Source organism: Stieleria sp. JC731 (assembly GCF_020966635.1).
Classification (GTDB): domain Bacteria; phylum Planctomycetota; class Planctomycetia; order Pirellulales; family Pirellulaceae; genus Stieleria.
On the sequence record NZ_JAJKFQ010000005.1, the window covers coordinates 580,152 to 637,822 of the forward strand.

Below are 57,671 nucleotides of genomic sequence, written 5' to 3' on the forward strand. Positions count from 1 at the left end.
AGTCATGGCAGGTCATTCCAAGTGGGCGAACATCCAGCACCGCAAAGGACGTGTGGATGCGGCCCGCGGCAAGTTATGGAGTAAGTTGAGCAAAGCGATTATCAGCGCGGCTCAGTCTGGTGGCGGTGATCCTTCGTCGAACTTCAAATTGCGAAAGGCAATTGACGATGCCAAGGCCGTCAGTATGCCCAAGGACAATATCGAACGTGCGATCAAACGTGGCACGGGCGAGTCCGGTGAAGGCCGAGTCGAAGAAATCATCTACGAAGGTTACGGTCCAGGTGGTGTCGCAATCATGTGCGAAAGCCTGACCGACAATCGCAACCGTACTGCCCCAGAACTGCGTTTGCTGTTTTCAAAGATGGGCGGCGAGCTGGGCAAAACCGGTTGCGTGTCGTATCTGTTCGACCGTAAGGGCTTGTTCGTATTCGATGCCGAGAGCGTTGATGAGGATCAGGTCACCGAGATTGCTTTGGAAAATGGCGGTGAGGACGTCGAGACGACTGACGAAGGAAAGTTGCAAGTCACAACGGCTCCTGATGCCTATCAATCGCTGTCCGAAGCGTTTGAAGCTGCCGAATTGGAACCAGAGATCAAGGAGATCACGCTGATTCCACAAACGACCGTCGAAGTTGACGCCGAAACCGGCAAGAAGGCGATGCGGTTGTTGGAGCAATTGGACGATCATGACGACGTTCAGAATGTCAGTACGAATCTGAACATCACCGACGACATGATGTCGGAAGATTAAAACAACGGTCGGGTTGTGATGTGTTGAACCGAGCCGAAAACGCATTAGCGACGGTCAACTCTCGTCGCAAGGCTCCCGCCTTGCGACGCACTGAATTGCAGCCTCCGGCTGCCGACAACTGTGGCGATCATGTTGTGGTCTGGTAGGAAGAGCCCAGGGGATGGACTCATCGCTTCGTCCACTACCGCTTTGTGGAGAACCGCACACTGACGCGTCAGTGGCTGATGGGACAATCAGACTGAGCCGTGATCGCGCTAGCGACGGTTGAGTGATTTTCGAACTTCATTGGCGGGCAGAGCCCGCGAGGCATCGCGTGCGAGGCGGGAGCCTCGCACGAGCAATTCAACTCTCGTCGCAAGGCTCTTGTCTTGTGACGCAATGTTTTGCATCCTCCGGCTGCCGACAACTGCGGCGATCGTATATCCCTCAGCGGGAAAGAAGGCAGCAGCCCAGGGGATGGACTCATCGCTTCGTCCACTACCAGTTTGTAGAGACCCGCACGCTGGCGCGACAGTGGCTGATGGAACTTTCAACCTGACCGTGATCGCGCTAGCGACGGTTCTTGTGACCAAAACAAAACGCGGCCACAAAGTTTACCTTTGTGGCCGCGTCATTGATTGGATTCAATTTGGCTGATTGCGATCAGCTGCAACCCATGCTGGCACCACAGTTGTGGCACAAGTAACAGTTACCGTTTCGAACGGTGATGCTGCCGCAGTTATCGCAACTTGGGGCATCGATTTGGAACCGTGCAAACTGTTCTTGGCGGTTGTCTTCTTTCTTGGACGAACCGTTCGTTCCGTTCCCGTTGATGCTCGACAACAAGCTCGCCCGTTCGTTCTTTGCGATCGACGATTCGATTGGGGTAACTTCGGCGCCGTTGCCGGAATTGACCGAGTCTTGTGCCGGGGCGGGTGTGGTAGGCACCGCAACGTTGGCTGACATGCTGTCATCGTTGCTCATGAACGTTAGGCCGAGCCAGCGAGCGATGTAGTCGACAACACTTTTAGCGATACGGATATCTTTGTTGCTCGTGTGTCCCATCGGTTCGAACCGAGTATGGCTGAACTTGTTGACCAGGACTTCGAGTGGGACTCCGTACTGCAGTGCGATCGAAAGCGCGGTGCCGAAGCTGTCCATGATACCGCCGACGGTCGAACCTTCTTTGGCCATGGTGATGAAGACTTCACCAGGGCGTCCGTCGGGATATTGTCCGACGCAAAGGTAACCTTCGTGACCAGCGATCGTGAACTTGTGCGTGATGCTGGTTCGGGTATCCGGCAAGCGTTCACGGCGTGGCTTGTAAACGATCTTCTCAACCGTCTTGGTGACGACCTTGGTTTCGGTCTTGGTAACCTTGTCGTCAGACTTCGTGTTCAGCGGCTGCGACTGCTTGCTGCCATCGCGGTAGATTGCGATCGCTTTAAGTCCCAGTTCCCAGCCCCAGTAGTACGCGTCGGCGATGTCAGCCGGCGTCGTGTCGTTGGGCATGTTGACCGTTTTGCTGATCGCACCGGAAAGGAACGGCTGAGCGGCGGCCATCATGGTGATGTGTGCTTTCCACGAGATGCTGCGGATACCATTGGCAGGGGTGAATGCACAGTCAAACACGGGCAAGTGCTCGGCTTTCAATTCCGGGGCACCTTCGATGGTATCGTTAACATCGATGAATGCCAGGATCACTTCGATTTGCTCTGGGGTGTAACCCAGATTCTGCAGTGCCGGTGCAACCGTTTGGTTGACGATCTTCAGCATCCCGCCGCCGGCGAGTTGTTTGTACTTCACCAACGCGATATCTGGCTCGATTCCCGTGGTATCGCAGTCCATCATGAAGCTGATCGTTCCGGTCGGTGCCAGTACGGTCGCTTGGGCGTTGCGGAAACCGTAGCGTTCGCCGATATCCAGAACGTCGTCCCACAGCTTTTGTGCTGCTTCTTTCAGTTCGGCTGGGCCTTCGTCTTCGATGTCATTTGCCGCGTCGCGGTGCATTCGCATCACGTTCAGCATTGGCTTCTCGTTCTCTGAGTAATCATCGAACGGTCCGACCACACCAGCCATTTCCGCACTGGTGCGGTTGGCTTCACCATGCAGCAGAGCGGTCAACGAACCACAAAGGCCGCGAGCAGCCTTCGAGTCATAGGCCAAACCACGTGACATGATCAGCGAACCCAGGTTGCTGTAGCCCAGACCCAGCGGACGGAACCGGTGGCTGTTGCGAGCGATCGGCTCGGTGGGATAGCTCGCATGATCGACCAGGATTTCCTGAGCGATGAAGAACAGGCGTGCGGCAGCACGGAAACGCTTCACATCGAACGAACCGTCGCGGTTGGCAAACTTCATCAAGTTGATGGATGCCAAGTTGCAGGCGGTGTTGTCCAGGAACATGTATTCCGAGCAAGGGTTCGATGCGTTGATCGCGCCACTGTTCGGGCAGGTGTGCCACTTGTTGATTGTGGTGTCGTATTGAACGCCCGGGTCGCCACAGTGCCATGCGCACTCCGACATTTTGTTGAGCAATTCTTTCGCATCATAGGATGGTGGATCGCCGCCGACTTTGTCGGTAACCCAGCGAGTTTGCCAACGCTTGTTGTCGCGAACCGCTTCCATGTAGTCATCGGTGACGCGGACAGACAGGTTAGCGTTTTGGAAGCAGACGCTGCTGTAAGCTTCGCCATTGAAGTTGGAATCGTAGCCTTCACGAATCAACGCGTGGGCCTTCTTTTCTTCCGACCATTTGCACTCGATGAACTCGAGAATATCTGGGTGCCAGACTTTCAACGACTGCATCTTTGCGGCGCGACGGGTTTTACCACCGCTTTTGACAACTCCGGCGATGGAGTCGTAAACACGCATGAATGAAAGTGGGCCCGATGGAGTTCCGCCACCGGAGAGCTTTTCTTTGCTCGAACGGATGGTAGACAGGTCGGTGCCGGTTCCCGATCCGAATTTGAACAGCATCGCTTCGGCACACGCAAGACGCATGATGTCTTCCATGTTGTCTTCAACCGCTTGGATGAAGCACGCGCTGCCTTGGGGGAATTCGTAAGGGTTGTCGGGTTGGAAGGTTTCGCCTTCGGTTCGGTCCCACGCCCAGTTGCACTTCGCGCCCGTCACACCGTATTGGTGATGCAAACCGACGTTGAACCAAACGGGACTGTTGAATGCACCGTGTTGGTGCAGGCACAACCAGGTCAGGTCGCGATAGAAATTCTCGCCATCTTCGGGCGATTCGAAATAGCCATCAGCCAATCCCCAGTCGGCGATCGTCCGTGTGACACGGTGAACCAACTGACGAACCGATCGTTCGCGTTCTTCGGTGTTCTTGGGGTCGCCATAGAAATATTTGCTGACAACAACATTGGTAGCCAGTTGCGACCAAGTTGTCGGCACTTCGCAATTGTTCTGCTCGAACAACGCTTTGCCGGTTTCGTCTTTGATCGCGGCGCTGCGGATTTCCCACTGCGCAGTATCAAAAGGTGTTTTTCCGTCGGCTGGGCAGAACGTGGGTTCGACTTTCAAACCGGGGCGGTCGCCGCGCAAGGTCTTGCCAAAGATCTCACTAGCGTATTGGACGCCGTGTTGATTGTTAACCTTTTCCAGGGCTGCATCGCCCCCACTCGCCGCACGTGAACTTTCGGGAAGAACAGTAGCCATCGTTTGATCAAACTCCGTGAGTCGTCCGTGGAACCAAACAAGGAGAACGTTTCGGAACTACGCTGGCGCAAAAGAGAGTTGCGGGATCCAACGACACGAAACGTCAGTTTGGTCCGTCCTAAAAATGAGGGGAAACAACAAGACAATCTGTCACGTCTGCCCACCTAGAACGCCGTCGTGAAAGCGGCATAAGAACCCCCTAAAGGATCCTTCCCTTTTTCGCGAACCTTCCAAGTTGGCCAATCGCTAAAACCATGAATACCAGAAATGATGTCACTACCGGTAGGGATGTTTTGGTCGATTGCCACTATATGTGGGCGACGCGAGGAATCTTAGGCATTGCCTGCCGACTGTCAAACTAAAAGTTTCGGCGATCCTAAGTCCATCGATAGCAACGGGTTACGATATTGCTATCAAAGCAAGAAGAGGTGGGTGCGGTTGTGGGAAATTGACGTAAACCGTTTTCTCGTGAAGGGTTAGTGAAGTTTCTTGAGTTGCACGTGGGCAACTGTGGGAAAAATGTCAGCGAGGAAAACTTTTTCGAGGGCCCAATTGCATTGAACGAGTAGGCAAGATGGGATGGCTGGGGTGTTTGCCGGTTTGGTTCGCCTCAGGAAGTCTGATTTGGAGTGCTATTTGATTGCGCGACCTACTGCACAATGCTGATGCATCAAGATAGCAAAGCACCGCTTTTTCACCCCTCCGGAGGCACTTGTCCTGTGGATACAAATCCCGTTCCAAACTTGGGGCTAATTCGAACCGAATTGGCAAATGAGCGAACAATTTTGGCTTACCTGCGAACCGCGATCATGTTGGTCGGTACCGGGATCTCGCTGGTGAAGTTTCTGCAGGTCACCCCTGACTTAATTGCCTTGGGTTGGGGGCTGATTGTCGGAGGGGCCTTGGTAGGATTGGTCGGGGCTGTTCGCTATTTTCGGCTTCGGGCACGCCTGAACCTGGTTAGAACCGAAGGTCAGCCCAAAGTTGACGGCGAAGACAGCTAGGTTGGCGCCGTTTGTCTATTGCTCCCCATTTGAATAGTTCTGCATCGAACGAATAATCTTGAGTGATTCTTGGGGGATGTGCTGCCCCGTGGTGTTGAATTCATCGCGACAGCCTGCAGAATCGCAACCTCGCGACGCTTTCTGGAGATCGCTCGCTGCTGTCTCGATAACAGCCATGCAACCAATGAAAGGAATCGTCAGGCGTTATAATTGAGTCGGACGAGCAAACCAGCTCGTGAAATGCCAAGACATCCGACTAAGTCGCCGATTCGGTGACCCGTTTTCGTGGCACCGTCCGGCACATCGTTACATCTTTGGAACAGAACATCATGGCTTCGGCGCAATCGGCTGACGACATCGTGGCTGACAAGTTTCTTGAAGTCCGCGCCAAACTATTGGAGATCGCGGCAACACTCGATCGCATCGATCGGGCGGCCGAGAATGCACCTCTGTCTACGGCATCGATTGCTCGCCGTGAATCCATTCAAGAGGGGATCGAGATAATCGCGTCCAGCGGCGACGACCGCGCGGCGAGATTGCAGATGCTTTATTCGCGGGATTACGAACCGCAGTGGCGTGAAAAATTCGGCATGACTTCGTCTTAGATCTGCATCCGCGTCTCAGCCTCGATCTTCCACTTTCTATTACAGCCAACGAACGGCCATGGACTATATCGATCCGCACATCCACATGGTTTCCCGTACCACCGACGACTACGCCACGTTGGCGCGGATGGGGTGTGTAGCGATGAGCGAGCCGGCATTTTGGGCCGGTTACGATCGCGGCAGCGTCGACGGGTTTCGAGACTACTTTCGCCAACTGACAGAAACCGAGCCGGCTCGTGCCGCACAATACGGCATCCAGCATTACACGTGGTTGTGCATCAACGCCAAAGAGGCGGAGAACGTCAGCTTGTCGCGAGAAGTGATCGCGATGATTCCGGAGTTCTTGGATTGTCCCAACGTGCTCGGAATCGGTGAAATCGGGCTGAACAAAAACACCAAGAACGAAGCGACGATTTTTGCCGAGCACGTCAACCTTGCCGTCGAGCATGGTGAAACGATTCTCATTCACACGCCCCACCTTGAAGACAAGTATCAGGGCACGCGGATGATTTTGGACATGCTTTGTGACGATCAGCGTGTGGACCCGGATCGTGTACTGGTAGACCACGTCGAAGAACACACAATTAAGGAGGTGCTTGATCGTGGCTTCTGGGCTGGGATGACGCTTTACCCGGTTACCAAGTGCACCCCGCAGCGGGCGGTCGACATGATCGAGATGACCGGCGGCGAACGGCTGCTCGCCAATTCGGCCGGGGATTGGGGGCCGAGCAAGCCAACCGCTGTCCCCGATTTGATCTTCGAAATGCGTCGCCGTGGTTTGGGCGAATCGCTGATCAAAAAAGTTGTCTACGACAATCCGCTAGAGTTCTTCGGAAAGAGCAAGCGGTTCAAGTTCACACCGCGGCAGTAGTCTTCCAACCGCTGCGGGCCTGACGTCATTCTTCGGACACGTCCCAGGCATCGCGGATACACAGCATTGCGTTGCGGGGGCGCTGCGGTGAAGGGTGAATCAAAAGCAAACGCTTTCTCAACGTTCGGCGGGGTCTTCACGCCGTGTGTGTTGACGATTCTTGGCGTGATCATGTTTCTGCGGTTCGGCTATGTGGTCGGCCAAGCAGGCTTGTTCGCGACGTTGGTGATCGTTCTCGGAAGTAAACTCATTACTACGTTGACGACGTTGTCGTTGTCAGCGATCGCGACCAACACGCGAGTCGAAGGTGGTGGCGCTTACTTTCTGATCAGTCGCAGTTTGGGTCCAGAGTTTGGTGGCGCGATTGGGCTGGTCTTCTTCGCCGCACAGGCTCTTTCTGTCGCGATGTATGCAATCGGGTTCACCGAAGCACTTGTATTGTTATTGCCCGAAGGGACTTCGCCAACGCTGATTGCGACGCTGACCAATGTCGCCGTCACCGCATGTGTCTGGGTGGGCGCAGGCTGGACAATCAAAATCCAATTTGTGATTTTGGCTTGCGTTGTCGTTTCGTTAGTCTCGTTTTTCTTAGGGACGACGGCGCACTTTGACCCAAACCTGTTGGCGACGAATTGGTCGACGGGATTCACCGCAGACGAATCCTTCTGGACGATCTTTGCTCTCTTCTTCCCCGCGGTGACGGGGATCATGGCGGGGGCGAATATGTCAGGTGACTTGGAGGATCCGGCCAAATCGATTCCACGCGGAACTTTGGCTGCCGTTGTTGTCACCATGATTGTCTACGGCGCGATGGCAATCTTCCTTGCCGGCAGTGTGGGACGCGACTCGTTGATCGGCAACAACATGATCGTCGGCGAGATCGCAGCGTTTCCCACGCTGATCACCTTGGGCGTTTTTGCGGCGACGTTGTCGTCCGCACTTGGCAGCATGATGGGGGCGCCGCGAATCTTGCAGTCGCTGGCAAAGGACCGTGTGTTTACGTCGCTGACGCCATTTGGTGAAGCTCGTGATGGAGAGCCGCGTAAAGCAATATTGGCGACCGCGCTGATCGCCCAGGTCGGTATCGTCGCGGCCGACCTGAACACGATCGCGCCACTGATCACGATGGCGTTCTTGGTGACTTATGGGTTGTTGAATCTGGCGACGTTTTATGAATCAATCACCAATAACCCCAGCTACCGTCCTCAGTTTCGCTACTGCAACTGGTTGACCTCATTGTGTGGCGCGGTCGGATGTGCGGTGGTGATGTTGTTGATCGACTGGCGATGGGCAATCGTCGCTAGTTGCTTAGTCGGCGCGCTGCATCAATATCTGTCTCGTGCAAACCTAGACACCGATTGGGGTGACATTAACAGTGGACTGTTGTTTGAACGCACGCGGCGCAACCTGCTAAAGCTTGAAGACAGCCTTTATCACCCCAAAAACTGGCGGCCCTTTGTACTTGCACTCAGCGGCACCGGTTTCAGTCGTCCGCATTTGGTCGTGTTCGGAAGTTGGCTTACACGTGAAACCGGCATGATGCTGTTGGGCCAAGTCATCGCAGGTGGATTTGAACACCGAAGCGAGCGACTGGCCAACCAAGAATCGATTTTGCACTCGCTGATCAAGGAACAGCAGCTTGTCGCTTTTCCTGGTGTCGTCATCGCGAGTGACTATACAGCCGGGGTACAGGCTCTAGTTCAGTGCCAGGGGCTCGGCCGGGTTCGTCCGAATGTCGTCTTGATGGGATGCCCGCTGTCGAACGATCGGATGAAGGTGTTTTGCCGTCTGCTTCGAAACTTAGAGGGGCTCGACCGAAGCGTTGTCGTTCTCCGTCAGACCGAGGAACCGGAATCGGAAGCCGTCGCACCGACGGGCACCGTCGACGTTTGGTGGCGGGGACGCGTGAACGGTGAATTGATGGTCTTGCTGGCCCACCTGATGCTTTCACATGACGCATGGCGGGGGCGCCAACTGCGGTTGTTAAGGGTGGTACAGTCTGAATCGGGAATTGACGAGGTAAAATCCCATCTGGAGCGTTTGTTACGGGCGGCCAGGATTAGCGGAAAAACTAAAGTAGTTGTGTCGGACAATGCGGCGACCGCGATCCAAACAACCAGCCGCGACGCGGCGTTTGTGTACCTGGGTCTGGCGACCCCCCAGGAATCCGACGATGATGAATTTTTGCAGCGAATCGAAACGTTGGTTGGTGATCTCCCACGAGTCGCGTTCGTTCGAAGTGCCGGCGGAATGAAGCTCGAAAGCTAATGACCAACAGCGTGTTCAAACAGTCTGCGATCAAGAGCGGTTTGGTAACTGATTCGCAAATCGCCAAAGTTGTCCAGAAGGTGCAAACCGACGATGACTCGATCGTCGCCGCGACATTGGTGAAAAGCGGACTGATCACCGAATACCAGGCTCAGCAACTGCACGCCGGACGCACTAAGCTGACTTTGGGGCCCTACCTGATTACGGATTGGATCGGGCAAGGCGGAATGGGGCAGGTCTTCAAAGCAGTTCACAACGTGATGGGGCGAGAATGCGCTGTCAAAGTTTTGCCGTTGGAAAAGTCGACCGCTTTGTCGCGAGATTCTTTCGCCCGTGAAATCCGTTTGCAAGCCGGATTGGATTGTCCCTATGTCGTGCGTGCGTTTGATGCCGGACAAGATGGCAACGTGCATTATTTGGTTACCGAATTCATCCCGGGCACCGATTTGCGAAAACTGGTTCGGCGTGGTGGTGCACTAAGCATGAGTCATGCGGCGCTGGTTGTTTCACAAGCCGCGCGAGGGTTGCAGTACGCTCACGACATCGGATTGATTCATCGCGACGTCAAACCGGGCAACATTTTGGTGACGCCTGATGGTCGTGCAAAGGTCTCCGACATCGGGTTGGCTACATGGAGTATGGGGCTGGACGATGACCCTCGTGCCGGAAAGATCGTTGGAACCGCCGACTATCTTTCGCCGGAACAGATCCGAAATCCACGGTCGATCGGTCCGGTCAGTGATATCTATTCGCTCGGCTGTACCTTGTACTACACGGTGACGGGAAAGGTGCCTTTTCCGGGTGGTGATTCGAAAAGTAAGTGCAAGCGACACTGTGAACAAACGCCTTGGCACCCTCGCAAATTCGCTCCAGACCTGTCTGAAGATTTCGTCGATACGATCGCAGATATGATGGAGAAGGATCCGACTCGGCGGATCTCATCAGCTGCCGAAGTGGCTGAGCGATTGGAGGCTTGGTGCACGACGTCCTTTGAAGTCGATCGCCCAATCGAAAGGCGTGCATGGACGGCGCCCCCGATTGGCATTGAATCACAGGAGGACGAAGGCGCCGATAGCGACGGCCCGCCTCCGCAGGCAGATGATGCGCTATCAAAGTTTCCGGCGCTGGGCTCGTCGGCAGCCCCGGCATCGGACAGCCAGATTCCACCGCTTTTGGATCAGCCGATTGATCCGGCAATGGCACGACATCGCCGCAAACCATTTCCCATCGGTTTCGTCGCCGGGCTGTTGGTCGGGATCGTTATCGGGGGCATCACCGCATTGCTAAGCGTGCGTGAGTACTTTGCCCAGTAAAAGCCCCCCGCAAAAAGCATCTCGCGACATGCTGTTAGAGGTCGTCCCAATTGGGGCGAGTGAGGATCTCTTTTAGCAAGAATGCTTGCTGGGCTCCGTTGGGATGAGCCAAATTGGCCAGCAAGTCTTCGATCGCGTTACCCGTCAATTCATGTTCGGCACCAAGTTCGACAACATCGGAACTCGGTAGCGAGCGTTGTGTTTCGGCCAACTTCCGCTTCGCCTGTTCGGCCCTACGTTTGGCCTCTGCCAGCTGGCGTTGCTGTTCGGCGAGTGGATTGGTGGTTTCGATCGGTTCGCCAAGCAAAATCGGTTCATCGTCTTCGCTGCGTACCTGTCTTTCACGCCGCGAATCGGTGTACTGAGGTGCTTGTCGTTTGGGGCGAGCGGCCGATGCGCGATCGTTATCACGGCTTGCGGGGCGACCGCCGGCTTTAGAACGCCCAGTTGCTTTACCCTGTTTTTGAGCCCGGCGTTCTGCTGCACGTTTGAGAAAGTCTTCAAGATCGCCAGCCATAATGATGCTCGTTTGAGGGCGGCGTATAGATGCCGTGCTTGTGCAAAGTTCCAACTGAACGATAGGGTTGGACTCCAATGAGCCGTACCGCGCTAGCGGTGGTTCTCGCTCGGACAACCGGGGCTAACGCCCTTCGGCTAATCCGATAATCAAAGCCCTATGAGCCGTACCGCGTTAGCGGCGGTTCTCGTTTGGACAACCGGGGCTAACGCCCATCGGCTAATCCGATAATCAAAGCCCTATGAGCCGCACCGCGTTAGCGGCGGTTCTTGTTTGGACAACCGGGGCTAACGCCCGTCGGCTAATCCGACAATCAAAGTCCTAAGAGCCGTACCGCGTTCGCGGCGGTTCTCGCTCGGACAACCTGGGCTAACGCCCTTCGGCTAATCCGATAATCAAGCTGGAACTCCGTACTAAGTTCGTTTGATCTGGTTGCTGTTTCGTGATTGGCCGGTGTTGGCGATGGCCTTTCGCATTTCTGTATCGGCGTTGACGTTTTGCAATTTGTAATAGTCCAAGATATGCAACTTGCCAGTTCGAAATGCTTCACTCATCGCTTGTGGAACCGCTGCCTGAGCCATGACCAGTTCGGCTCGGCTTTCTTCGATCTTGGCTTCCATTTCCTTTTCTTCAGCAACGGCCGAAGCACGCTTTCCTTCTGCGCGGGCACGTGCGACTTGGGTGTCGGCTTCGGCTTGGTCAGCCATCAGTCGGGCACCGATGTTGGCTCCCACATCAATGTCCGCGATATCGATTGACACGATTTCAAACGCGGTTTGTGAATCGAGGCGTTTTGCCAACACCGCCTTGCTGATCACATCGGGATTTTCGAGCACCGCGGCATGGCTCTGGGCGCTACCGATCGCGCTAACGATACCTTCACCGACGCGGGCAATAATCGTCTCTTCGGTCGCACCGCCGATCAGCTGCTGCAGGTTGGCACGCACGGTCACGCGAGCGCGAACTTTCAACTGGATGCCATCTTTCGCGACGGCGTCCAGTGACGGTTTCACAGCGCCGCGTGGGGGGCAATCGATGACTTTCGGATAGACGCTCGTTTTGACCGATTCCAAAACGTCTCGGCCAGCCAAGTCAATCGCAGCGGCTTCGCGAAATGTCAGCGAAATTGTCTTGGCTTTCTTTGCCGCGATCACAGCGCGGATCACTTGTTGCACGTTTCCGCCAGCCAAGTAGTGAGCTTCTAAAGCGTCACTTGTCATCGCCGGATCATCCAGGCCCGCTTGGACACACATGATTCGGCTTCGCACGATCGATCGAGCATTGACTTTGCGAAATGTCATTCCGATCAGGTCGCCAATACCGACCCCGGCACCGGTCAGAAACGACTGAATCCATAGGCCGAAATAGTTGGCGAAAATCAACACCAGCACCAAGATGAAGCCGATCACCATCAGCGCTAGAACAAGTCCCACTCCTGTGATGTCGCTCGCGCTAAGTCCCAACAGTTGCAAGCCTATCGCCGAGTCGGCTAGCGACAGGTTTAACCCGCCGTCGTTTGGAAAGGTGGACCCGAAGACCATTGTGCTACGTCCTGTCAGTGTAAATCGAGTTCATCCGCTGGTACATAATTTCCCGCCTTGGCGCACCTGTGTCAACTGAGGAAGACGCTGTCTTGTTCGGCGTTGCTAGTTCGATTGGTTTGGATCGTCTTGAAAGTCACTGAAGTCAAATGTCTCTAGAGAGCTTTGTGGAAGCTTGGCCGAGTCTTGTTCGGTTTCGATTGCCTGAACGCTGATCTGGTCATTTTGCCCGAATTCCTGAGTGACGTTGCTGATCTGATCCACCGAGCGTTCACTTGGTCTATCAACTTGATCTGCATCCGTGATCGGCCGGACTTTCAGTTTCCCAGCGATCGCGCTGATCACGATGACCTCGGTTCCCGCATCGATGGGAACGCCTTGTGAAACCGCATCCAATCGCTGGCCGTCGATCACGATCAGTCCGGCCGGAAGTAAATTCGATTTGGCGATCCCAATCTTGCCAACCAAGTCTTTGCGTTTTTCGCCTTTGCGAGTCAGGCTTTCCGTCGGCAGGTCGATCTGCCCAGGAGTGCGATTGAGAATGATTTTTCCAATCGGCGTTTGTGGCCAGATGCGCACGGCAAAGTACAGCAGTACCGGGGTGGAAACGCACACGCATGTCGTCACCACGATTCCGCTGATAGGGCCGTGCGTAAAAGCGATCATGATCGATGCGATTGCGGTAATTGCGGCACCGATTCCAAGCGTTCCACCGGTCGGCAAAAAGAACTCGCCGATTAGAAGAATGAAGTACAGCCCTAGTAATCCAAACGCATATAGCAGTTGCACCCGTTAACCCTCGACCACAACGCGAGTGCCCTGAACATCAACCACCGTGACAGTGCTGCCTTTATCAATCATCGATCCGTCGCTGACCACTTGGATGATTTGATCACCGAACTGAGCTTTTCCACTGGGACGTAGCGGTGTTGTCGACGTGCCTTGCTGACCTATCAACCAGGCGTAGTCAGCAATCTTTTCGGCTTCATGAATCGCGACCGTGTCCGGCGATTCCATGATCAAGTGACGGAAAAGCGGTACGTGTGGGAACAGCTGACGCATCAAGACGAAACCACCGACCATCCCGAGCAGGCCAACGATCGCTGCCCACAGCCCGCGTGTCAGGACTGCCAACTGAAAAGAGTTTTTCGGTAGCACAAAGGTTTGGCTCATCAAGACAATAGAGGCGATCGTCATGATCATTCCACCAATGCCAAAGATCCCAAAGCCCGGAATGACAAAGATCTCTAGCCCGATGCAGCCCAGCCCCATGATCAGCAACACAAGCTCCAGCCACTCGGCGGTACCGGCTAAGTAATTCATCCAGAAAAATAGACCGAAGCAGACCATCGCGAAGAAGCCAGGGACACCGATTCCGGGGGCGTTCATCTCGGCGCTCAAGGCAACGAATCCGACCATCATCAGGATCATCATCAACCCTTTGTTGCGTCCCAAACGTTCGACGAATCGGATCACTCCGCGATCAGAAACGGGAGCAGGAATCGAAGAAAAACCAGCGCGTACCGCAGCGTCTTGGAGCGACTCGCTTTTAGCTTCGGCCAATCCGAGTTCGATTGCACGGTCGGCGTTGATCCCTTCGCTGAAGTCAATCCGTTCGCCTTTTTCCCAGCGGTCTCTCTCCAGTTGTGGGTCTTCCACTCCGGCGACTAAATCGTCCTGACTGCAATATTTGATTTGGCCGGTTTTCTTGTTTGTGAACTGAAAAATCTCCAGCTCGGGGCAAAGTAGACCTCGTATCAGGCCAGCGGGACGTTTCGTCGATCGAGCAATTTGGTCGATCAGCTGGCTGTGATTATCGATGTCAATGATCGAGACAACGTCAGAGCCTTTGCCACCCAAGGTTGCGTCGGGCTTGATGTAAAGCGGTTTGCAGGAAACGGCAATCAACGCACTATCGGCGCGTGCTTCACGAACGACGAATCCAGGGACGCTGCGCAGTGGTGATTCGGGGATTCCAAACATGCTTGCCAAAATCGCACTTTGGTCCAAGTCACCGCCGACAGAGTCGATCGAAACCAGCCAGGAGTTGACACCGTTTTCAAGCGATGCAGTTAAATTGCTTTGCCACCTTCTGACGCGGTTGTGTGAAACCGATCCGGCGATCTCCAAATGAACGCCTTTGATTTCACCGGTCGACGAATCGCCTTCGGCGGGAATCAATTCGGCAAGGTCCAAGACGTCGCAAACGTCTTGGGAATCGGCTACCAAGCCGGCGGCGATTCTCGCCGAACGCAATTGATCAGCTGAAATCGTCGTCGCGGCGCCGGGGGCACTCCAGATCTCTTCGCCAACGACTTGATCGGTTTCACGCAGTTTCACAATTTCGCTGCCAGCGGCGAATGACTGCTCACCATCGACAGTATTTAGCTTGGCAAGCTCGACTTCGGGATCGATCAATGCGTTGACAACCGGCTCTGGAAAGACGCTGCGTTTGGCCGCGACAGAGACGTAAGTCAGTTTGATTGTCTCGTCATAGTCGCTCTCTCCACTAGAGGCATCGGTGAGCTTTCCGGATGCTGAAACCAGCAGCGAATCGGAGGCCAGGATGGGAAGGATCGAATGCCCTGTCACCGAACCTTCGACCCAAGAGACGAGCCTCAATGAGCGGAGTCGGTTGCCGGTCATCGCACGAGCAAGCTTTAGGGCATCTTCAAACGACGTCGCTTCACCTCCAGTGGATTCGGAAGTGTACCGAAGCACAACATCAAGCCTGCCATCTTTCGGTGCAGACTCGACCAAGCGTTCGAGTGTCCCGATCAGCGAGATTGTGGACTGGCTATCCAAAGGAACCGGTACATCGACCAAGTACCCACGCCGAGCTTCATCTGAAAAGGAGGCCTGAGGACAGAGACAGATCCACAGCCCTAGCGGCAGTAGGAATGATAAATAGCGCGTCGTTTTGTCCACGACACCCGCTCCGGTTCGAAAGGTTTAGTGACAGATGCATTATAGGGCACGAAACCAGTTCGGCGAGGTCGGTCGAAGTTCAGCTACACCAGACGGTAGTGGACGAAGCGATGAGTCCATGCCCTGACGCTCTGGCGTAACCCATCAGCCGGCACGCGCCAGCGTGCGGTTCTCCGCGGGGTTGATCAAAATTTAATTGCGGTAACCGTCGCTAGCGCGATGCGGCTCAGGTTGACAGATTCATCAGCCGCTACGCGCCAGCGTGCGGTTTTCCACGGGTTCTACCGCCCCGCTTTCCTCGCGAAGGCATTCCTGACCGCTGGCACCCTCACCCCCAGCCCCTCTCCCTCAAAACCTTCGCGGGAATATCTATCGGAATGGCAGCGTCGTTAGCGCGAAGGTTTCGAAGGAGAGGGGAGCTCGTGTGGTTTTCGTGCAACCTCAAGCTTCAACTTTCATCAGCCGCCACGCGCCAGCGTGCGGTTTTCCGCGGGTTCTACCGTCCCGCTACTCTCAGGAACCGTCGCTAGCGCGATCACGGCTCAGTTCTGAATCGATGTCGGCGCCAAAAAAAATCGCCCGGTTCAAATGAACCGGGCGATGATTGATTTTGATTGGGAATCTGTGTTGCTAACCCGCAACTCGCAGACTCGGGCGAGATTCGTTGGTCAGCATCGAACGTAGACGTTCAAACTCTTCGTTATCGCTGAAATGAATCGTGATGCGTCCTTTTCCACGGGCGCTGCTTTTGATTTCCACTTTGGTACCGAAGACCATTCGGAATTCTTGTTGCATCGCTTCGAGGTGTGGCGAGAGGGTGCTTCGCTTTTGCCGCGTGGCGTTGACAATCTTTCGTCCCGTCTCACGATCCTCTTCTTCGCGTAGCATTTCTGCGACAAGCGATTCGGTCGCACGAACACTGATGCGTTCTTCCATGATCTTGTGGGCGGTCGTTAACTGCACTTGGTCATCGCCGATGGGCAGCAATGCTCGGGCATGCCCGGCCGTGATCTTACCGTCTTGCAACAGATCCAGCACGTCTTTGGGCAGTTCCAAAAGACGCATCAGGTTTGCAATCGTGCTTCGGTCAATACTGAGACGCCGCGCGAGGTCGTCTTGTTTGCAGCGGTGTTCGTCGATGTACCGCTTGAAGGACATCGCTTTTTCAATTGGGTTGAGGTCTTTTCGTTGCAAGTTCTCGATGATCGCCAATTCGGCAACCAATCGGTCATCTGCCTCGCGTACCTCGGCACGGATTTCTTTCAATCCGGCGTGGATTGTCGCTCGAAGACGCCGTTCGCCACTGATCAGCTGATACTTGCCGTCCACGATGCGGACCAAGATCGGTTGCAGTTGCTGATGGCTGCGAATGCTTTCGGCAAGCGAAGCGATTTCATCTGGATTGAATTCGCGTCGTGGCTGAAACGGGTTGGCCTCGATCTGGTCAACTTGCAGCATCAGTGGCTTTACACCCGAAGAACCATTGCCGTCGCCGGACGATTCGGGGATTGGGTTGCCTTCATCATCCAGTGGGCTGCCCAATAATGCGGCCAAGCCTTTTCCTAAACGACGATCCTTTGTTCCGGCTGATGAACTAGTCACGCTGCAGTACCTCCATGCACAACTGCGTATAGGCGTATGCACCTCGGGAGCGTGGTGCATATTGAAAAACACTTTTGCCGTGACTAGGTGCTTCGCTTAGCGAAACGTCCCGTGGCACGACGGATTCGAAGACGATATCACCGAAAAACTCGCGGACTTCCTGGTCTACTTCGCGAGTCAGTTCGAGGGCGGGATCATACATGGTCAGTAGGATCCCACCAAAGGTCAGTCTGCCCTTGGTGGCGACGATGACCCGTTTAATGGTTTGGATTAGTTGTGTCAGGCCTTCCATCGCGAAGTACTCGCACTGAATCGGAATCAGTACTTCGGTGCTGGCGACCAGTGCCGACTGCGTCAATTCACCCACGCTGGGCGGACAATCAATCAGAACAAAATCATATTGCTCGATGACGCTGTCGAGATGTTTGCGAACTCGGTCCGCCTGCTGGTCATCTGCAGTCGCGAGTAGGTCAACATCTTGAAAAGTACGGCTGCCGGGCAGCAGGCTGAGTTTGGATTGTTTGGTTTCGACGATGGCCCCATCGATCGAAGCGTCGCTAACGAGGGCGTGTCCCGTTGTGGGTTCACATCCCAGCGAGCTGGTCGCATTGCATTGAGGGTCCATATCGAGCAGCAAGCAGGACTGGTTGGCCAAAGCCAGTGCCGAAGCCAGATTTACAGCCGTGGTGGTCTTGCCCACACCGCCTTTCTGGTTGACGACGCACAAGATTCGGCCCACGAATCAGACTCCACGATTGCTTAAGTTTGACGGTTCCGGTTCTTGGTTCCGCCGTTCACGTTTCGCGGGAAACTAAGCGAATGACGATTAGTGAAACAAGATCGGTTTCACAAGAAACAGCGCCCGCAAAGGCACCCCAACCCGTTCCCGAAGGTCTGACTAGTGGATTCGCAATTACGAGGCCGTCATTAGCAAGAGCAAAATGTCGCGTGTTTGGAGCAGATCGGAAAGGAAATTTTGCTGGGCGGTCAGAGGTTTTAAGAGTCGAGATTGGTAACGAAGATTTTTTTCGCAGTCTGAAGATTCATCAGCCGCAGCGGCCAGCGTGCGGTTGTGTGTGGCAGTGTTGATCTGCGTTTAGTCTCGGAAACCGTCGCTAGCGCGATCACGGCCCAGTTTGGTGGATCTGCTTCATCAGCCGCAACACGCCAGCGTGCGGTTCTCCCCGGGATCTGCTCCCGAACGCACGCACCCTCACTCCCAAGCAGCGTAAATCAAACCGTCACGGTAGTGGACGAAGCGATGAGTCCATTCCATCAAACAGGCTCCACCTTCCAAACAAAAACGCCCGGGGAAATCCCGGGCGTTTGGCGTTTGTTTTTGGTTCAATTGCGAAAATCGCGTTTTGAAGCCTAGTATCGGTAATGGTCAGGCTTGTAGGGGCCTTCGACTGGGACGCCCAGGTAGTCCGCTTGTTCTTGCGACAGCTTGGTCAGTTTTGCGCCGAGCTTATCGAGGTGCAAACGAGCGACTTCTTCGTCAAGCTGCTTGGGCAGCATGTAGACTTTTTTGACGTACGTGTCGTTGTCACGATTGCCCCACAGCTCCATCTGAGCCAAGACTTGGTTGGTGAACGAGGTGCTCATCACAAAGCTTGGGTGGCCGGTGGCGCAACCGAGGTTTACGAGGCGGCCTTTGGCCAGGATGAGGACGCTACGGCCAGAATCGGCGAAGGTGTAGCGATCGACCGCACCGATATCGGCAGGCTTGATTTCATCCTTGGTCGCGCGTCCTTGCTCGACTTCGCTTTCCAACCATGCGACGTCGATTTCGGTGTCAAAGTGCCCGATGTTGCAGCAGATCGCATCCTCAGGCATTTCTTTCATGTGCTCGCCGAGGATGATGTCTTTGTTGCCAGTCGTGGTGACGAATAGATTGCCTTCTTTGCAGGCGTTTTCCATCGTCGTGACTTCGAAACCTTCCATCGCGGCTTGCAGAGCGTTGATGGGATCGATTTCGGTAACGATCACGCGGCACCCATATCGTTGCAGGCTGTGTGCACAGCCTTTGCCGACATCGCCATAGCCGCAGACCACGGCAACTTTGCCAGCGAGCATGACGTCGGTCGCTCGCTTGACACCGTCAGCCAAAGACTCCCGGCAACCGTACAAGTTATCGAACTTGCTTTTGGTTGCGCTATCGTTGACGTTGATCGCGGGAACAGCCAGCTTGCCCGTTCGGTTGAGAACTTCGAGACGGTGAATACCGGCGGTGGTTTCTTCGCTGATCCCGTGGATCTCTTCTAGCAGTTCTGGGAACCGATCGTGAACCATGGCGGTCAAGTCACCACCGTCGTCCAAGATCATGTTCAGCTTTTCGCCGGAAGGGAACGTCAGGGTTTGCTCGATGCACCAATCGAACTCTTCTTCCGTCATGCCTTTCCAGGCGTAGACGGGAATGCCAGCTGCGGCGATTGCGGCCGCGGCGTGATCTTGAGTGCTGAAGATGTTGCAGCTACTCCAAGTGACCTCGGCGCCCAATTCAACCAGCGTTTCGATCAGAACCGCGGTTTGAATGGTCATGTGCAAACAGCCAGCGATGCGAGCACCAGCCAGCGGTTTTTCCTTGCCGTACTTAGCGCGAAGTGCCATCAGACCTGGCATTTCGTTTTCAGCCAAGTTGATCTCTTTGCGGCCAAATTCGGCCAGCTTGATGTCTTTGACTCGGTACGGCAATCGTTCGGTATCGGCTTGCGACACGGTATAACTCCTTGGGTTGTGACGGAGCGGATCTCCGTCCAATCAGGGGCCACGAACCTACCGCAGGGACTCCCGCTGGTACGCGCTCCCAAAACGCGTTTCGAGACTGGAATGCCAGTCCCGGACCGGACCTTCAAGCGACGTGCTGAAGAACTGTTGTCCGGTCATTTGGGCGAATAGTCTAACGCCCGTTTGGGTTTTGGGCACGGGGTGCACGGGCGCTTCTTATTGATTGGTTCGACAGATCCGTGGGATCGTGAATCCAATGCACGACATCCCATAGTCTAGGCGAAACAGCGTCACCTTGCGATTGAGAGATTTGCTATCACAAGCGGATGATTGGGGAGTATTAGCCGCTGGCGCGTCGGTGTGCGGTTGTGTGTGCGGGGTTGGTCTGAGTCTAGAACCGCGGGCTGGCGCCCAGCGGCTGATTTGGACAGTTCCAATTTTCATCAGCCGCAATGCGCCGGTGTGCGTTTGTGTGTGCGGGGTTGGTCTGAGTTTAGAACCGCGGGCTGGCGCCCAGCGGCTGATTTAGCCAATTCCGAATTCATCAGCCGAAATGCGCCAGCATGCGGTTATATGTGCAGGGTTGATCAGCATCCAATCCCGAGAACCGTCGCTAGCGCGATCATGGCTCCGTTTGATTAATCTGCCGCCCTAAACCAATCCGCTTTGACTTGCGAAGTCCAAGATGCGTTGTTCGTTTTTGACACCTTTGGGGCATTCGACTCCGCTTGCCGTGTCGATGGAAACCGCACCGGTTGACGCGACCGCATCGGCAATATTCTCGGGCTTCAACCCGCCCGCCAAAGTCCATTCGACTTCGCCTGCCGACTCAGACCAGCGTTTGATTGATGCCCAGTCCAATGTCTTGCCACTGCCACCATGGGCCGCACCGGCGTCTGCATCAAGCAACAATTGGACTCCCGCGTCGATCCAGGGCTGAGCCACCGTTTGAATCTCCACGGCGCTCAGTTCCGTGCGAGGAAGCTTGATAGCCCGGATGACGCGTATGCCATCGGCAATCAGTTGTTTGGCTAGTTCGACCGGTTCATCACCGTGCAGTTGTAACGCATCCAGGCCAACCGAGGCGGCGATGCTGCGAAGCTGCTCCAGATCGTTGTTGACAAAAACGCCAACTCGCAACAGCCCCAACTCCTGCGCCGTCTTGGAAAGGTTTTGAGTCGATTCTGATGCCGGATCGACGTAGCGAACGCTTGGTGGAAAGAAATTGAGACCGATCGCATCGGCGCCACTGCGTCCGACCGCTTCGACGTCTTTCTTTAGACGAACTCCACAAATTTTGACGCGAAACATCACCACTCCCAATTTGACCGTCCTAATCGTTAACTCAGCTTCGATTCGGCTCATCCACCCCCAACGACGCGGTCGATAACACCGAAACCATGCCGTTCGGATATTTCGGAACCCTCAGAGGCTTCACGATGAAGGATCGCTCACAGCTCCTCGATCAACTGCTCGTCTTTTCTGCAACGTTTGTCATCGTGCTGGGAATGTGGCCCGCGCAAGCCAAACGCCAAGTGCTCCACTGCTTGACCGGCATCGATGCCGACACCGGAAACCAGAAATGGACAACGTACAGCATGCCAGTGGATCATCCCAGCCTCCCTGAGCTGAAGCAATCGATCGAGAACTGGCAAGTCCCTGAAAACGATCCCGTCTATGTGACCGCAAAATGGAGAAGGCAGGTCGCGGATTTCTACGAGAAGTCCTCTGTCAGGTCACAGGCAAGTCTGCCTCAAACGGATAGCGACAAGAACGTCAAGATTCGATCGGGACGAAACGCAAAGCCGAGCAGCGGACCGACAACCGCTTCGATCTCTGACAGCGTCATGACCGTTTCCTTTGAGCTTCCAGTTGACGAGTCACAAACAACGAACTCATGCGAAGATGACATTGCTAGCAGTAGCGATTTGCTAGCACCGCTCCCGGTTGCTCGCGGAGTCATCCAGCAGGTTGGGTACGAAACCGAATTGAATCAGGTTCCTCATGCTGAATTGCCAATGTCTCGCTCCGCCGTTGTGACGTCGGATTACGAAGTGAAGTCGCAGGAAGTTGCGTCGATCGAAGTGGCTTCAGCAGAGATCGATTCACCGACGATGGCTGTCGATTCGTTTGCAGGTTCCGACGCTCAGTACTGGCGAGATGTCAAAGCGGCTGCCGATGTCTCCATTTCCAAGATCGAATCTCGCGCCGCGAACCCGCCGGTCGTGCTTGGAGACATCCAAAAAGCGGGGCCTTCGCAATTCGCATTCAATTTGGCAGTGCTGCTGGCGATTGCCGCTGTCTGTGGCTGGGTTCACTGGCGCAAACGCACTCCGGTCTTGTCGAACGTCGAATTTCGTGACCAGCCGATCGGCGTTTTGGCTCGGATCGGCACGTTCGGCGGAATTGTCACGTTGGCATTTATATCTGCGGTCGTGGTTTGGTATTAACCAACACTGCGTCACTTCCACCTCAGGTAAGCGACACGATTGACCGATCAAACGGATTAAATCGAGTCGCGATTGTTTCGATAAAAGACTCCCAAATCCAATCCAAGTAGTTTAGCCATGAACAACGCTGAGCATGATTTTGTCGTCCCACCGTTTCCGAGTTTTCCAAGTGTTGGGCGATATGTGGAATTGGGACCGGTTTCCGAAGCGATCACCCGAATCGCACGCAGCGTGATGGCTCGCGAAGCGATCTCACTGATCATCGGCCCGCCGGGCACGGGCAAGTCGCTGGCCTGTTCGGTGTTGGCAAGGAATCTTTCTGAAACCCACGACATCGTACAGCTGGGCGAAACCAGCTTGGGTGACTCGTCGGCGCTGTACCGTACGCTACTGTATCGCTTGGGAGTCGCGATTGGTGACGGACGTGGTACCGATTTGGAACTGATGCTGCACGAACACCTGACTGGAAGCAAGCGTCATGTTGCGTTGATCGTTGACGAAGCGGCCGCTCTGTCCAGCGAAGTGCTTGAGGACATCCGCCGTGTGACAAATATCATGCGTGCCGGTCAGCCCGTCATCAGCGCGATTGTCGTCGGCGGACCGAAGCTTGATGAAACATTGGCGTTGCCATCGATGGATTCGTTCGTCCAGCGTGTGTCCGCACGATGCTACCTGCACGCACTGACTAGCGAAGAGACCGGCCAGTACATCATGGGGGCAATCGCAGCTTGCGAAGCTTCGCCTGAGGATACGATTTCGAAGGACGCGATCTCGGCGGTTTACCATGCAAGCGGTGGAGTGCCACGGCTGATCAACCAGCTGATGACTGAAGCGATTGACTGCGCGGCGGAATTGAACCAGTCCGTGATTAGCGAGAAGACCGTGAATCAAGCTTGGGCACGCTTGCAGCAGTTGCCCAGTCCGATCGTTGATGAACCTGTGATGAATTCCACTTCGGTCGAGTTCGGCGAACTGACCGACAATCTGGCAATTGCAGAGACTTCACCGGCAAGTCACTTTGATTCGGCGTTGGAACTGGCACCGTTGGATCACGCGATTGAAGTCGCCTCGGCGGGCAGCGATGAACCGGCTTGCGAAGAAGCTCCGGAGCCCGCTGCTGTGATTCCGGTTCAGCCGGCAGCCGACCCGGTTGCACTGTTCGGCGCGTTCGATGACGAAGAATGCTTGGACATCGGGATGGCCAACAATAGCCAGAACGCGTCGCCACCATCGGATGTTGAGGTGGAGTCGATGCTGCATTGTGAAATCATCGGCCTGAGCCAATTTGCGGCTGACAACACGGCCGATCGAGAACCGTCGTCTTCTGGCGCGGCAGATTCATTTAGTATGAACGATGGCTTTGTGCCGGTGGACGTGCAGAAGCCCAGTGCTGCTGAGACGCCCAGTGCTGCTGAAATTGAGTCGCTCGATCTTGATGATGCTCAGGCTGCCAAGTCGACGCCAAGTGTCGTTTGGTATGACGAGCCCGAGATGGAAGCGGATTCACCTGCGGACGACAGCGATTTACTGTGGATCACCGAAGACGTTGAACTGGAGCGTCGCGAGCCAAGCCTGAACCGACGTGTCGATAGCCCCGAAAGTGGGGATCCCCCGCGTTTGAACATCGATTATCGCGAAATGCTGGAAAAAATGCGTCGGCACGGCTGATTCCGGGCCGGGTTTTCCCGGTGAATGGTGATCCGAGGTTGGAGAAAGTTGCAATCAAGCTAAACTTTCTTGAAGAGAATGCGAAGACAAGCGATCTTGGTGCCCAGCAACGCGATCGATCGGTCCGTCTGGTCGAGTCGGGGGCTGTGTTAACCCTCTGGTGAGGCTGCAGGCGGCTTCATCGCCGGTTGGTGGCGTCGTCCTTAGGCTAAAGGCTACGCCTCGTTCTTCGCGGACTCCCTCGAGAAATCCCCAATGACGCAGGCCGGCGGCTATCCCGCTGCCGGTTGAAAAGGACATCGGCAACATGTTCCTTAGTCTGCCGATGACTGTTTGCTGATGATGAAGGCCTCTGTTTTGACAACCTCGATCCGATCTTCAGCAAACCCTCTGGAATCAACGAGCACCCCGACTTCGAAGACAATTGATTCGGAGAAGCAGGCGGACGATCAAAGCGACGGCAAACATCTGTCGGCGCAACGATCCGGCTCGTCCCAAGACGCACAAACGCTTGTGGCTGTTTGTACCTATCAAGAAGCTGGCTCGATCGAAGCCATGCTGAAGGGGTTACGACTGTCATTCCCCGATGCGGTTCTACTGGTTGTTGACGACGACTCACCTGATGGCACCGCAGGGATTGTTCGGCAGGTCCAGCAGCGTGATCAAATGGTGCAGTTGGTGGTTCGTCGCGATCGGCGCGGGCTTGGTAGTGCGATCGTCGACGCGATGCGTATCGCATGTGAAGGCGGCTACGAGTTCTTTCTCAATTTGGATGCGGACCTCAGTCATTCACCTGCGGAGATGCCAAAGCTGCTTCACCAAGCAAGGTTGGATGAATCACTGGCCGTAGTGATCGGTTCTCGCTATGTCGAAGGTGGGCGAATTGTTGGTTGGCCTCTAAAGCGACGGGTGATGAGCAAGCTTGTCAATCGTTTCGCGACTGGCGTATTGCGATTGCCGGTTCACGACTGTAGCGGTTCGATGCGGTGCTACCGAACGGCTGCCTTGCGCGACATCCAGCTCGACTCATTGAAGTGCGTTGGATACGCGGTACTCGAAGAGGTGCTCGTACGCTTGCATCGCCGAGGCTACCGATTTGCCGAAGTGCCGATCACGTTCACTGAACGGCAGATCGGGCACAGCAAGTTGTCGCTACCTGAAGCCGTTCGTTCGATCGGCTACATGTTCCGCCTGGCGATGGAAACGAATCGCCGTTCGCGTTCGTAGCACAACGGCCTTCAAAGAACGTGTCCTGCTGTGAATTCGTTCCGGAAGCGGGTTGGCGAATCTAATTCGCTGGACCAAAAAGCGAATGACTGCAGAGCATCGCTCTAGCGGTGATCGCGGGTCAAACAGGTGCCGCAACTAGGTCGTAGCCTTGCGAGGCAACGATTTCACATTCGACGATGTCGCCAATGCTTGGCTGAACACCTTCATCAAATCCGCTAACGTAGACGACGCCATCGATGTCGGGCGCTTCGCACTTCGTTCGACCGATCCAGACGCCAGGTTGCCCTTCTAGTGCAGAATCGATGATCACGCCGGCACTACTGCCAACGCGTGACGCGTTCCATTGAAAAGCGATTGACTGCTGGACTGCCATCAATTCGCTTTGGCGTTGCTCGGCAATCTTTTGCGGAACGCGGTTTGGTAGCTTGGCAGCGGGCGTGTCGTTTTCGACTGAGTAGGTGAAGACACCGAGATGCTGGAATTGTTGTTCGGCAACAAAGTCGACTAACTGATCAAAGTCATCGTCGGTTTCGCCCGGAAAGCCGGTGATCATTGTGGTTCGCATCACAAGCGAGTCGATTTTTTCGCGCAGTCCGGCGAGGATATCTTCTTGCTTTTGACGCGTGGTTTTGCGTGACATCCGTTTCAGCATCGCGTCGCTGGCGTGTTGCAGCGGCATGTCGATGTATGGCAGAATCCGCTCGGCCGAAGCGAGGGTGTCGATCAGGCGATCGTCAATGTACATCGGATAAAAGTACATCAGTCGGATCCAATCCACCGAGTCGATCTTATCGAGTTCGGTCAACAGGTCGGCCAACCGCGGTTCGCCGTAGAGGTCTTTGCCGTAGTAGGTCGTGTCTTGTGCGACGATGACGATTTCGCGAACACCGCTGTCACCCAGACGCTTGGCCTCGTCGATCACCTGTTCCATTGGCTTGCTGTAGTGCTTGCCACGCATTTTTGGGATCGCGCAAAACGTGCACAGCCGATCGCAGCCTTCGCTGATCTTCAGATAGGCGAAATGGCGTGGGGTGACTGCCGAGCGAATGCCGTCGTCGAGTGGACGAATCGGGGCAGGGCGAAAGATCTGTTGCTGCTCTGCGATTCCATGTTGCAGTCGATCAGCAACCGCGACGATTTCGTTTCGTCCGAAGACGCCGATCATGGCGTCGATTTCAGGACGGGCTTCAAGCAACTTACCTTGGCCGCGTTCGGCAAGGCATCCCGTCACAACAACGCCACGGATCTTTCCCTGACGTTTAAGGTCCAACATTTCGTCGATCGCACCCAAGGATTCTTCACGTGCCGAGTCGATGAACCCACACGTGTTGACCACGACAAAGTCAGCGTTCTGGACGTCACCGACCATGCGGTAGCCATCCTGGTCCAGGCGTCCGAGCATCTGCTCGGTGTCGACGAGATTTTTGGGGCAGCCCAGCGATACGACTGCGTATTTGCCGCGGGCCTCCCGATCGTCTACAGAACTCGATTCGCGTTGCGGGGTGGAGTCGGTGGAAGTGACGATCGGAAGTTCCATATGATTTCGGGGCTATTCCCGACAGTATTTGAGGGCGAGTAACGCGTACGCGGTGACGAGGTTGCGATCGCCTTCCATCCAGCGACTGCTACCCGAATTGACCCAGGATCCGTCTTCTTGCTGGGCTTCGATCAATGTGGCGGTCAACTCACGCTTCCAGTTGTGGTTGTTGCCTTCAGAGTCGGTCAGCACGCGAATTTCGGCGGCATCGAGGGCTTTTGCAAACACGTGATAGTAGTAATACAGCCCCTGTTTGCCCATGCCCGGATTATCGGTCAGTGAGTAGTTCTTTTGAATAAAGTCCATCGCGGCGGCAACCCGCGGATCGTCGCTAGTCAGGCCCGCATAGATCATGCTCTTTAGTCCGGCGTAGGTCATCGAGCCGTAACTACGCAGTCCACCCCCGTTGTCTTCCTCGGGGACTTCGACCTTGGATTGGCCGCCGGCGGCGGGCGTGTAGTAGAAACCGCCGTCGTTGATTTTGTCCGCGTGTTCGGTGTCGTTCCCATGACCGGAAAGGTTCTGCGTCCGGGCGATGAACTTCAACGCCTTTTGGATCGCTTCGTCGTCCGAATCGTTGCCCAAATCTTTCAGCGCATCCAACATGAACGAAGTGTTCGAAAGGTCGGGACGAGAATGGCTGCCATAACCGGCCCCGCCGTAGGCCGGATCGGTCGCGTCAATGTTTTCGCCTTCGTCCCACTGGATTTCTTTCAGGAAAGCTTCCGCCCGCTTTAATTCGCTGTTGAACTTATCCCCCTCGTTGGCCTTGACCAATGCGGCGATAGCGACGGAGGTTTCGTAGTTGCGGTGGTTCGATCCATCCTGGTAGATGCCGCCATCACTTTGAAGACGGTCCAGGATGTATGCGATTGCTTTCTTGACGCCTGGTGAGTTCACATCGTTGGGGTGGTGATCCAAAATCGCTCGCACACAGATACCCGTCACCGCGACGCCCGTTTCAGGGCTGAAAGCGCCTTCGGAACCCTGGCCACGGTTTTTGAGGAACTCGATGCCCCGATTCGCTGCTCGATCGATCGCCGCGTTCGTTGCCTTTGGAGTTTCCAAGGAAACCTTGGCTGCTACCGAATCTTGGGCATACGAAACATTAGGGACAGTCGCTGTCGCCATCGAAGCCAGAAGAACAGCCGCAGACGCTCGAACTCGAGACATAGAAAATTCCATCATGAAGTTAGTTTTGAGGGGAAACGCTATATCACGAATTGACGCTGACATAGCAATTCGGCCTAGCCATTGTGATCGGGCGAGACGAGGCGAACGCCAATGTCCGCTCAATCGAGTCTCCGCATCGATATTCTAGCCCGCTGATTGGCAGCCGAGCAGCCACCTGTTTAGCTCGCCTCTGCGTTCGGCCGATACCATCGATGGCTCCCAATAGCTTTGCCGGTGAAGAAGCCACTTCACGTATTGATGCAAAGTTCGGGCCAAACGACGTTCGCACCGCAGTCGTGGTTTTGCGGCGATTTGCTCGCTATCTAGAGTTGCGAGGCGTCGGAAAAACCGCCGCGTGCGATGAAAAAACAGCCGACGGACCGAGCGATGGAGCTTCAACAGTACTCACGTAGCAATTCAGCGAACCGACCAGCGATGGCTCGTTCGGATCTGGAGGTGTTTGTCCCAACCCTGTTTTCGATCCGACACGTTTCGGCAGACGACGCAGGTGAGGTTTCGCTGGCTTCGGCCAGGCGAGTCGTGGCGTCTGATCAATCCGATCCGATTTGGCGTTTAGATCCTCCAGAGCAAACCTGCGAAGCGATCAGTCGGGCTCCGGTATCTAATGTTCGCGCGATGGCAGGGCAGGCCAAGAAATTTGCCGCTGTGAATGATAGTACGGGGCAAGTCGCAGAGTGCGACCAGTTGAATCCGCACTGCGCCGATTTGATTGTCGCACTTGGGCAGTGGTCGATGCGTTTGGATCAACGAGAGTCAGAGCTGGATACTCGGGAAAAAGAGTTGAATCGCCGAACGCGATTCTTGCGTCAATCGACATAGCAACCGTCGGTAGTGCGAACCGGCTCAGGTGTTTGGGTTTCCCTGAGCCGCAACGGCGTTAGCCGCGGTTGCGTGCATTCCCGGCAGCCGGAGGCTGCCATGCAGTGCGTCGCAAGGCGGAGCCTAGCGACGAGATCCTCGTGCGAGGCTCCCGCCTCGCATGCGTTGTCTTGCGGGCTCTGCCCGCCGATGGAGATTGAACCTCATTTCAACCGTCGCTAACGCGAACCGGCTCAGGTGTTTGGGTTTCCCACAAAAAAAGCCCATGTGGATTCGATTTTCCACATGGGCTTCATCTATTGAATCGCAATCGATTGCCTACCGGAGCGGTAGATCAGGAAGCTTCATTGGAGCTGCTGACAACCTTATCGATCAAGTTGTATTGCCGTGCCTCTTCGGCACTCATGAAACGGTCGCGATCGGTATCCTCTTCGATTTTTTCAAGAGAATGCCCGGTGTGATCAATCATGATTTCGTTCATGCGTTTCTTGATCCGTCGCAGTTCTTCGACGTGGATCTCCACTTCACGCGCCGTGCCTTGCATACCGGCAAGAGGCTGGTGAATCATGATGCGGGCGTTTGGCAACGCATAACGTTTGCCAGCGGCACCGGCGGTCAACAGCACCGCGCCCATCGAAGCGGCTTGTCCGATGCAGTAGGTCGCGACGTCGCATGACACGAATTGCATGGTGTCATAGATCGCCATCCCGGCGGTGATACTTCCGCCAGGGCTGTTGATGTAAAGGTTGATGTCGGCTTTGGGATCATCGCTCATCAAAAACAACATCTGCGCGACCAGGGAGTTGGCGATCTGATCGTCAACTTGTTGCCCCAGAAAGATGATTCGATCTTTCAGCAGGCGGCTGTAAATGTCGTAGGTGCGTTCTTCGCGACCGCTCTTTTCGACGACGTAAGGGATCAAAGGCATTTCGTATATCTACTGTGTTGATGGGTATTGGGAAATTGGTCACTGATGTTCGCCATCCGGCAGAACCGCCACGAGTCGTGTCTTCGCTTTTAGACTCGCATTAGGAAGCCTGCCGGTGACTCTGCGACTAGTCCTCATCCTCTTCGTCTTCGTTTGGTGGCTTGGTCAGAATGTCGTCGACCAAGCCATATTCTTTGGCTTCGTTCGCGCTCAAAAAGAAGTCGCGATCGGTATCTTTGGCGATCTTTTCAACCGATTGTTCGCTGTGGCGTGCGATGATTTCGTTGAGAACATCGCGATAGCGGAACATCTCGGCCGCTTGGATTTCGATGTCGCTGACTTGACCGCCAACACCACCCATCGGTTGGTGCATCATCACGCGGCTATTTGGTAGGCAGTGGCGTTTGCCTTTGGTGCCGCCGACCAACAGAACCGCCGCGCCGCTGCACGCTTCGCCGACGCAGTACGTCGCTACCGGGCAGGACAGGATTTGCATCGTGTCGTAGATGGCCAGCGTTGCGGTGACACTTCCGCCAGGGCTGTTAATATAGAAGTGAATGTCTTTACGACGGTTTTCGCTTTGCAGGTAAAGCAACTTCATGACCAATTCATTGGCGTTGCCGGTGTGGATCTCGCCCTGCAAAAAGACGATTCGGTTTTCCAAAAGCAAATCGCCCAGCGTCAATTGACGTTGGCGTTGGTAGCTTTGGTAAGCGTGGCTATTGGAAAGTTGGCCGGCCGCCAATTGGCCTGCCAGTGGGTGCATCAGCGGTGAATCCATTGAATGTCTTGTCTTTGACTGAGAAGTGGAAGCGATATATGCGACCGACAGCCTGCGTTATCCGCAGCAACGTCTTTCACGCACATGGGTTAGGGCATGCAAGCCTGACTGCGATAGCGCAGAAAGGTTACGTTTGCACCGATAGGCTCACCTAGTGTTCGCATCTTCGCTAATTCTGGCAAGACCAGTGTGGTGCTGCCGTCGGCTCATGTTGTCAGAACAATCAAAAGGTGGCTGGTCGGTTAAACAATGTCCATCATCGGGTGCCAACCCCAATCGACTTGATGACAGTCAGCGAATGTCACTTGCCGGTCAACGTCGACGAGCCAGCGACCACGTGTGGCCAAGACCTATCGAAAACTTAGACCCGACAGCGAAGTCGCTTCGGCAACCATCTGGACGATTGGGGTTAACACCAAGCTAGGCAATTGAACATCTTCAAGGATACCCGTTTGCCAAGTTCCGGTGAGCCAAGCGGTGTTGTTGGCACCGGCGAGGCAACATTGATTATCAACACAGCCAAATGCCTTTTTTCGGCGTAACGAAACTCAGCTCGGTTGACCAGGTTGCCCATCTTTACTCTCCCGAGGTGAGGCGGGGCGGATTGCTGGCTTTCTAGGATTTCCTGACAGATAAGATTGGCTTTAGCGGCAGATTCCCGAATACCGGAGTGCCTAATCGATTCGGATCAATCCCTCGTATTCACTCGTTCTGAGTTGACAGTCAGGTAGCATCAATTTGCAAAGGGAAGGCCCTCAGAGGATTTGGCGGTGTGATCGAGCCTGCGAAGCGCATATCGCCCGCTGAGTGCATGTCGCCTGCTCAGAACGGGGGCTGGTTCAATGATAGCGTTGTGCGTAGGCTGGCGACCAAAAGGGCTTGCTATCAAAAGGCGAATGCGGAATCTGTCCGTTGCTAGCATTACGATTTACTCGATCGACGATTTTTCATGGCTGACCAACACACCGGCAAAGTCAAATGCCCGACTTGCGGAAAGCGGTTTTTCATGGATGAGACCGATGCACCTCCATTCTGTTGCCAGCGTTGCAAGCTGATCGATCTCGGGCGTTGGCTCGATGAGGAAATCGGTTTGCCGCACGAGGCAGACGAGTCTCCCAAGACGATCGATCCGGATTCGGTCTAGCAGGCTGTCGATTTTCTATTGTCGCCCTTACATCAGGTGAGGGCAGGGGCGTTTTCGGTGGTAGCGTGTCGTCCTTGGTCTGTGCTGTCATCCGTCTTTTTGCCCCTCCCCCACCCCGACCTTTACAGCGACGCGGAAACCGGTGAGACTATAGGGCTGTAACGCACAAACCTTTCCCGTCGCATCCGCGGGAAAGGTTTCTTTTTTTCCAGTTCATCTGGTGGAGTTTGTGATGCTTGAATCGGTACCGATGACCCGCGAGGGATACAACAAGATTAAGGCGGAAATCGAGCACCTCGAAAACGACGTGATGCCCGAGATCGTCGAAAAGATTGCTTTGGCGCGAGAAGAAGGCGATTTGAAAGAGAACGCCGAGTACCACGCGCAGCGTGAAAACCAAGGCAACGTCAACGCTCGGATCAACCTGCTCAAAGACAAACTCGCGCGTGCCTCTATCGTCGATATTTCGGAACTTCCCAAAGACGAAGTCGCCTTCGGTTGCACGGTCACGGTCGAGGACCAAGATGACGGGATGGAAGAGGTTTTCACCTTTGTCGGTGCTGGCGAAGAGGACTACCGTAGTGGAAAGATTCTCGTGACCAGCCCTATCGGCAAAGGCTTGTTGGGAAAGAAGGTCGGTGAAGTCGCTGAGATCGCAGTCCCAGCTGGCTTGATGAAACTGAAGGTCAACAAGATCGAGTTTCCTGAATAATCAGGACCATGTAGCAGCTAGCGAAACTCCGGCAGACCTGTGCTGCGTCGACCTGCAATCAAGTCGACGAGAATCGGTTTGCCGAGGTTGCACCCAAATCCCTCGCCAGTGTCACCACTCCACGGGTGACGAAACGCCGTGTCTGACAAGAAATCGAAAGCGAGTCACCCGCAGAGCACCGGGACTGCCCAAGGTGGCTCAGGTGACAATCCCGTTAGCGAAGCTGCTCCGGAGAATAGTCCGGGTTGCATGCCGGCAGTTTTGGCGAGTGCCATCATTGCCGCAATTGTCGGATTCATCAGTTGCGGTGTGCTGACATGGCTGATCTTTCAAAAGCAGGACGTGCTGGCCCTTCGCGCGATGCGTGGCAGTGTGATCCCGGCGGTCGAGCAGAGTTTGTTGTCACCTGAAGAGAAAGCCGCCTCGGTAAAGCTGCTCGGCGACTTTGCCGATCAGCTCGAACGCAAGCAGATCGACGGATGGCAAGCGTCAGGTGTGATGCAGCGATTGGGACGCTTGCCGATCATCCAGTGGGGGCAAGTGCGCCGCCTAGAAAAGTATGTCGATGATCACGCGGAGAACTTTGAGGACGACGCGAGTGTTCAGTTTGATCGACTGCGTAAAGGTGTTGAACGCAACAAGGTGACTCGTATCGATTTCGTTCACATCCTTTCGCCTGTGTTGCAGCCTGGACCGCAAGGTGAAGACGCGCCACTGGTTGAGGACTGGACGGACGAGACGCTGACGGACGTGATTCACCGGGCTCGTTTGGTTGCAGATCGAGGCGAAGTCGAAGCGGACATCAAAACTGATATCACGATGGATACTCTGATTCGTCGCCAAATCGAAGCGGGCATCAAGGACGGAACGTATTAGGTGCGTTGGTACCTCGTGCGAGGCTCCCGCGCGTAGTGGATGAGGCGACGAATCCTGTCTCTGTACATCGCAACCGTCGCTAGCGCGAACCGGCTCAGGCGGTTTGGATTTCCCTGAGCCGCAACGGCGTTAGACGCGGTTGCGTGAGTTCCCGGCAGCCGGAGGCTGCCACGCAGTGCGTCGCAAGGCGGAGCCTAGCGACGAGATCCTCGTGCGAGGCTCCCGCCTCGCATGCGTTGTCTCGCGGGCTCCGCCCGCCGATGGAGATTGAAACTCATGCAACCGTCGCTAGCGCGAACCGGCTCAGGTGTTTGGATTGCCCTGAGCCGCAACGGCGTTAGCCGCGGTTACGTGAATTCTCGGCAGCCGGAGGCTGCCATGCAGTGCGTCGCAAGGCGGAGCCTAGCGACGAGATCCTCGTGCGAGGCTCCAACGTGTAGTGGATGAGGCGACGAATCCCGCCTTAATACATTCAACCGTCGCTAGCGCGAACCGGCTCAGGTGTTTGGGTTTCCCTGAGCCGCAACGGCGTTAGCCGCGGTTATGTGTTATTGCGACTTCCGGTAACTAAGGGACAGAGCCCTGCCGCTTGTGCACTCTACCTGCTTCGCGTCTTTTCTAGGGGCATCTAACCGGAAACGCTTGCCAACACCAACAATTCGACTCCCACAATCGCTTGACCTTCCACTAAATTTCATTGGCTGCAGGAACGCACCAAAATCTGTCACTTGAGTCCGGAGCTTCGTCGCTGTGAAACAACGTAAAATTGTCATTGTCGGCGCTGGGCCTGGAGGGCTTGCGTCTGCCATGCAATTGGCACATGCCGGTTGCGATGTGACAGTTTTGGAGCGCCGAGATCGGCCCGGAGGGCGAACGTCCGCAATTGAACGTGACGGGTTCCGATTCGATTGTGGCCCGACGTTTTTCCTTTACCCTCGGGTGCTTAAAGAAATCTTTCAGTCGGTCGGCTATGACCTGATGAAAGAGGTCCCGATGCGGCGTCTGGATCCCCAATATCGATTGACGTTTGGGGCCGGTGGGCAGTTGGATTGTACGCCGGACATGGACGAAATGGATCGCCAGATTGCACAGTTCTCACCACAGGACGTCGGTGCACTTCGTCGTTACATGAACGACAATCGCGTCAAGCTAGAAAAGTTCCGCCCGATCCTTGAGTCACCATTCTGTTCGGTCGGCGATTTTCTTAAGCCATCGTTGCTTGGCGCGGCGCCTCATTTGCATCCGATGCGATCCCTCGGTACAGAGCTTGGCCGATACTTTGCTGACCCTCGACTGGTGATCGCGTTTGCGTTTCAGTCAAAGTATCTGGGCATGAGTCCGTTTAACTGCCCAAGCCTATTTAGCATCCTCTCGTTTTTGGAATACGAGCACGGCGTGTGGCATCCGATCGGTGGGTGTGCGCGAGTAAGTGAACGGATGGCGGAAATTGCGAAGAAGATGGGGGTTCGTTTCCACTACGATGAACCCGTTCGTTCGGCAGAACTGGATGGGCGAAAGATCAAATCGCTAACAACCGATCACGCGACCTATACCGCCGATGCTTTTGTTGTGAACGCTGACTTTGCAAACTGGATTTCCAACACCATTCCGAATCAGGTCCGGAAGCGATGGTCAAACGAATCCATCGCCAAGAAGCGATTCTCGTGTAGCACGTTTATGCTGTACTTGGGGATCGATGGGATCTATGAAGACCTGCCACATCACAGCATTCATATCAGTCGCGACTACGAACGCAATCTTCACGAGATCGAACAGTCACACTCGCTAAGCCAAGACCCTTCGTTCTATGTGCAGAACGCATGTGTGACCGACCGAAGCTTAGCACCACGTGGTAAGAGTACGTTGTATGTCCTTGTTCCCGTGACACATCAGACAGGTTCGATTGATTGGGAAAAGGAGGCACCCGCGTTTCGAGAACTGACTTTGGATCGGCTCAGCCAAATCGGTCTCGGTGATATCCGGCAACGAATCGTGACGGAGCATATGCTGACACCGCAAACTTGGGAGTCGGACTATCAGATTCATAAGGGAGCGACGTTTAATCTGGCTCACAATCTTGGCCAGATGCTGCACAATCGCCCGAGGAACCGTTTCGAAGAAATCCAAGGGATGTACTTGGTCGGCGGCGGCACTCATCCTGGCAGCGGCCTGCCAGTAATCTACGAATCGAGCCGAATTACGACGAAACTGCTGCTGAAAGATTTGGGCATGCCTTATCCGACATGCCCGGAGAAAAACGCTGCAGAGGTGAAACTGCGTCCGGTTCCGCACAAGGTGGCGTTGTCACCTGCGGCGTGCCGCAATATCGGTTCGGATTGTTAGCCATCCGACCGTCACAACTGTGACGGTTTCGATTGCCAGTTGCTGTGGGCTTGCGAAAACCGCACAAGCAATGGTTAACGCGATGGGGGTTCGCTGGACAACAGCATCAACGCTTCGAGGATACGGTTCTTTTGTTCGTCCTTGAGCACAAAGTATTGATCTCGACCATCACTTTTTGGCTCAAAGGTGGTCAAGCCGTCTTCCTGGACAGTGACAGCGCCTTTGGGTGAAAGATCAAAGTATGCGTGTTGTGGCCTGACAGCCTGCAAAACCGCAGTCAGATCCCACGTCGGGCGGTCGTGAGGCGGAGGGTTATAGAGGACGTAAGCTTCCGCGACTGGATGATGTTCGACATATCCATAGTCGCGTTCGATGCTTTGGTGTGGATAGCGAAGGTTTAGCCCGATTTCAAATCCGCTCCAGACGATCGACGTCGGCCAGTTGTTCGCAAGGTACGTGGCACTTTCAAGATCTTTGACCACGTTGTATTCCTTGTGGTCATACAGTTCACCTTTGTTGTTTGGGATCTTGGTGAAGGCGCCAGCCATTGCTGAGAGCAACCGCACTTTCTGTTTGACGAGTTCAACGCCGGTAAGTTTGCTGATGTCATCAGCAGGTGATTGCAATAGGTTTGCCAAGTTTGTCGAAAAGCCGACTTGGGCGATCACGACACTATGGTCCTCGGCGGCAGCAAGTGTTTTTCGCAGAAGGGTAACTGCGGACGGAGCGTCGTTGCCGCTGGTCAAGTCATGTGGGTAACGCAGTTGACCTTGATCGGTCTGTTCGGCAAGTACGTTGTAGCGTCCTGCCTCCGGTGTCACATTGCTTCGACAAACGCCGATGGGGATTTCACCGCGACCGTAGAATGTGTTCACGCAATCGGTGAAGGCAGCCGCTAGCTGGTGATCTTTGGTAATGGTGACGGCGAGCAGTTCACATTCGCCGCGAGACTGCAACGCGTGAATCATCGCCAAGGCTTGCACGTCGTCGCAGTCGTTGCCGATATCGGTGTCAAAGATCAGTTGAACAGGTCGGTCAGCAGCAACAGCATTGTTGGCTAGGCAGAGCGAAACGCTAAGAAGTGTCACACGAAGAAAAGCGCCGCACAGCAGTTTGATTCGCACGGGAAAGATCCGAGATGGAGGGAATTGGGGAGGGCAAGTTCCACAGTTTATTGGACCTGTCCGCGCAATTCCAGCAATCTCGCCAATTCCCGCCCCCTGATGCCGGCGTCGAGCAGTGATCAGTTCAAGCTATCGAGCAATTGTGGATTCGATCGCGGCGATGAAGTCGTCGATGTGTTCTTGTTGCGTTGCGAACGAGGTGACCAGCCGGTACAGACCCTCGCCCTTCTTTAATTTTCCAGCAAACTCTGCCGGGACTGGCCAAGGATAAAATTTGGCTCCCTTATCGAGCAGCTTCTTGGCTAAATCTTTAGGCATGGTGACAAACAGCTCGTTGGATTGACATTTCCACGCGATGCGAAGCTCTTCGAAGTGATCGAGCCGTTTGGCGAGTTCGTCCGACATCGCGTTGGAGTGTTTGGCCAGCGAAATCCACAGATCGTTGTCCAGGTAGGCGTGGAACTGAGCCGCGATGAATCGTGTTTTTGAAAACAGTTGGGCCGCGCGTTTGCGGATAAACGGCAGTTGCTTCGCTCGCGCCGGATCCATAAACACCAAGGCTTCTGCGCACCAACAGCCATTTTTCGTGCCACCGAATGACAAAATGTCGATACCGGATTTCCAAGTCATCTCTGCTGGCGAAACGCCGAGACGAACCATTGCGTTTGCAAACCGAGCTCCGTCCATGTGCAGCGGTAGTCCGAATGAATGAGTCAGTTCGGAGATTTGCTTCAGTTCATCGCAAGTGTAAAGCGTTCCGACTTCGGTGGATTGCGTCAGGCTAACGGCCATGGGTTGCCCGTGATGGACAAAGTTTGGATCGAACCTCTCAAGGCCTTCGCGTAAGTGTTCTGGATCCAGCTTGCCGTACGCTCCGTCGATCGGCGCCAGTCGAGCACCGGAGGTAAAGAATTCCGGTGCACCGCATTCGTCCTCAATCATGTGGGCTTCACGATGGCAAAGCACAAACCCACCAGGGCGGTTGAATGCCGACATGGCCAACGAGTTCGCTGCGGTACCGGTTCCGACGAAGAACACCGCGACTTCGCGTTCGAACAAATCGTTGAATCGAGCTTCCAGCTTTTTGTCTAGCTCGCTTTCTCCGTAAGCCGGCGAGAAGCCTTCGGAGTGTTGCCGCAATGATTCGGCGATTTCGTTGGCGGCGCCTGCCCAGTTGTCACTTGCAAAAATCATGGTGTTTTAAAAAGCCGGAGATTCGTTGACGAGCCAATGAGTGACCGTTCAAGTGCCGGGGCGTTCGCAAAGGGATTGGGGGGCCTAGATCCCTCGCAGCGTTTCGCGGCTGGAACGATTCTTCTATGCAAACGGAATCTATCGCGTCCCAACACGTCTTGAAAGTCACTCGGTCAGGAGTTCGAGCTAGGGCGTCATCCTTGCGTTCATTTCTGGTGGGATGCCGTTTGTGCCAACTTTATGTCCGCCATTTGCCAGATGCTCAGCGCTGTCGCACTCTCGCATTGCTGCAAGAATCCGTCACAATGGGGCGCGAGTATGGCTGGTAGACGCTTCAGCTGACCGATTTTGTTTGTCGAAAATCGCGGGGTTGTAGCGACGCAATGATGCTCCCAGCGAGTGGTAACGATTCAATGCAACGCAGAGTGATAGGATGGCAGACGTCAAAGTAGGTGCGGGACCGAAGAGTGTGGCGGCGTTTGAGCGAGCAAGGAAGCTGATGCCCGGTGGTGTAAATAGCCCCGCGCGAGCCTTCGGGGCGGTCGGTGGTACTCCGCTGTTTATCGAACGTGGCGAAGGCCCGTACCTGTTCGACATCGATGGTCGCCGCTACATCGACTATATCGGATCGTGGGGGCCGATGATTCTGGGCCATCGTCATCCTGAAGTCATTCAAGCGATCGAAGAGGCCGTGGCCAAAGGGACCAGCTTTGGTGCCCCAACGGAAGCGGAGTCCAGGTTGGCTGAGCAGATCATTGACGCTGTCCCCAGCATCGAAAAGGTTCGCTTGGTCAATAGCGGGACCGAAGCAACGATGAGCGCGATTCGTGTTGCTCGCGGTGCGACCGGACGCAACAAAGTCATCAAGTTCTCAGGGAACTATCACGGGCATGTCGATAGCCTTTTGGTCGCCGCGGGCAGCGCCGCTGCGACACTGGGCGTCCCCGATTCGCCCGGTGTGACGCCTGGTGCTGGGCAAGACACGATTGTCTTGCAGTACAACGATTGCGAGGGCGTTAAAAATGCGTTCGCGCAGCACGCCGGAGAAATTGCCGCGGTGATTTTGGAACCGGTCGTCGGAAACATGGGATGCGTGATCCCCGAGATGGAATTCCTGAATACATTGCGGTTAGAGACTTTGGCGGACGGCGCGATCCTGATTTTTGACGAGGTGATGACCGGATTCCGATTGGCCTACGGTGGAGCGCAAGAGAGGTTCGGGGTTGTTCCCGATATGACCACGCTCGGAAAAGTCGTCGGCGGCGGGATGCCATTGGGGGCCTATGGTGGTCGTGCCGACATCATGGACAACGTTCTGCCGGCGGGCAAGGTTTTCCAAGCGGGGACTTTGAGCGGAAATCCTGTCGCGGTAGCTGCCGGAAGTGCAACGCTGAAGTCACTCGAAACCGATTCGCCTTATGAGCAGCTCGATGAGATGGGCGAACGAATGGCAACGGGCTTAGCCGCAGTTGCGACCAAGCACGGTGTGCCTCACCAGGTTCAGCAAATCGGCAGCATGATGACGTTGTTTTTCAACGGGAGCCCAGTTCAGAATTGGCCCGATGCCGATCGAAGCGACCGAGAGATGTTTGGACGCTACTTCTGGGGCTTGATCGAAGAAGGCGTCTATATGCCGTGCAGCCAATTTGAAGCGTTGTTCTTTGGCAGTCAGCACAGCGAGTCGATCATCGATGAAACTCTCGATGCCGTCGATCGCGTCCTATCGAAGATTTAAGTGTCGATAGTTTTTCAACCGTTGGTATCCCAAATCGGCCGAGGTTGCGCGGACTGAATGAGCCGCAAAGGCGTTAGCCGCGGTTGGGTGCATTCCCGGCAGCCGGAGGCTGCCATTCAGTGCGTCGCAAGGCGGCGCCCAGCGACGAGATCCTCGTGCGAGGCTCCTGCCTCGCATGCGATGTCTTGCGGGCTCTGCCCGCCGGTCAAGTTTGAATCTCATTTAACCGTCGCTAGCGCGAACCGGCTCAGGTGTTTGTTCCCCTGAGCCGCAAAGGCGCTAGCCGCGGTTGGGTGAGTCGATCGCCAGGCCCGAGGCAAACCGCGAGCTGGCGCTCTGCGGCTGATAGAACTGCAGTGTTGGTGATGCGTCATCAGCGGCTGGCGCGGCAGCGTGCGATGAACGCTCAATCGCCGTTTGTCAAACCGATCCTATTCTTCACGCACGTCTGCAGTCAGAACTGCTTTGGCGGTCACGGATTGTTCTCCACCGGTCTTGATCTCAATGGTTGACTTTGTTGGACCGTTGACATCGGCAGCGGTGAAGTTCGCCCGCACGATATGCACACGCTTGGCAACTTTGGACTCGGGGAAGTCAACATCCCAGCCTTCGCATGTGATCGAGTCGATCGTGAAGTCGCTGTTGCCTTTGATCACCAACTGCTTCATCAACTTTTCACCCGGTTTGACGCTGCCGAACGCGATCGCTTGGGGCGAAATGGTCAGCGGGCTTTCGATGCTACCGGAGACTTTGAAGGGGACTTCGGGACGTTTGTTATCGTTTGTGATCACAACGATTTCGTCTTGAAAAGAGCCTGTCGGGGCGTCTTCACGGACGGCAACGGTCAGTTCATAAGTCACACGGGTGCCGCTACGGCTGACCATTTTGGAGGTTGGGACCAACCAAGGGACGTTGCTACGGACATCCGCAATCTGCCAATCCGACCGTCCAGCGTAGAGAATCTTTGACGTTTTCGATTGCGGTTCGCCTTGGCTGATCGCACCAAAGTCGATCGATCCAGGGTGGAAGACCATATCGCTACGGATGTAACCATCAACGCGCAGTCGGACTTCGCTGTAGAAAGGCTCGTCGACCACAACGGTTAGTGTTGCACCTTTCTTGCCACGAAATGTGTCGGTGTTGAAACGCGCGAGAATCGAGCCGGTCTGACCAGGTTGGATGTATTCGGTTTCGATGATCGGCGTGGTGCAACCGCAGCTGCGACGAACCGTTCGGAGGTGCAGCGGTTTGGTATAGGGATTGTGAATCGGAAAACGGAATTCGGTTTTTGCTGCGACCGCAACGGTTCCGAAGTCGTGCGTTTTTACAGGGAAGGCGTTGTCTGGCCACGCGGCTAGTCCTTCGGTTGCTCCGCCAGCGAGCAAGCAAATGGTGAAGGCAAGAGTCGCGACGAATTTCGCGCGTGACATTTTCGATCCCCCGGTAGGCGTTTCTGTTGTGATCAGTTCATTTAGCGCGAATGTCGCTATCAACGTTCCCCGCTTGAGGGAACTTAGGTCAAAAAAAGCATCATGGTGACTTTCCCGCAACATCATGTCACCAGAACAAGTGGCAGCAGCGTCAAGGCGTCAACACAACTGGGAACCAGCTCATCAGCGAATCTGTGAACGCCACAATACCGAAGATTTAGCGTCCAATTGCCAATCGAATCCTCGTTTGCCTAACCAGTCTGCATGGCACTGAGTGAGATGCCTGAGTGACTTGAAAATCATTACGAATCAGACTAATCGGGGCAAGTCAATCCATTGTTGGATAACGCTTTTTCCACAAGATCAAAACGATCGTGCGACTCGGATATTGCAGTTGCGTTAACATTGAGGCCTGATGGGAGACCAAAGTTCACCACAATGCGATGCTGAAGTCCTCGTTGGGGTTTCAGATTTGTTGCTAAGGAAAGCTGATTAAATTGCAACGTTTTTGAAATTGTTTGGGCGTCGTTGGTTGGAGTCTATCAGCCGCCACGCGCCAGCGTGCGGTTCCCAGTGGTTGGCAACTAGGCTCCGACGCGAACCGCGAGTCGGCGCTCTGCGGCTGATATGATTTCGGTTATGGCGATGCATGATCAGCCGCTACGCGCCAGCGTGCGGTTTCCCGGGATCGGCAACTAGGCTCCGTGGCAAACCGCGAGCTGGCGCTCTGCGGCTGATATGATGCCGGTTGTGTCGACGCATGATCAGCCGCCACGCGCCAGCGTGCGGTTCCCTGGGATCGGCAACTAGGCTCCGACGCGAACCGCGAGCTAACGCTCGTCGGCTGATAGAATTGCAGTGGTTGCGATGCACGATCAGCCGCCACGCGCCAGCGTGCGGTTCCCAGGGATTGGTAACTAGGCCCCGAGGCAAACCGCGAGCCGGCGCTCTGCGGCTGATATGATTCCGGTTGTGGTGATGCATGATCAGCCGCCACGCGCCAGCGTGCGGTTCCCAGGGATTGGCAACTAGGCTCCGACGCAAACCGCGAGCTATCGCTCTGCCGCTGATAAGATTGGGGCTGATGGGTTTATGCGGACGTTAAACTGAAGAGGACCTGTACCTTGTCGATCAATATTCGTATCTCAGCTATGCGATCAAATTTCCTGCACATCGCAGCGCTCGCTTTTGTTTCGATCTTCTGTGCGTCTGTCCAGGCTCAACCTGCGGTGAGAGCAGCAGCCCAGGGCGACGTGAGACGGCCAAACTTGATTATGATCATGGCCGACGACATCGGCGTTGAATGCTTGGGCAGATACGGGAGCACTTTGTACAGCACTCCTAATCTGGATCGCCTGGCCGCCGAAGGCATTCGATTTGAAAACGCTCATGCTCAACCGATCTGCACGCCCTCACGCGTGCAATTGATGACGGGTATCTACAACAACGAGAACTATTTGCGGTTTGGAGTGCTCGATCCCGCAGCGACCACCTTTGCCAACGAATTGCGGTCAATCGGCTATTCGACCTGCATCGCCGGCAAGTGGCAGCTTTCGGGCGGATTTGACGCGCCGCGGCGATTCGGATTTGACAATTACTGTCTTTGGCAACTGACGCGTCGTCCGAGTCGCTATCCAAACCCCGGATTGGAAATCGACGGGAAGGTCGCCGATTTTAAGAACGGTGAATTCGGTCCTGATATCGTTTCGCAGTACTTGGTCGACTTTATCAGCAAGCAGGCAACACAGAATCCCGAGCAACCGTTCATGGTCTATTATCCGATGATCATGCCGCATTGGCCCTTCGTGCCGACGCCGGATCATCCGGACTGGGACCCAGAGATGTGGAAAGATGCTAAGAATGAACCCGGCGGATACAAGGGGCCAAAGTACTGGAATGCGATGGTGCACTACACCGACAAAATGGTCGGCAAGTTGGTCGATTGCGTTGATCAAAACGGTATTGGTGACAACACATTGATCATTTGGACGGGCGACAATGGGACCTACCAAAGCGTGACTTCTATCTGGCGTGGCAATTCCTACGTCGGCGGAAAAGGGCAAACGACCGACAACGGGACACACGTTGGCTTCATTGCCCGCTGGCCCGAAGTGATCGAAGCCGGGAGTGTTTCGGATCAATTGGTTGACTTGTCAGATGTTTTTCCGACCTTGGTGGATGCCGCCGGGCACCAACCCAAGCAAATGGAGCAGCTGTCAGGCGAAAGTTTGCTGCCAGTTTTCGAGGGCAAACCTGAAAATCGCAGTAAGGATTACATCTATTGCTGGTACGAGAGGGATGGAAAGCGTGACAAGGCCAGCGAGCACGTGCGGACGGCGAGATACAAGCTGTATTCCGACGGCAGGTTTTTTGATACGCACGACGACCTGCTTGAAAAACGTGACCTCAGTGGTTCAGAGCTAGACCAAGAGACACAGGCCGTATTCAGCAAGTTGACCGAAGCGATGGCCGTTCACAGGGAAAAAACAAAGGCAAATGACGAAGTCTTGGCAGAACGCCGATCGCGTTTCGGACGCTAATGGAACCACTTTTTCGGTCCGTTCGACGAACCTGTTGTCGGTGGGCGGGCCGCCGCCAAGCCGTCTGCGGACTGCAGTTTGCCAAACAAGTCAAATTCGCTCGGGGTTGAACGAAGATTCAGTCATTGGTCATGATGCGCCTATGGATGAGCCCCAACGTTACAGCAACGACGCCGACCTGCAGAAATTTTTTGACGCCTTAGCACGAGTTCGCCAAGGCGATGATGACGCTATTGCCGAACTCTGGGACCGATATTTTCAACAGTTGGTTCGATTGGCAGCCAAGCGTTTGCCGGCGAACTTAAAGCGTGCTGGTGACGAAGAAGACGTAGCCCTGTCTGCATTTCATTCGTTTATTGCGGGCATTCGCCGCGATCAGTTCCCCGATCTTAGCGGGCCAGATAATTTGTGGGGGCTCTTGATTACCCTCACCAGCCGGAAAGTGAACGCCCACCTGCGACACCAAACTCGACAGAAACGTGGTGGCGGATCTGTTCGGGGTGAATCGGTCTTTGTTGACCCTGAACAACTCAATCGCAATGGCGGTATCGGCGCGATCGCAAGTGACGGGAACACGGCGGATTTGACCATTGAGCTGGAAGAAGCATGTAATTCTTTGCTGGATCAATTGCCAGACGCCCAGCTGAGACAGATTGCGGTGATGCGAATGGACGGATTCCTGGTCGACGAAATCGCCGGTCGAATGGGAATTAGCAAGAGGGCCACAGAGCGGCGGCTGCAATTGATCAGGCGGATTTGGTCTGAAGAGGCAGACTCGGACGAAAGAGACTCGTCTGACTGATTGAAGGGAACCGATGCGGTGATGCAAAAATTCCAGCTGGATCGTCATCAGTGGAACCGGCCTGATCCCCATATTGATCGGGGGCTTGGCTTACGATTGGATCATTGGCATTCATTGAATTGGAAATGCTGCAGATGAACCTGAATGATCTTTCCGCTGATGATCTAGCGGCACTCGACGCGGTCTGTTTGGACTACGAACAAAAACTGCGCGCCGGAGAAAATGTCGAATCGGAAACCTTTGTTAAAGCTTTCGTTTCGCGTTATCCACAGACACCTTCCAGGGAACTGGTGGGGCTATTGCGCGAAGAGCTTGCCGCCATTGAAGCGGAAATAAAATCGACAGATTCAGCGGGCGGATCGAGCATCAGCCCACCGACCCCTTTCCAGTCGAAAACTTCGTCCGCTGACCGATCCGAAATCGAATCTCATTCACGTCGTGACTTTCCGGTTGATGGTACTGATGTCAGTCATGTTGGCACTGGGCAGACCAATCAAACTTCGAGCGGAGAAATTGAAACGCAAGGCGTGGAGACTCATTGGGCCCCGTCGGCGAATTCAGCAGGAGAAGACGGATTACTGGGTGGACGCCCTGTCAGCCAGATGGACACCGGATCTGGTCACTTGTCTTCTGGCAAGCAAGACTCGTCATCACTTGACGGTGACGGTCGGAATAAACAACCCGTTGACGTAAATCCTGTTCACGAAGGCGACCACGATACCAAGTCGCTACGTCAACGGTTTTCGATCGGCCCATTTTCTGTCACGGCAGTGCTTGCCAAAGGAGGCATGGGCGTTGTCTATCGTGCGGCTGACACTCGTCTGGATCGTCCAGTCGCGATCAAGATGCTGGGGTTTCCACATCTAGCGGCAAATGATCCGCGTCGAGTTGAATTGGTGGAGCGATTTGAAAGGGAGGCGAAGGCTGTCGCAGCGCTATCGCACCCTAACATCGTCGAGCTTTTCGATGTTGGTGTTGCCGATGGGTCGCCCTACGCTGTGATGGAATTTCTTAGCGGCATGACGCTCGCCGAGCAACTCGCCGCAGGGCCGTTGACTGTGAAGCAGACGACGGATGTCGGAATGCAAATCGCTAGTGCTTTGGCGACAGCCCATTCGTCTGGCGTCATTCATCGCGATTTAAAGCCGCAGAATGTGATGCTGGTTGATGACGCATCCGATGGCAACCTGCGCATCAAGCTTGTTGATTTTGGGTTGTCTCGAGTCAGCGATAGTGACTTGCGACAAGGCGATTCGAAAAAGACTCGTGCAGGAATGATTTTGGGCACACCTGGATACATGGCGCCCGAACAAGCCAGAGGCGAGGCCGCAACGGAAGCTGCCGATATGTTTGCCTTCGGTTGTGTGCTTTACGAATCGATGTACGGTTCACCTGCCATCGTGGGTGAGACCGCGGCGGATCGGCTGGCGTTTACCTTACAAGGTGAAATTCGTTACCCCGAAAATGCATGCGAGCAATCCAGAATTGTTTGCGATGTGATTCGTCAGTGTCTGCAAAAGGATCCGGTTCTACGTCCATCGGCAGCCGATGTCACAACCAAGCTGCGGGCCTACAACATCAAGCAAACTCGCGAGGCTGCAGAAGCAGAAATCCGGGCGGAGCTCGGGAAAACCTCTGTGTGGGAGTCCGTCACTCGTCGACATGCGCTGACAACGATTGCCGGTGGGATGCTAGGAGGATTGCTGGGGGCGCTGTCATACCGCTCGTCCGCGAATCCGATGGCGAAGGTTCAGGCGATCGCGGTTTTGACCCCAAGAGAAAACAGTCGCAACTCCAGTACCGTAGGTGATCGTGTGCCACTGGATGCCAGACGGATCGAGGACGCTGACATCTTGGCATCATCGCTTGTGAATGAATTTTCCAAGATCGATGGGTTGGCAGTGCGTCCCTATCGACCGATGGTTGTCGATGATTCGCACAGCTACGTCGAGCTTGGAAAAGAGTTGGATGTCGAAGTCCTTATCGACGGGGTATTCAAACAACAACGACGCGGCGAGAGGTTCTTCTGGTCGTTCTACTGGCAAGTGATTGACGCCAAGGAAGGCACGGTAGTCGCTGGAAACGAATTCGTTATCGAACAACAGCAGGAAAGCAGCGAAGGGCAGTTCTTGGCTCGCAGTACCGTTGCTGCTGAGATTGCGAAACAGATCGGCAAGAATCTGCAAACAACCGGGCAACATAGCGAGGATCAACCGGATCCACATTCCTATGGATGCTTGGTGAAAGGCCGCGCGTACGCGGACATTGACAGTACGATGGGATTGCAAAATGCACTCGCATGTTTTCTGCATGCCCATCAAGAGGATCCGCGACTCAGCGAGCCGCTCGCAGCCTCTGCGGTCACTGCGCTACATTTGGCTGCACGCAGCGGAATGCCAAAAGCCGCAGGCTACCTGAAGACCGCGACGGACAATTTCACCCATGCGATGGAGCTGGACCCTCATTCACAAGATGCTCGTCTGGCGCGAGCGATGTATGAGTGGCAGGCTCAGTACGACTATCCTTTAGCCGGTGAAATTTTCGAGGAACTGCGACGCGAAAATAAATACGACTGGCAAATCGAACACCAGAGCAGTTTGTACTTCGCGGCGATAGATCGAGAGATGGAATCGCTCGACGCGATCAACCGGGCGGCGAGATTGAACCCCATGTCACTGATGGTCAAAATCGACCGTGCACGTTTGGATTGGTTCTTCAACTATCAAACGCGTGCCAAGCGTGATGTAACTCGATATTTTGAGACAACGCCTAAGGACTATCCGGCACGCCGCTATGTGATTGGATTGCTGTTGGATATGTATGAGGAAGAGGTGCGGTATGACGAAGCCGCGGAATTGATGGGGCAGCCGACTGACCAGACATTCGATCGACAGCGATACTACGCGTTGCGAGAAGAATTGCTTGAGGCTTTCCCATATGGTCCGTTTGGTGTGGAACTCAACCGCGCGATCTGGCAGTTGCGTTCTGGTGGCGCGGTCGACGAAAGTTTGTCGAGTCGGTTGGACGAAGCGAGCGCGTTGATGTTCCCATTGCTACTCGCGAAGCACCCAGCGTTTAGCCAAATGAAGTATTCGCCGTCCGTCGCCCAGATCTTGCCCATTGCGACGTGATGGGGATTGAGAAGGCTGGGGACGCGTCCCGATCGCGTTCTAGCTCGTTGTGGACGAGGTGACGAGTCCTGTTTTTGAGTCCCTCAGTAGCGAGACAGGTCGTTTCATAACCGTCGCTAGCGCGACCCGGCTCAGTTTGTATGGTCTCTATCAGCCGCCACGCGCCAGCGTGCGGTTACGTGTTCAGGACTAGTGCGCCGTTAACCGCGAGCTGGCGCTCTGCGGCTGATGAGATAGCGGTTTTGACAGCCGAGGCGCGATCAGCCGTGGGCGCGTGCGTCCTATTTTATAACCGTCGCTAGCGCGACCCGGCTCAGTTTGTACGGTCTCTATCAGCCGCCACGCGCCAGCGTGCGGTTACGTGTTCAAGATCGGTCTGGGGGAGAAACCGCGGGCTGGCGCCCTGCGGCTGATGAGAAGGCAGTCCGGGGAATCGGGTGATGATCAGCCGCTACGCGCGAGCGTGCGGTTCTGTGTCCTGTGCGAGGTTCGGTGATTCATTGAACCGTCGCTAGCGCGACCCGGCTCAGTTTGTACGGTTTCTATCAGCCGCCACGCGTTAGCGTGCGGTTACGTGTTCGGGACTAGTGCGCCGATATCCGCGAGCTGGCGCTCTGCGGCTGATGAGAGGGCAGTCCGGGGAATCGGTTTCTATCAGCCGCCACGCGCCAGCGTGCGGTTACGTGCTCAGGACTAGCAATCCCGATCACCGCGGGCTGGCGGCAGTGGCTGATGACAGAAATCGATTCAGCCGTTGCTATCGCGAACCGGACCAGACTACTCGGCATACGGCTGAGGTGTATGCAACTATCGCCAACGGCTATGATTTCGCGTCTGGTGAAACATCCCACAGGGGCATCTTTTGAGCAGCCATGCGAACATTGCTTTTCGATATCGACGGTACCTTACTGATCACTCAGCGCGCGGGGGCATCGGCGTTAGTCCAGGCAATGGACGAGGAGTTTTCCGTTGAGAACTTTCCGATCGAGCAGATCTGCTTTGGCGGTCGTACGGACTGTTCTTTGATGCATGAAATCTTAAGCATCGCCGACATTGACCCTTCGGGCACCAACCGCGAACGCTTGCGCCGTCGCTATGGAACGGTCTTGCAACAGGTGCTGCCTAGAACTGCCGGGCAGGTGTTGCCCGGTGTCACGGAATTGTTAACCCGTCTGCAAGGCATTCCCGCGACCGCGCTTGCCGTGATGACTGGCAACTTTTCCGAAACCGCGAGAATGAAACTAGAGGCTTTTCGGCTGCACCAATATTTTCGCTGGATTGTCGGTGGCGAATTGGATGTCGAACGGTGTGATTTGGCCCGTCGAGCGACCGATGTTCTGACCAAAGAGTTGGGTCGAAAGCCCAGCGAAGTCACTGTGATCGGAGACACTCCTGCGGACGTGAAATGTGCCCAAACGATTGGCGCCCGCTGCCTGGCCGTCTGTACCGGAGCCGCTTCCCGCGACGATTTAGAAAAATCTGGGCCCGACCGTATCGTCGATGATTTGACCGATCCGACCGTCATCGACTTTCTGCTTCAGTAGTCCGGCGTTTGGGGGCTCCGGTAGCAAAATTTGGTTGGTGTGCCTATCTTCTGGGGCTCAATGTCAGCCGTTCGCCGGATGTGGGGTGGTCCTCGCATCGTTCGAGTTCGGTTTGCGATGACAATTGAATAGCTGATCAGAATCTAAAACTCCAAATCACTGCGACAATGTCTGACCCAGGTACTGAATTTCCCGAAACGGACGCACTCGTGGGCGTCATCATGGGCAGCAAAAATGATTGGGACACCATGCGGCCGGCTTGCGAGATACTCGAATCGTTAGGGATTCCGCACGAACGCACCGTTGTCAGTGCTCACCGAACCCCGTCGCGGATGTTTGCCTACGCTCAGTCCGCGAAAAATCGGGGCTTGAAGGTTATCATCGCCGGAGCTGGTGGTGCTGCCCATTTGCCAGGAATGGTTGCATCGGAAACGACCTTGCCCGTTATCGGTGTCCCCGTGCAAAGCCGAGCTCTAAACGGAATGGATTCGCTATTGTCGATCGTTCAGATGCCCGGTGGGATTCCCGTCGCAACCATGTCAATCGGGACCAGTGGCGCCAAGAATGCCGGGTTGATGGCAGCACGGATCCTAGCCATTGGTGATGGCGAACTACATGCTAGGCTGCAGGCATTTATCGACCAGCAAACACAACAAGTGCTTGATGCGACTGAGCTGGAATAAAGAACTTACGTTACCCGACCACTACAGCTAACGAATCATTGAACGCGAAAACGATATTGCCAGGCGCCACGATCGGAATGGTGGGCGGGGGCCAACTTGGACGGATGTTTGCGATCGCCGCAATGCGGATGGGATACAACGTCGTTGTCTTTTGCGGCGCAGAAAACGAGCCCGCCGCACAGGTAGCAACAAGGACGGTTGTGGGGCATCTTGATGATCATGAGGCCGTGCGAAAGTTTGCTTCCCAGTGCGACGCAATCTCATTGGAATTCGAAAACATCCCGGCAGACACGATGCGTTTGTGCGGTGAATACGCGCCGACTTATCCCTCGCATCATGTGCTTGCTACAGCTCAAGATCGCTTGATCGAAAAGCAAACGTTTGCTGATGCCGGCCTTAACGTGACACCGTTTGCCAAAGTCACCGGCCGCCAGGACGTCGAGGCCTTTGCTGCCCAGCACGGATGGCCTGTCATCGTCAAGACAGCTCGCAGCGGCTACGACGGAAAGGGGCAACACCGCATTGCTGACGCGACCGAAATCGATGAGGTTCCTTGGCAAGAGACCGAGCATTGGATTGCAGAGAAGTGTATTGCCTTCGAAGCGGAAGCTTCAGTGATTGTTGCAAGATCTTCGAGGGGCGAAGTACGCTGTTTTCCGCCCTTTGAAAATCATCATGTCAATCACATTCTTGATACGACCGTGTGTCCGTCATTCATGTCGCCGGGGCTGATCGAGAAGGCGACGGAGTTGGCAACGAAGGCGGCCGAGGTATTGGATTTGGTCGGTGTCTTGTGCGTCGAGCTTTTCGTTGCTGAAGGCGATTTATTGATGATCAATGAGGTCGCGCCGAGGCCTCACAATAGCGGCCACTTGACGATCGAAGCGTGTTTTACGAGCCAATTCGAACAGCATGTCCGAGCGGTTTGTGGGCTTCCACTGGGCGACCCAAGTTTGCGTGTCCCTGCCGCAGCGATGGCAAACTTGTTGGGTGATCTTTGGGCCAGCGAAGGGGACACGCGTTGGGATCAACTGCTGCAAGCCGAACCGAGCGTTTCGCTGCATCTGTACGGAAAAGAATCCGCGAGAATCGGACGAAAGATGGGCCATCTGACGTCAAGCGGTGACAACGTGGACGAAGCACGTCGACGTGTTTTGTCGGCTCGTTCGGTGCTGAGCACGAACAGGTAGATTGTTGCGCCCAATGAAGGCGTGACCAACGTGATTGCCTGGTTTCCTGAGCGGCTGCCCTAAAGATTCTGAACACTGAAGGCCAAGCGTTGCAATTCGCTGGCCAGGTCAACGTTGACAACCGCGACGCCTGGCGGAAGACGTAGGGTCGTCGGCGCGAAATTCAATATGCCGCTGATTCCGGCGGCTACCAATTCATTCGCGACGTCGAGCGCCACATCCGCAGGGACCGCGATAATGGCTAGGTCCGGGGAAAGCTCGGCGAGTTTGCCGACCATGGTTTCGGCATTGAGGATCGCGACACCGCCCATCTGTTTGCCCACTTTGGCCGGATCGGCATCGAACGCGGCGACGAGGCGAAACCCTAGCCGTTCGAAACCTCGGTAGCGCAGCAACGCATCTCCTAAAGAGCCAACGCCGACGAGGATGACTTGCCATTGCAGTCCGCTTCCAAGGACGGCACCAATTTGTTCGATCAGTTGGTCAATTTGGTAGCCCACTCCTCGGCGACCGATCGTTCCCAGATTGCTGAGGTCTCGCCGAATCACTGCCGGCGACACATTGACGATCGTCCCCAGCTGTTTGCTGTTGATGTGGGTTTGCCCTTGGTCGAGCAAGCGATAGAGCTCGCGGTAGTAGAGACTGAACCGACCGACCGCAGGGCGGGGAAACTTCGCCGGTGGTTGCGGCGGATCGGTAGGTGCCTCGTGGTTGTCCATGGGGGTATTGGACTTTAACACCGCGCCTGATTCAAGCGATATGCGCGTCGGAAGTCCTTCGTCCGGAGCTCTATCTAACCCTGATGATTGTCGCGATCGATTCGTTTGGCCAGTCAAAAACGATCAGTTGAACGCTAGGGGACGAGGGCAAACCCGGTGGAGAAGACACGCCACTGTGGGCGGGTCGAGAGGGTGTTTACGGTCGTACTATGGGCAGCCTAATCGGAACAATCGATACGCCTGTTATTGGCGACACTCTCTGACTACCCAACCGCCAAAATTTGCCAGGCCAAGTCTCTTTACTTGGTCGGAACCGTTTACGCAGTCGATGTATTGACGGCATAAGGACCCAATTCGTTGGGACGCAACCTTTGCGTGACTGATCCATCTTCCTCCCTTCCGTAACGGGAATGGTTGGTGAAAGTCACGAGCCGCTTCGGTGGATGCGTCATCTCGAACGGGGGGTCTTTCGTCGCAGTGCACGTGCACGCCAATAGTGCAGGAGGGTGTGAGCAATGGGTCTCGCATCATCCAGTGCGTCCCATTGCAACCCAAATTGTGTTTCCTGGAGAAAGAAGAGATGAAAAGGCTGTGGTTACTGCCCGCCCTGGCGATCCTGGCGATCGTCTCGGGGGCTCAGTCCGCACGCGGCGCTTATTGTGGCGCTATCAGCTACCAAGGGTGTAGCTCGTGTGGTGGTTCTGTCGTCGCTGACGGTGAAGTCGTCGAAGGCGGAGAAGCTGCCGGTGCTGTTGAAAGTGCACCTGCAGAAGGCGGATGCGGTTCGTATACCGTGATGCGCAACGTGACCGAAACGGTTTACGACCAAGTCGAAGAGACTCGTTATCGCACGAAGTACGAAACGTACTACGAAGATAAAGAAGTCCAAGCTTCACGCGTCGTGCCCTACACCGAGCAACGTGAAGTCAAGTACACCGTGATGGTGCCAACGTACGAAACCAAAACTCGTACGATCAACTACACCGTCAACAAGCCTGTGTACGAGACTCACGAAAAGGTGATCAACTACACGGTCAAGAAGCCGGTCTACGAGACCAAAACTCGTACGATCAACTACACCGTCATGAAACCTGTGTACGAGACTCACGAAAAAGTGATCAACTACACGGTTAAAAAGCCGGTTTACGAGACCAAGACCCGCACCATCAACTACACCGTGATGAAGCCGGTCCACGAGACTCGTACCAAGACCATCAACTACACCGTGATGGTTCCTACGTACGAAACCAAAACTCGTACGATCAACTACACCGTTTACAACACGGTGAAAGAAGACAAAGTTCGCACCGAGAACTACACCGTTATGGTTCCTGAGCAATTCACCAAGACCATCACGGTCAAAGGTGGACACTGGGAAACCCGCACGGAAGAAGTTCCTGGCGGAACGATGCGTCGCACCGTTCGTGAGCCAGGCACCTGGACTTACGACGCTTCGACTTGCCGCTGCGTTTACTGCCCTGGCAAGTGCCGCGTTGAATGCGTTCAATGCCCACCAAAGCAAGTTTGCAAGAAAGTTTGGGTTCCAACTTGCGAAGAAAAAGAAATCACTTGCACCCGCTACCGTAAAGAATGCCGCACCCGCGAAATTCCTTACACCGTTTGCAAGCGAGTTCCTGAGTGCCGCACCAAGACCTGCGAATACAAAGTTTGCAAAATGGTCCCAGAGTGCCGCACCAAGACCTGCAACTACACCGTCTGCAAGATGGTTCCAGAGTGCCGCACGAAGACCTGCAACTACACCGTTTGCAGCTACGTTTGCGAGCCACGTACGAAAGTTTGCAAGTACACGACCTGCAAGATGGTTCCCGAGTGCCGCACCAAAACCTGCAACTACACCGTTTGCAGCTATGTTTGCGAGCCTCGCACCAAGACTTGCAAGTACACCACTTGCAAAATGGTTCCAGAATGCCGCACCAAGACCTGCGAATACAAAGTTTGCAAAATGGTCCCAGAGTGCCGCACCAAGACCGTTTGCGTCAACAAGTGCCGCACCGAGTGCTACACCAAGACCGTCAAGGTTGCTAAGTGCCGTAAGGTTTGCGAACCTTACACCGTCACCAAGTGCGTTCCACGCACTGTCTGCAAGCAAGTTCCTGTAACCGTTTGCTGCCCAGCTCCCGCTTGCGGATCGGCTGACGCTTGTGGTTGCGGTTCGGCTGACGCTTGCGGCAGCTGCTGCGAGCCAGCTTGCGGATGCGGCCACAAAGGTGGTTTGCTGAAGAAGCTGTTCGGTGGATGCAAGAAAAGCTGCTGCGACGTTGCACCCGCTTGCGGATGCGATGCTGAACCAGCTTGCGGTTGCGAAGTTGCCGCACCTTCCTGCGGCTGCTAATTAAATTTGTTCGAGCGGTCCGCATTGCCAGCTGCCTATGCGGACGCCCGGCAAATAATTGACCTGCACGCGACAAGCTAAGCGGGGCGGGGTTCCGGTCACCGGAAATCCTGCTCCGCTTTTTGTCGTCGTCGGCGAAAGGCGTTATACTGGGCGAGCACGTTTGGTTGGCCAAACTTGTTCTCGTCTTTCCCTCTTGTGGGAACCAGTTGTGTCGCAAGGTTTCGCTGCAGACTCTTCGTCGGCTAAATTACGGCCCCCGGCCGATTTGCCTCCGCTCGCGCCGCCCATTCCTCCTGCCAAGATTCGACGTAAAGTTGATTCTGGCGGAAGTCGTCAAAAAGGCGTGAATCGAACTGGGATTGGATCACGCGGTTCCGCCAGTGATGGCCCCGTCAATAAAATCCAACATCCCGTTCACATTGACACGGGTGAACAAACCCTGCCTGATGGCCTGCCAAAGCCAACGGCAATGAAATCCATACCGATCGAAAACGCAGACAATTCCGAAAACAAACCTCTTCCTCCACCGCCACCTCCGCCAAGGTCGACGCTGCCACCGGTCAGATCGCTCGACGCTCAGAACGAGGGGGCAACGGTCGGGCCGACGGAGTCCGGACCTCGTTCAGGAATTGGATCCGCCAACCTGCGCTGGCGCGGTGAGCTACCCGCTATCACCGACGCCCATGCCTCCGCTGTAGACTCAAGGCATCAGTCGGCGACTCCGCCGAGTGACGTTGCCACCGCCGAAGAAGAGCACGATTTAGCTGAAGAAGTGACCAAGTCGGCTCCGTCTTGGCTGCTCAGTTTGGTGATGCACCTGATCGTTCTGCTGGTGCTGGCCCTTTTGACGTCCCCAGTTCCCGAGGGATTTCAGAACCTGGTCATCGAATTCGGCATCGCCGAAGAATCCACCGAGGATGCCGTCGAACTGGATCTTTCATCACCTGTGATGACGGAAACGGTCGAGGCTGACGTTGACGCGATCGACGACACATTGGTCGAAACCGAAATCGTCGACATGTTCGACAACGTCGAAGCGGTCGAGCAGGCGATCATCCAGCCAGACCAGTTTGGACCTGGGGAAATCACCATTTCCAAACCGATGTTCGGTGGCCGTACCGGTGCGATGCGCGCGGCCCTACTTGCCATGTATGGCGGAACGCCAGAAACACAAGAAGCGGTCAAACTTGGTCTTGCCTGGCTGAAACGCCAGCAAACCCGCTACGGCTATTGGAGACTCGATGGTCCGTACGCCAACGGAGCGAGTAGCGAAAACCGATGTGCCGCCACCGCGATGGCACTTCTTGCCTTTGCTGGAGATGGGAACACGCATATCGAAGGCCCTTATCGACAAGAGGTCGAGAAAGGTGTCAAAGCGTTGGTCGGAATGCAGGATCGTAGCGGCTACATGGCCGCCAAAACGAGAGGCAATGACCGGGCCTACGCCCAGGCTCAGGCAACGATCGCACTTTGTGAACTGTATGGAATGACCAAAGATTCCTGGCTCCGTCCCTATGCCCAACGGGCGATCGATTACGCATTTACTGCTCAAGGCCCAAATGGTGGCTGGCGGTATCGTCCTGGTGAACCAGGGGATACCTCGGTGACCGGTTGGTATGTGATGGCCGTCCAAAGCGCGATGGCGTCGGGGCTCGAGGTCAACGAATCTGCCGTTCGAAAAATCACCGAGTACCTTGATTCGGCTTCCGTCTACTACGGCGCCGGCTATTCGTATCAACCTCGGCAGAATAGCGCAACCCCGGCGATGACGGCCGAAGGCCTGCTCTGTCGCCAGTACCTTGGTTGGGAACGCAATCACGGACCAATGGTCGACGGCGTCAATTTGTTGCTTTCCGATGCACCCTTTGATGCGAACAGTCAGGACGTTTACTACTGGTATTACGCGACTCAGGTTTTTCATCACTTCGGCGGCCCACAATGGAAAACGTGGAACGACGAAATGAAAGTGAAGTTGCCCGCAATGCAAATTCGTGAAGGCGTCGAACGCGGCAGTTGGGCTCCGCAACGTGATAAGTGGTCGATCGGCGGCCGGCTCTATACCACCTGTCTATCTCTCTATAGCCTGGAAGTCTATTACCGGCACTTGCCTCTCTACAGTCATCAGTGATACGTCCTGGATCGTTTTTGATCCGGTCCACGACTGGCAAGGACGCTGATTTCTTGTGCGAAAGCAATCTTCAGTCGGCGGGCTAGGAAATCCGTATCAACCATTCAGCGATTGCGCTGACCAAAGACACGAGTAGTGCTGTCGTCATCCAAAACGTCTGACGACCATTCGGGACTGTGCCTGACAAGACGCATCGCGTACTTGCGGCACCGATGACGATTGCGGTGACCGCCATTAGGCAGCCAGAAAAACTTGCCTGGCATGCTTCCACGATTCGCAGCCGCACCAGATTCGACCACGATGTAGTCATGCCACACATTGGGCATCGAATCCCAAAAAGGACTCGAATGCTACAGGGTGGAAGTCCAAGACTTTGATGCGTGCCCAATCCTTGTGGATTCGGTTTCAAGTAAATCGCGATCCCAAACGCGACTACAACTGCCACCAGCGCAATTGATGCGAGGACGCGAATCGAATGCGATTTGAAACGTGGATTGATCAAAAATCTGGTATAGGGAAACGTGGGACTACCGTATTTGCGAGCACTCGCGAACGGAGCTTCTACATTGCAATTTCGACCCCGCTGGCATCCGGTTCCAGCAAAGTCTTGTTGCCTGCTATCCTATGGCCCGGTGGATTTGTTTCCAGCCCACCACAATTGCCTGTTGAGATCTTCATCGGCATTCACCGCCTACCGCGACGTTAGCGATACTTAGTCAACAGGCTGTCAGCTTAGACAAGCGTCCCTCCATGATTCAGGAAGTTGAAAGTGAAATACGCAATCTGCAATGAAACCTTTGGCGAAATGCCTTTGGATGAAGCCCTGCGAATCGCAAAAGAAGCTGGGTACACCGGATGGGAAGTCGCACCGTTCATGTTGACGGACAATCTTTCGCAATTTGCTCCGGATCAACGCAAAGCGTACCGTGATCAAGTTTCCGACGCCGGCTTGGAAATCATCGGGCTTCATTGGCTGCTGGCCAAGACGGACGGCTTCCACCTGACAACGCTTGACGAATCGGTTCGTGGTCGAACATCCCAGTATCTATCTCAGCTTGCGGAGCTTTGTGCGGATCTGGGTGGCGATTTGATGGTCTTGGGGTCGCCTCAACAACGTAACTATCCGGAATCACAATCGGCTGAACAGGCAATGGAAGCGGCCGCAGATTGTTTGCGATCGGTCGCCCCGATGCTCGAGCAATGTGAGGTGAAGATTGCGATCGAGCCGCTAGGTCGAGGCGAGGGAAACTTCTTAAATACGGCAGCCGAAGGTCGTGAATTGATGCGCCGCGTCGACAGCGAGTTTGTGCAGTTGCATTTGGACGTGAAAGCCATGAGCGACGAACCGACACCCATCGATCAGATTATTCGTGACAACGCCGATGCTATGATCCATTTCCATGCGAATGATCCAAACTTGAAAGGCCCAGGAATGGGCGACATCGATTTTGTACCGATTTTTGCAGCACTCAAGGAAGTCCAATATGACGGTTGGGTCAGCGTCGAAGTGTTTGACTATGCGATGGGGCCCGAAGCGATTGCACGTCAAAGCATGGAAAATATGTTGAAAGCACAGTGAGCACTGAAGACAGGGACAACACGACAGGCACGGTGGACGTTGAAGACAAAAAG

The 57,671-nt window shown here is 55.0% G+C and carries 44 protein-coding genes (1 of these 44 only partly in view); 26 read left to right on the forward strand and 18 right to left on the reverse strand.

What is annotated here, in order from left to right; translation table 11 throughout:
• The first annotated feature begins 4 nt into the window (after window positions 1-4).
• A complete protein-coding gene (locus LOC67_RS13215; RefSeq protein WP_230263081.1) occupies window positions 5-751 on the forward strand; it encodes a YebC/PmpR family DNA-binding transcriptional regulator in 747 nt (248 codons plus the stop codon).
• A gap of 642 nt (window positions 752-1,393) precedes the next feature.
• Here LOC67_RS13215 and LOC67_RS13220 read toward each other — a convergent pair.
• Window positions 1,394-4,405, reverse strand: coding sequence for a vitamin B12-dependent ribonucleotide reductase (locus LOC67_RS13220; protein WP_230263082.1), 3,012 nt, complete (start codon window positions 4,403-4,405; stop codon window positions 1,394-1,396).
• 665 nt (window positions 4,406-5,070) lie between these two features.
• Between LOC67_RS13220 and LOC67_RS13225 the strand changes: the two genes are divergently transcribed.
• From LOC67_RS13225 to LOC67_RS13245, 5 genes are all read left to right on the forward strand, one after another.
• Window positions 5,071-5,409 (forward strand): DUF202 domain-containing protein, encoded by a 339-nt coding sequence (locus LOC67_RS13225; RefSeq protein WP_230263083.1) that lies wholly within the window; start codon window positions 5,071-5,073, stop codon window positions 5,407-5,409.
• Between the two features lie 272 nt (window positions 5,410-5,681).
• Window positions 5,682-6,014: a hypothetical protein gene (locus LOC67_RS13230; RefSeq protein WP_230263084.1), complete on the forward strand. Its 333-nt coding sequence runs from the start codon at window positions 5,682-5,684 to the stop codon at window positions 6,012-6,014.
• 58 nt (window positions 6,015-6,072) lie between these two features.
• A complete protein-coding gene (locus LOC67_RS13235) occupies window positions 6,073-6,885 on the forward strand; it encodes a TatD family hydrolase (protein ID WP_230263085.1) in 813 nt (270 codons plus the stop codon).
• 87 nt (window positions 6,886-6,972) lie between these two features.
• Window positions 6,973-9,153: an amino acid permease gene (locus LOC67_RS13240; RefSeq protein ID WP_315861055.1), complete on the forward strand. Its 2,181-nt coding sequence runs from the start codon at window positions 6,973-6,975 to the stop codon at window positions 9,151-9,153.
• On the forward strand, window positions 9,153-10,466 hold the full coding sequence (locus LOC67_RS13245) for a serine/threonine protein kinase (RefSeq protein ID WP_230263087.1): 1,314 nt from the start codon (window positions 9,153-9,155) through the stop codon (window positions 10,464-10,466). The genes LOC67_RS13240 and LOC67_RS13245 overlap by 1 nt, the downstream gene beginning before the upstream one ends.
• A 34-nt stretch (window positions 10,467-10,500) precedes the next feature.
• On the opposite strand, the gene LOC67_RS13250 is transcribed toward LOC67_RS13245, so the two are convergent.
• The 8 genes from LOC67_RS13250 to LOC67_RS13285 form a co-directional block, all read right to left on the reverse strand.
• Window positions 10,501-10,983 (reverse strand): hypothetical protein, encoded by a 483-nt coding sequence (locus LOC67_RS13250; protein WP_230263088.1) that lies wholly within the window; start codon window positions 10,981-10,983, stop codon window positions 10,501-10,503.
• 413 nt (window positions 10,984-11,396) lie between these two features.
• Window positions 11,397-12,395: a flotillin-like protein FloA gene (gene floA, locus LOC67_RS13255; protein ID WP_230263746.1), complete on the reverse strand. Its 999-nt coding sequence runs from the start codon at window positions 12,393-12,395 to the stop codon at window positions 11,397-11,399.
• Between the two features lie 234 nt (window positions 12,396-12,629).
• A complete protein-coding gene (locus tag LOC67_RS13260) occupies window positions 12,630-13,313 on the reverse strand; it encodes an NfeD family protein (protein WP_230263089.1) in 684 nt (227 codons plus the stop codon).
• Window positions 13,314-13,316: 3 nt separating this feature from the next.
• On the reverse strand, window positions 13,317-15,452 hold the full coding sequence (locus tag LOC67_RS27595; protein WP_230263090.1) for an NfeD family protein: 2,136 nt from the start codon (window positions 15,450-15,452) through the stop codon (window positions 13,317-13,319).
• A gap of 630 nt (window positions 15,453-16,082) precedes the next feature.
• A complete protein-coding gene (locus LOC67_RS13270; RefSeq protein WP_230263091.1) occupies window positions 16,083-17,054 on the reverse strand; it encodes a ParB/RepB/Spo0J family partition protein in 972 nt (323 codons plus the stop codon).
• Window positions 17,047-17,793, reverse strand: a complete 747-nt coding sequence (locus tag LOC67_RS13275; protein ID WP_230263092.1) for a ParA family protein — start codon at window positions 17,791-17,793, stop codon at window positions 17,047-17,049. Before LOC67_RS13275 ends, LOC67_RS13270 begins: the two co-directional genes overlap by 8 nt.
• Before the next feature lie 632 nt (window positions 17,794-18,425).
• A complete protein-coding gene (ahcY, locus tag LOC67_RS13280; protein WP_230263093.1) occupies window positions 18,426-19,772 on the reverse strand; it encodes an adenosylhomocysteinase in 1,347 nt (448 codons plus the stop codon).
• Window positions 19,773-20,432: 660 nt separating this feature from the next.
• Window positions 20,433-21,146: a phosphoribosylanthranilate isomerase gene (locus tag LOC67_RS13285; RefSeq protein ID WP_230263094.1), complete on the reverse strand. Its 714-nt coding sequence runs from the start codon at window positions 21,144-21,146 to the stop codon at window positions 20,433-20,435.
• A gap of 74 nt (window positions 21,147-21,220) precedes the next feature.
• Between LOC67_RS13285 and LOC67_RS13290 the strand changes: the two genes are divergently transcribed.
• The 3 genes from LOC67_RS13290 (at window position 21,221) to LOC67_RS13300 (ending at window position 25,126) form a co-directional block, all read left to right on the forward strand.
• Window positions 21,221-22,231: a hypothetical protein gene (locus LOC67_RS13290; RefSeq protein ID WP_230263095.1), complete on the forward strand. Its 1,011-nt coding sequence runs from the start codon at window positions 21,221-21,223 to the stop codon at window positions 22,229-22,231.
• Window positions 22,232-22,348: 117 nt separating this feature from the next.
• Window positions 22,349-23,899 (forward strand): ExeA family protein, encoded by a 1,551-nt coding sequence (locus LOC67_RS13295; RefSeq protein ID WP_230263096.1) that lies wholly within the window; start codon window positions 22,349-22,351, stop codon window positions 23,897-23,899.
• A gap of 339 nt (window positions 23,900-24,238) precedes the next feature.
• Window positions 24,239-25,126, forward strand: a complete 888-nt coding sequence (locus LOC67_RS13300) for a polyprenol monophosphomannose synthase (RefSeq protein ID WP_315861056.1) — start codon at window positions 24,239-24,241, stop codon at window positions 25,124-25,126.
• A gap of 121 nt (window positions 25,127-25,247) precedes the next feature.
• On the opposite strand, the gene rimO is transcribed toward LOC67_RS13300, so the two are convergent.
• Complete coding sequence (rimO, locus tag LOC67_RS13305) at window positions 25,248-26,666, reverse strand: 30S ribosomal protein S12 methylthiotransferase RimO (RefSeq protein WP_230263097.1); 1,419 nt, start codon at window positions 26,664-26,666, stop codon at window positions 25,248-25,250.
• Between the two features lie 12 nt (window positions 26,667-26,678).
• Window positions 26,679-27,839, reverse strand: a complete 1,161-nt coding sequence (locus tag LOC67_RS13310) for a prenyltransferase/squalene oxidase repeat-containing protein (protein ID WP_230263098.1) — start codon at window positions 27,837-27,839, stop codon at window positions 26,679-26,681.
• Window positions 27,840-28,051: 212 nt separating this feature from the next.
• On the opposite strand from LOC67_RS13310, the gene LOC67_RS13315 reads away from it, so the two are divergent.
• On the forward strand, window positions 28,052-28,252 hold the full coding sequence (locus tag LOC67_RS13315) for a hypothetical protein (RefSeq protein ID WP_230263099.1): 201 nt from the start codon (window positions 28,052-28,054) through the stop codon (window positions 28,250-28,252).
• Between the two features lie 22 nt (window positions 28,253-28,274).
• Complete coding sequence (locus LOC67_RS13320) at window positions 28,275-28,679, forward strand: hypothetical protein (protein ID WP_230263100.1); 405 nt, start codon at window positions 28,275-28,277, stop codon at window positions 28,677-28,679.
• A 334-nt stretch (window positions 28,680-29,013) separates the two neighbouring features.
• Here LOC67_RS13320 and clpP read toward each other — a convergent pair whose 3' ends face one another.
• Both clpP and LOC67_RS13330 read right to left on the reverse strand, forming a co-directional pair.
• Window positions 29,014-29,607, reverse strand: coding sequence for an ATP-dependent Clp endopeptidase proteolytic subunit ClpP (gene clpP / locus LOC67_RS13325; protein ID WP_230263101.1), 594 nt, complete (start codon window positions 29,605-29,607; stop codon window positions 29,014-29,016).
• Between the two features lie 127 nt (window positions 29,608-29,734).
• Window positions 29,735-30,373, reverse strand: a complete 639-nt coding sequence (locus tag LOC67_RS13330; protein ID WP_230263102.1) for a ClpP family protease — start codon at window positions 30,371-30,373, stop codon at window positions 29,735-29,737.
• Between the two features lie 964 nt (window positions 30,374-31,337).
• Here LOC67_RS13330 and LOC67_RS13335 point away from each other — a divergent pair.
• From LOC67_RS13335 to LOC67_RS13350, 4 genes are all read left to right on the forward strand, one after another.
• Window positions 31,338-31,532, forward strand: a complete 195-nt coding sequence (locus LOC67_RS13335; protein ID WP_230263103.1) for a DNA gyrase inhibitor YacG — start codon at window positions 31,338-31,340, stop codon at window positions 31,530-31,532.
• Between the two features lie 232 nt (window positions 31,533-31,764).
• Entirely contained in the window at window positions 31,765-32,244 is a 480-nt protein-coding gene (gene greA / locus LOC67_RS13340; RefSeq protein ID WP_230263104.1) for a transcription elongation factor GreA, read from the forward strand.
• A 138-nt stretch (window positions 32,245-32,382) separates the two neighbouring features.
• Window positions 32,383-33,120, forward strand: coding sequence for a hypothetical protein (locus LOC67_RS13345; RefSeq protein WP_230263105.1), 738 nt, complete (start codon window positions 32,383-32,385; stop codon window positions 33,118-33,120).
• Between the two features lie 750 nt (window positions 33,121-33,870).
• Window positions 33,871-35,463 (forward strand): phytoene desaturase, encoded by a 1,593-nt coding sequence (locus tag LOC67_RS13350; RefSeq protein WP_230263106.1) that lies wholly within the window; start codon window positions 33,871-33,873, stop codon window positions 35,461-35,463.
• A 74-nt stretch (window positions 35,464-35,537) separates the two neighbouring features.
• Here the strand turns inward: LOC67_RS13350 and LOC67_RS13355 are convergent, their stop codons facing one another.
• Both LOC67_RS13355 and LOC67_RS13360 read right to left on the reverse strand, forming a co-directional pair.
• The gene (locus LOC67_RS13355) at window positions 35,538-36,551 is read right to left on the reverse strand and encodes a nucleoside hydrolase (RefSeq protein ID WP_230263748.1); all 1,014 of its coding nucleotides are present in this window, start codon (window positions 36,549-36,551) and stop codon (window positions 35,538-35,540) included.
• Between the two features lie 165 nt (window positions 36,552-36,716).
• Window positions 36,717-37,781: a threonine aldolase family protein gene (locus LOC67_RS13360; RefSeq protein WP_230263107.1), complete on the reverse strand. Its 1,065-nt coding sequence runs from the start codon at window positions 37,779-37,781 to the stop codon at window positions 36,717-36,719.
• Window positions 37,782-38,214: 433 nt separating this feature from the next.
• Here LOC67_RS13360 and hemL point away from each other — a divergent pair, with 433 nt between their 5' ends.
• Complete coding sequence (gene hemL, locus LOC67_RS13365; RefSeq protein ID WP_230263108.1) at window positions 38,215-39,516, forward strand: glutamate-1-semialdehyde 2,1-aminomutase; 1,302 nt, start codon at window positions 38,215-38,217, stop codon at window positions 39,514-39,516.
• 431 nt (window positions 39,517-39,947) lie between these two features.
• On the opposite strand, the gene LOC67_RS13370 is transcribed toward hemL, so the two are convergent.
• Window positions 39,948-40,946 (reverse strand): DUF1573 domain-containing protein, encoded by a 999-nt coding sequence (locus LOC67_RS13370; protein ID WP_230263109.1) that lies wholly within the window; start codon window positions 40,944-40,946, stop codon window positions 39,948-39,950.
• Between the two features lie 1,274 nt (window positions 40,947-42,220).
• Here LOC67_RS13370 and LOC67_RS13375 point away from each other — a divergent pair.
• The 6 genes from LOC67_RS13375 to LOC67_RS13400 all read left to right on the forward strand — a co-directional run bounded on the left by LOC67_RS13375 (window position 42,221) and on the right by LOC67_RS13400 (window position 50,836).
• Window positions 42,221-43,486 carry a sulfatase-like hydrolase/transferase gene (locus tag LOC67_RS13375; RefSeq protein WP_261366895.1) on the forward strand — a complete coding sequence of 422 codons (1,266 nt, stop codon included), beginning with the start codon at window positions 42,221-42,223 and terminating at the stop codon, window positions 43,484-43,486.
• Between the two features lie 142 nt (window positions 43,487-43,628).
• A complete protein-coding gene (locus LOC67_RS13380) occupies window positions 43,629-44,288 on the forward strand; it encodes an ECF-type sigma factor (RefSeq protein WP_230263111.1) in 660 nt (219 codons plus the stop codon).
• Window positions 44,289-44,392: 104 nt separating this feature from the next.
• Window positions 44,393-47,419, forward strand: coding sequence for a serine/threonine-protein kinase (locus tag LOC67_RS13385; protein WP_230263112.1), 3,027 nt, complete (start codon window positions 44,393-44,395; stop codon window positions 47,417-47,419).
• Window positions 47,420-48,291: 872 nt separating this feature from the next.
• On the forward strand, window positions 48,292-48,963 hold the full coding sequence (locus tag LOC67_RS13390; protein ID WP_230263113.1) for an HAD family hydrolase: 672 nt from the start codon (window positions 48,292-48,294) through the stop codon (window positions 48,961-48,963).
• 167 nt (window positions 48,964-49,130) lie between these two features.
• A complete protein-coding gene (gene purE / locus LOC67_RS13395) occupies window positions 49,131-49,646 on the forward strand; it encodes a 5-(carboxyamino)imidazole ribonucleotide mutase (RefSeq protein ID WP_230263114.1) in 516 nt (171 codons plus the stop codon).
• A gap of 38 nt (window positions 49,647-49,684) precedes the next feature.
• Entirely contained in the window at window positions 49,685-50,836 is a 1,152-nt protein-coding gene (locus LOC67_RS13400; RefSeq protein WP_261366896.1) for a 5-(carboxyamino)imidazole ribonucleotide synthase, read from the forward strand.
• A gap of 59 nt (window positions 50,837-50,895) precedes the next feature.
• Here the strand turns inward: LOC67_RS13400 and LOC67_RS13405 are convergent, their stop codons facing one another.
• Complete coding sequence (locus LOC67_RS13405; protein WP_230263115.1) at window positions 50,896-51,555, reverse strand: redox-sensing transcriptional repressor Rex; 660 nt, start codon at window positions 51,553-51,555, stop codon at window positions 50,896-50,898.
• A 580-nt stretch (window positions 51,556-52,135) separates the two neighbouring features.
• Between LOC67_RS13405 and LOC67_RS13410 the strand changes: the two genes are divergently transcribed.
• Together LOC67_RS13410 and LOC67_RS13415 are read left to right on the forward strand one after the other, a co-directional pair.
• Window positions 52,136-53,908, forward strand: coding sequence for a hypothetical protein (locus LOC67_RS13410; RefSeq protein WP_230263116.1), 1,773 nt, complete (start codon window positions 52,136-52,138; stop codon window positions 53,906-53,908).
• 472 nt (window positions 53,909-54,380) lie between these two features.
• Window positions 54,381-56,039, forward strand: coding sequence for a prenyltransferase/squalene oxidase repeat-containing protein (locus tag LOC67_RS13415; protein ID WP_230263117.1), 1,659 nt, complete (start codon window positions 54,381-54,383; stop codon window positions 56,037-56,039).
• Between the two features lie 82 nt (window positions 56,040-56,121).
• Here LOC67_RS13415 and LOC67_RS13420 read toward each other — a convergent pair whose 3' ends face one another.
• Window positions 56,122-56,358 (reverse strand): hypothetical protein, encoded by a 237-nt coding sequence (locus LOC67_RS13420; RefSeq protein WP_410001145.1) that lies wholly within the window; start codon window positions 56,356-56,358, stop codon window positions 56,122-56,124.
• A 450-nt stretch (window positions 56,359-56,808) separates the two neighbouring features.
• Here LOC67_RS13420 and LOC67_RS13425 point away from each other — a divergent pair, with 450 nt between their 5' ends.
• The gene (locus tag LOC67_RS13425; RefSeq protein ID WP_410001133.1) at window positions 56,809-57,618 is read left to right on the forward strand and encodes a sugar phosphate isomerase/epimerase family protein; all 810 of its coding nucleotides are present in this window, start codon (window positions 56,809-56,811) and stop codon (window positions 57,616-57,618) included.
• Window positions 57,615-57,671, forward strand: the beginning of a protein-coding gene (gene gluQRS / locus LOC67_RS13430; protein ID WP_230263120.1) for a tRNA glutamyl-Q(34) synthetase GluQRS. 930 nt of this gene lie beyond the right edge of the window; the window shows 57 of its 987 coding nt (coding positions 1-57); its start codon is at window positions 57,615-57,617; its stop codon lies off the right edge, out of view. The genes LOC67_RS13425 and gluQRS overlap by 4 nt, the downstream gene beginning before the upstream one ends.

Coding starts and splice junctions, on each gene's coding strand:
- LOC67_RS13215 (WP_230263081.1), top strand. CDS start 5: ATGGCAGGTCATTCCAAGTGGGCGAACATCCAGCACCGCAAAGGACGT.
- LOC67_RS13220 (WP_230263082.1), bottom strand. CDS start 4,405: ATGGCTACTGTTCTTCCCGAAAGTTCACGTGCGGCGAGTGGGGGCGAT.
- LOC67_RS13225 (WP_230263083.1), top strand. CDS start 5,071: ATGCATCAAGATAGCAAAGCACCGCTTTTTCACCCCTCCGGAGGCACT.
- LOC67_RS13235 (WP_230263085.1), top strand. CDS start 6,073: ATGGACTATATCGATCCGCACATCCACATGGTTTCCCGTACCACCGAC.
- LOC67_RS13245 (WP_230263087.1), top strand. CDS start 9,153: ATGACCAACAGCGTGTTCAAACAGTCTGCGATCAAGAGCGGTTTGGTA.
- LOC67_RS13250 (WP_230263088.1), bottom strand. CDS start 10,983: ATGGCTGGCGATCTTGAAGACTTTCTCAAACGTGCAGCAGAACGCCGG.
- floA (WP_230263746.1), bottom strand. CDS start 12,395: ATGGTGATCGGCTTCATCTTGGTGCTGGTGTTGATTTTCGCCAACTAT.
- LOC67_RS13285 (WP_230263094.1), bottom strand. CDS start 21,146: ATGAGCCGAATCGAAGCTGAGTTAACGATTAGGACGGTCAAATTGGGA.
- LOC67_RS13290 (WP_230263095.1), top strand. CDS start 21,221: ATGAAGGATCGCTCACAGCTCCTCGATCAACTGCTCGTCTTTTCTGCA.
- LOC67_RS13295 (WP_230263096.1), top strand. CDS start 22,349: ATGAACAACGCTGAGCATGATTTTGTCGTCCCACCGTTTCCGAGTTTT.
- LOC67_RS13300 (WP_315861056.1), top strand. CDS start 24,239: ATGATGAAGGCCTCTGTTTTGACAACCTCGATCCGATCTTCAGCAAAC.
- rimO (WP_230263097.1), bottom strand. CDS start 26,666: ATGGAACTTCCGATCGTCACTTCCACCGACTCCACCCCGCAACGCGAA.
- LOC67_RS13310 (WP_230263098.1), bottom strand. CDS start 27,839: ATGTCTCGAGTTCGAGCGTCTGCGGCTGTTCTTCTGGCTTCGATGGCG.
- LOC67_RS13315 (WP_230263099.1), top strand. CDS start 28,052: ATGGCTCCCAATAGCTTTGCCGGTGAAGAAGCCACTTCACGTATTGAT.
- LOC67_RS13320 (WP_230263100.1), top strand. CDS start 28,275: ATGGCTCGTTCGGATCTGGAGGTGTTTGTCCCAACCCTGTTTTCGATC.
- clpP (WP_230263101.1), bottom strand. CDS start 29,607: ATGCCTTTGATCCCTTACGTCGTCGAAAAGAGCGGTCGCGAAGAACGC.
- LOC67_RS13330 (WP_230263102.1), bottom strand. CDS start 30,373: ATGCACCCACTGGCAGGCCAATTGGCGGCCGGCCAACTTTCCAATAGC.
- LOC67_RS13335 (WP_230263103.1), top strand. CDS start 31,338: ATGGCTGACCAACACACCGGCAAAGTCAAATGCCCGACTTGCGGAAAG.
- greA (WP_230263104.1), top strand. CDS start 31,765: ATGCTTGAATCGGTACCGATGACCCGCGAGGGATACAACAAGATTAAG.
- LOC67_RS13360 (WP_230263107.1), bottom strand. CDS start 37,781: ATGATTTTTGCAAGTGACAACTGGGCAGGCGCCGCCAACGAAATCGCC.
- hemL (WP_230263108.1), top strand. CDS start 38,215: ATGGCAGACGTCAAAGTAGGTGCGGGACCGAAGAGTGTGGCGGCGTTT.
- LOC67_RS13370 (WP_230263109.1), bottom strand. CDS start 40,946: ATGTCACGCGCGAAATTCGTCGCGACTCTTGCCTTCACCATTTGCTTG.
- LOC67_RS13375 (WP_261366895.1), top strand. CDS start 42,221: ATGATCATGGCCGACGACATCGGCGTTGAATGCTTGGGCAGATACGGG.
- LOC67_RS13380 (WP_230263111.1), top strand. CDS start 43,629: ATGGATGAGCCCCAACGTTACAGCAACGACGCCGACCTGCAGAAATTT.
- LOC67_RS13390 (WP_230263113.1), top strand. CDS start 48,292: ATGCGAACATTGCTTTTCGATATCGACGGTACCTTACTGATCACTCAG.
- purE (WP_230263114.1), top strand. CDS start 49,131: ATGTCTGACCCAGGTACTGAATTTCCCGAAACGGACGCACTCGTGGGC.
- LOC67_RS13405 (WP_230263115.1), bottom strand. CDS start 51,555: ATGGACAACCACGAGGCACCTACCGATCCGCCGCAACCACCGGCGAAG.
- LOC67_RS13410 (WP_230263116.1), top strand. CDS start 52,136: ATGAAAAGGCTGTGGTTACTGCCCGCCCTGGCGATCCTGGCGATCGTC.
- LOC67_RS13415 (WP_230263117.1), top strand. CDS start 54,381: ATGAAATCCATACCGATCGAAAACGCAGACAATTCCGAAAACAAACCT.
- LOC67_RS13420 (WP_410001145.1), bottom strand. CDS start 56,358: ATGTGTGGCATGACTACATCGTGGTCGAATCTGGTGCGGCTGCGAATC.